Origin of the sequence: Chitinophaga sp. RAB17 (genome assembly GCF_052114225.1) — a bacterium.
In the GTDB taxonomy this organism is placed as follows: Bacteria; Bacteroidota; Bacteroidia; order Chitinophagales; family Chitinophagaceae; genus Chitinophaga.
The window spans coordinates 1441786-1499456 of the sequence record NZ_JBFREI010000001.1 but is presented as its reverse complement, the minus strand read 5'-3'; the positions used below and the strand labels follow the sequence as shown (position 1 = coordinate 1499456).

Genomic DNA, 57671 nt, shown 5'->3' with positions numbered 1-57671 from the left:
GGTATGGTCATTTATATTCTTATGAGACATTTAAAATCGCGGTTGTTGCTCTTCGCATGTTTTCTCGGACTGTCAACTAAAGGAATGGCGAAAGATATACGCTTGTCAGTGCTGCAACTAAACATCTGGCAGGAAGGCACCATGGTGCCAGGCGGTTACCAGGGAATTGTGGACGAAATTGCTACCATAGATCCGGACTTTGTGACCTTAAGTGAAGTCAGGAATTATAAGGATACTCGTTTGTGTGACCGGCTGCTGGCCTCTCTCGCGGAGAAAGGTAAAAAGTATTATTCCTTTTTCAGCCAGGGTTCGGGGCTGCTAAGCCGTTACCCTATCACCGACAGCGCCGTGATATTCAGTGAAAACGGAGAGATCTGCAAGTTGATCGCAAATGTGCATGGCCGGGAAGTAGCGGTATATTCTGCTCACCTCGACTATCTGAACTATGCGGTGTACCTGCCTCGCGGATATGATGGCGTTACCTGGAAAAAGATGGCAGCGCCCTGCACCAACCTGGATACCATCATGGCATCCAACCTGGCGTCTAAAAGGGACGAGGGCATTGCCGCATTTATACAGGCAGCAGATCAGGATATCCGGGCAAAAAGACTGGTATTCCTGGGTGGAGATTTCAACGAAGCCAGTCATCTGGACTGGACGGCATCTACTAAAGACCTGTTCGATCATCATGGAATGATTGTACCATGGACCTGCTCCGTGATGCTACAGGGAAAAGGATATCAAGACAGCTACCGCGTGAAGTATCCATCTCCCGAAAAAAATCCAGGATTTACCTTTCCGGCAGATAATAAAGCAGTAGAAGTGAAAAAACTAGCCTGGGCGCCAGATGCCGATGAAAGAGAAAGGATAGATTATATATACTTCTACCCTGACAAAAAACTGCAATTGCAGAAAAGCATGGTGGTAGGACCTTCTGGCAGTATTGTAAGAAATCAACGGGAAGAAGAAAAGGGACGGGATAAATTTTTACTTCCTTCCGGTACCTGGCCAACAGACCATAAAGGAGTGCTCAGCATATTTAACATGGGCTTATAGTGCTGAATTAAAATATTCCATCCTATTTTTGTCAAAGTGCAGCCAACCGCTGCACTTTGACTTTTTAATACGGAGACATGGAAATACGGGATCAAAAAATTATCGCCGCAATAGAAGCCATCTGGCAGGAATCAGAAGTATTGTTTGAAAACAATGACCTCGCCAGGTATGCACAAAAGCTGGAAGAGGCCTGGGATCTGTTACCATCCCCCAAAACCAGTTATGATGATAGCTTCCATCTTGCTTTAAGCATCGCGGAAACCTACCTCGAATTAAAAGATTTTCCGGCTATGCTCAGATGGGCTAAAACTTTGCAACAGTGTGATCTGGAGCGTGCTGACGATGGCGACCGGGAGTTTATGCTGGGTAAGGCCTTTTATGAAAATGGGTCCATGACGGAAGCAGAGCAATACCTGAACATTGCCATGCAAAAATCTGGTGGCCGCGTATTTGAAGGCGCAGATGAAAAGTACCTGCACGTATTCCAGGGTCTGGCCTCCGTAGTGGAAGAATCGCTTCCGGATGAAGTGTATGAGAAAATAGAAACATTATCGGAAGAAGGCAATGTACTCGCCGATGAAGAAAATTATGATGCCGCATTGGCAAAATTCACGGAAGCATTACAGCTGCTACCCGAGCCCAAACATGAATGGGAAGCCAGTACCTGGCTCAATGCCAGTATTGGGGATATGTTATTTTTTAAAGCCGACTACTCCGCGGCCGCCAATAGCTTTTTTGATGCCTTAAACGGCCCCGATGCACAAGCGGTAGGTTTTGTGCAATTGCGTTTGGGAGAATGTCTTTATGAGCTGAAACAGGAAGAACAAGCCCTGGAACATCTGCTGCGGGCTTATATGCTGGAAGGGGCAGAGATTTTTACAGAAGAAGATCCCCGGTACCTCGACTTTTTAAAAGCACGGGTAGAATTATAAGTTTCCCCATTTACTTCAAAAAATACAGATGAAAACGATTGTCCCATTTCTTTGTTTGTTGGCGATATGGTCATGTAATGGCGGCTCCAAAAACAACACGCCCGCCGATAGTACGCTGGTGAAACCCGATAGTACGGTAGCTGCTGTTCCTGTTGCATTAAAAGACACTGCTCCAGCAGCTTTTATCAGCCACTTTAGAAAAGGGGAGATCCTGACAAAAGGGAAAGTGTATACGGATACCCTTACTTATATTGGTTTCAACGACTTTGGCGATGATGGGCTGTTTAGTTGTGTGAAAGGTAAGGACACCGTATCCCTGATCTTTAATAGTGATGTGAAGGACCCTGCGCTCAACAATGGGGATCGGATTATACTGCAATGGAAAATGGAGATATATGAACCTGCCGGTGACCCTGAGTTTCCTTACCCTAAAGAATATGTAGTGGATTATCATTTACTACAGCCGGGGAAAGTAACGCTGCTGAAGAAGACTAATATTTTGCTGCAGGGGTATTATGACGACAAAGAAATAAGCCCTGAAGGACAAATTGAAATAGAGGCTGCAGTATGGTATTACGTAGCCAATACAACAGATACGGCTATACGTAACGTAGTGGATGTGGAGCGACAGGCATTGCAATATACCATCGAAAAGTATGAAGGGGAAGGGGAGCCGGGAATCAGTCACATTATCTTTAAAACTGCCAGTCAGCCGGTATTGAAGCGGGTGCGCTTTGATGCAGGCATGCCCTATTCACTTTCTGAATAAATGTAGTGGGGGGCAATTTCAGGTGTCTTCTTCTGAAATGTCTCCCCGTTCTGCGAATTCATTGATTAGCCGCAGGTGATCTCCCAGAGAGTAAACGGCATCAATCAAAGGTGCGTATTTCAGGCTGAAATTTCTGAGTTGCAGCTTGTTAGCAGCTTCCTTCTCTGCCGGGCTGAATACTCCGGCTTCTTCAAACAGAAATCCATCTCCCTGTATGCTGCTGCAGGAGACACAATGATTAAGCCAGTAGTGACTTTCTGTAGACGGAGACGAGGCCGGTTTGTAATGCGGATAGTTATCCTGCAGGAAAGTCCGTAGGTTGCCGGATACAGCGGAAATCTGTTGAAATACGGTAAAGAAGTCCTGCGCCAGCCATACCGGCTCATCCCGGTCATTGATATCTTTCTCATAAAAATAATTCCCGGCAATAGCTATAATGCGATTTTGCTGCTGACATTTCCAACAGGGCCTGTCCGCATGTACAATGGTAATTTCAGTCGGCAGGATAATAGCCGGATTCTTTTCCGGAATCCACTGGTCTACTTCCATGAGCCGATCGTATTGATCTTCCGGTAAAAACCAGGCCTGGGCGACTTGATCCCATTGGGCGCCCTTTGATATAGCATTCTCTTTTTCCGCTAAGGGAACATTCAGTAGTAATGACATAATGCAGGGTATGACTAAAGGACTCTCTTCCCTGAATTTAAGGAAAAATCGGGGGATTCTGATATAAGGAGGCAAGTCTTTAGAATTTCATCACATAGCGGCGCTGCAGTGATGTGGAAATCAGGGGCCGGACTTTTTTTTATGTTTCAGTAGCCACATCCCAACAGGTACCAGGAGTAGTAATAGCAGCCAATACCAGTAATGCGGGGACGCATGCAAAACAACCGCCTGCGTATTGCCCTGGAAACTCAGTGCTGCCCAGTAATAGGGGAGTTTGTGGATATCTGATACCCCGGCATCCTGCAGCCAGTTGAGTTTGGCCTGTTGCAGCGCTATGGCGGCATTGCTTTGTTTCGATAGCTGTGTATAAAACTGCTGCATTAATAATGGTGCGGTGGCATCATTTACATTCCAGGAAGCAGCTACAACAGCCGGGGTTCCTCCGGCCATGAATGCGTGCGCCATACTTTGTATACCTTCTCCGGTTACCAGACGTCCATCACCGGTTTTGCAGGCACTTAGCACTACCATCGCCGGATGCTGCTGCAGGCCGTTTAGTTCAAATAAATAAAACGGTGCATCATACAGCATAATATGCGGTGCATCAGCACTGTCTTTTTTAATAAATGCATGTGTGCTGATATGCACCACTGCCGACTGCGTCAATGCCTGCCGGAATTCCCCGCTGCTGGCCTGTTCATTTACATACCAGTTGCCGTTGGTGATAGCAGGCATCATACCTTCCTTTTCTTTTCTCACTCCTTCCAGGTCCGATAATCCGGCTTGTTGCTGCGAAACAAAGAAGCCGCTGAAGCCCTGCCGGTTGGCAGGTGCCTGCATCTGCAGCCGCCAGGTACGTAATGAATAGGCGTATGAAATGGTGGCCTGTTTCACCAGGAAGGGCCATTTACCAATGGCAGGTTTGTAAGCGGCATCCGTTACCAGGGCTTCCATGGGCAATGTACTCAGTACGCCGTCCGGCATCAGCAGATAAGTATTGTGTGACTCCAACGGATGACGCGCAAATAGCAGCGCATAGAGGCCGTAGGCGGCGTTGTAATAGGCATTAGGGTTGTTGAGCATAGCCTGTGGCCCTGCTTCGAAATATAGCTGCTTAAAACGCACAATAGCGTCTCTGTCAATTGTGTTGCTGTCCACATAACGGATACCATTCCTGTCCAGTTCTACTGTATACAAAGTATGGCTGCCGGTGAAAAATGTGCGGATCAGTTGTGCCGGCGCCAGCAGGTGTAGTATGCTGTCTGTCGGCAATACATCTGTTTCAGCGCCGGGAGCAGGACGGATTTTTTTGCGCAGCGTGGCCAGATCCCAGGCCACCCGTTGCTCCCGCAGTTGTAGTAAACTATCATTACGACCGGATTGCAACGCCTCTTTACGGTAATACAACTGTGCCTGTTCCAGCAACCGTATACGTTTATGTATAGAGTCGTTGCCGGTGTAATGGGCTTGTTGTTGCATTTCCTCCCACAATAGTTGTGATTTGCTGTTTTCCATAAACTGCAGCATCGCCTGTTGATACTGCTTGTCGTGGGTAGTTTGCCAGCAATGCCATGCCAGGGCAATAGCCGTTTCATAACGATAACGACTATCTGAAATAGCTGTTTCTTTGGCAGAAGAGGAAATATATTGATGCCGTAATTCTCTTTCGGCGGCAAAGCATAAGCGATATAGGGAGAGTGCCGTTGCAGACTCCTGCAGTGATTGACAGGCAGTGGCTGCAGTGAACAGGAGATCTAGCAGGGTGTATTCTCCATAAATATCCCGGCTGTTCAAATGGCGTATATTCTTTCCCGGTAGTAGAATGCTGGCGCAGCTATCGAGCAAAGCCAGGGCTTGCCGGGGCTGTTGCAGCGAGAGCTGGAGTTTACCCATCCGTAAAAACAACCGGGCTTGTTCCCGCCTGCGTAGTACGCGTTTGCTTTCCGGCATGGCGGCGGCCTGTTGGTAGTACTGTGCAGCAATGTTGGGTGTGGAGAGATAAATATCGCCCGCCTGCTGATAGGCCATAAATAGCCAGTGCGCAGCTTCCTGGTTGGTGGCAGGTTGTTGCCGCAATATGGCGATGCTTTGTTGTATGCTTTGTTTGGCAGCGGCGTATTGTTGCAGTTGCTGGCAGGCATCGGCCTGTTCGGATAGGAGCAATCCGTAGGTCGCACTGCGTTTATCTGCCAGCAGGGTGCCTTCTCTGCAGTATATGAGCGATTGCTGCAGCTGTCCCATATTGGCTGCGGTATTAGCCAGGTTGCTGTAGGTGGCTGCTATGGCTTGCTTGTCCTCCAGCTCACGGGCAAATTCCAATGCCATGCGATGAATGAATAACGCCTGCTCATAGTCGCCCAGCCGTGTATAATTATTGCCTAAAGGCTTAAGAATATATTCCAGTACCAGGCTGGGATCTGTGATGGCAGTATGTTGCCGCCCCCATTCAAATGCCTGTTGATAAGCATCTGTAGAGGAGATGATATCCCCGCTTTGGAGTAAAGTATATCCCTGGTTAATGAGGAGGTCCTGCCAGGCCTGTATTTCATCGGTACTGGCAGGAGTGCGCCAGGCACTTACCCGGGCCTGTTTGAGTTGTGCGGCTTTGGCAGTGGGAGAAGCAGCAGGGTATTGAATCTGTGCATAGATCCAGGCTGTGAGCTGATTACTATCCCGGTATTTTTTGAAGACTGTGCTATCCGGGTCTTGCCAACAGATAAAAAGCCCTGCTACTGCCAGTAACAGCAGCCTGTTCTTGATCAGGGCAATATATGATCCGACTTCAGCCATTTATAATAGCTGAAGATAGGATTATATATTGCGATTTACGAATACCAGTGACTCCCTGTATGTCCGTAATTCGTAATTCTTAATTCGTAATTATAATTTGTAGATGGCGTAAAGAAAGAAACGATCCCTGGTGTCACCACTCAGCTGGTGCAGGTAACGGAATCCTATAGCCGGACCACTTTTTATTTTCCCCACCTGTATATCTGCGAATGGTGCGGCATTCAGGCTGGCAAACCACTGCGTATTATCTTTTATGGTTTTGCTCACCGTGTTGGCAATGACGGTTGGTTGTTGTACCGTGGTCAGGTATACTTTCGATTCGGTAGTAGTAGTGGAGGCGATATTTATCTGTGCCAGTGCACCTACGCCCACGCCTACCCAGTTATTGATGTTGTAACGGAAGTGCAGGGGCACCAATTGCATCGATTGACGGGAGGTGGTGATGAGTTGATTTCTGCCGCCGATTAAATATACCTGCCCGTTGAAGGTTGTGTCGCGTTTGTCGCGCACAATGGCTGTTTCTGAGGATGTTTTTTCCAGTATCCCGGCATAGGCTTCCACCTGGAAGTAAGGCCGGTCGGGAGCAAAAGGAGCCAGTACGGCCCCGAGCTGCAATGGACCTTTCAGCGTATAGTCTCCACTGTTAGGCGCAAACGTATAGCCGGCCACGATACCCGGTGAAAAGCCTTTGATGAATCTTGCCGTAGCACGATTAGTATAAATAGGTTCGTTTTTGTCAAATATAATAGCGGCGCGGCTGCTGAAAGGAATCTTCCTGGGCTTCTTCTTAAATAAAATGCTATACCGCACAAATCCTTTGGTAGAATCTTCATCTGTTACACCTTCCTGTTGTAATCCGGGCAGGTAGATATTGCGGAATACAAAGTAGATGCTGTCTTTGGTGCGTACTGTGTCAATGCAGCTTTGTAGCTGGTAAGCTGAGTCGCAGGCAATACAGGCAGGACTGATTTCTTTTAACTGTATCGTTTGTGTATTTAGTTGCCGGGGAACTGCAATGCCAATAGCGACTCTTTTAGCAGGGCCGGGGCCGGTATTCTGAAATTGAATTTTATAGGTTAGTTCTTTTTTCTTACCCATAAAACGGTAGTTAATGCGGTGTTTTTTCAGTTGGAGCCGGTTAGGGTCATGAGAGGCTACCACGGCCATTTCCAGCTCATATACTTCTGGCGCCATCAATACGTTGTCGGGTACCAGCATGGCTGTCATCGTAACAGTAGCATTGGTATCCTGTATCATTTCCGGCAGGGTATGCATATTGAGAAAAAGGAATTGCTCGTCTGTTTTATTGGTATTGCTGTAGTGTAATACGTGATGGCTGCTGTAAGTACTTTGCATGGACTGCAACAATGCTTTGGTAGCGGCATTGCTGGTAACTGTTGCTGGCGTGGCGCGGGGGCCATGGGCGAAAGCCATGTCCGGACCTTGCTCCGGTGTTTCCAGCTTCGTCAACAGGCTGGATAAAGAGCCGCTATCTTCTCCATGATAGCTTCTTTTTTCAGTGAGATCAAACCCGGCATGACCAAACTGTTTCTCATTGTAAAACAAAAGAAGGGTGCCGCTGCCGACATCTCCGGCTACATTTCTATAACCAATTAAGGCCATGAAATCTTCTCCCGGTTTGGGATTACGATTGATCTTCATTTCTATATTGCCGGCGCCATGAAAGAAATGAGATGCCCAGGCGCTGTTCTTCACCGGCTTTTTAATTTTAATGGGCCGGGGTTTGGTAGGCGGAGCCTTGCCATCGTCGTAGTTGTTAGTAGCGTATAGTCTTACCTGGTAGGTACCGGTATCTTTATAGTGTAGTTCCGGTGTTTTACTGAAACTAAAAGATCCATCTCCCAGTTCCCAGAAATAGGTGTAAAAGGAGGTGGGTGCGCCAGCTATCTGCCTCAGTGGGCGCAGCTTTGCGACCAGTTGCAGACTGTCGTCTGCTCCTTGTACCACAATTTCTGCGGGTACAGTATCCTGTTGAAAAGCAGGAGAGGAAGGCGTTTGCGCCATACAGATGCTACTAAAAAAAAGGAAAAGTGTCAGGACAGGGGCAGCGTGTTGCATATAACATAAATATAAATAAATATTATATAAAATGAGCAATAAGTCAACCGGGTTGATTGACTTATTGCTTTTCAGTTTGGAGTAATTGTAAACGGATAACAGGCCGTTACTTGGAATTCATGCTGGTGATCAGTGTGAGCAGCGTAGCAGCATCAACTGGTTGTAGGTTAAAGCTTACGGTCGTATAGTCGTCACCTGCGGCAGGTGTGCCGATGGTAGTTGTTTTTTGTTCTGCATATAACTGTCCGCCTATAGCACTGATCGCGAGGAAAGTACCTTCTATTCCTACAGGGATGGAAGTCTGGTAGCTGTGGAATCCTTCCTTGCCTGCTGGGGGCGTCATAATTACGTTATAGAATTTCACCAGGGTATTGAAGTTCTTAGGTTTGAAGAACAGCATACTGGGTTGTTCTCCACTGTAGCTGGCACTGGTTTCTGCATTAAAGTAATTGGTGAAATAAGCCATCACAGTAGTTTTGGGGTTAGGCATAGATGCCAGTCCATCGCAGTTCACCCACCGGATCAGGCTATCGAGACGAAAGTCCATGGTACCGTTAGCTGAATTAAACAAGGCATAGCTGCTCTGTATCTGGTTCCAGAGTACACCTTTGGAAACGGATTGTTGTTTGGTAATAGTTACCGGTTGATTAATGTAATTGAACCCGTTTTGAGTGAAGGTAACAGTGGTATCTCCGCTCCACATTGGCACTTCTTTCATGCCATTGGGGCCTCCTGCATTGTCACGTGGTTTGGCGGGCACCTGTACCCGGATGCCTTTCCCGGTGTCATTCTTCGGTCGCAGGGAAAGGTCCTGATTGTTCTGAACCGCTTTTACAAAAAACTCCCCATAAGACACCAGTATCTTTCCATCCGCTGTCACTGTAGGCTTGTCCGACAAGATCATATCGCTCACATCTCTCATCTCCTTGATACTGATATCTACAGCACCGGTTACAGGCGCTCCGGTAGCCGTAATAAAAGCATTCGCAGGAATCGTAAATTTTGTGCCCTTGGTGGTGGTGATCACACCGCCGGCGGCAGCATCTATATTAAAGTGTTCAAATTTCGGGGCATGAGTGCTGAGTAGCTCTGACAACATTTTTCCGTCCAGTCCTTTATCAGGCGCCACTTCCTGGCTATTATTCTTTTTGCAGGAAGAAATGGCCAGCGCGGCGGCTACTAAGCAGGTAATCGTTTTTAAGGAAATAGTTTTCATAAAAGTATTTTTTGTTGAATAATGTTTTCGCTTGTTTGATAGTAGATCAACACCTCTTTTATTTTGTTACCCCCCTTTTGAGAATAATTTTTTAGAAAGATGTATTTTTAGTCATGGCATGTTCCTATCAACCAATGCAAATCAATCCCAGATGAGTACTCACCCCGATCAGCGATATCTTGATGGCCTGCTAAGGAACGATACCCGGCTGGTACAGGAGATATATGAGCGCTTCGCCGGAAAGATTAAACACCATATCCTGCAACACCAGGGTACGGAAGATGATGCGGCAGATATTTTCCAGGAGTCTATTATAGATGTATATAACCAGGCAAAATATAAGCAGCTGCAGCTCACCTGTCCCTTTGAGCCGTTCTTTTTACTGATCTGTAAAAGGAAATGGCTGAATGAAATAAAAAAAAGAGGCCGTCAGCCGGTAACAAAAAGACTGGATGATTTATATGAAGTAGGGGAAGATGTATTTGCTGCCGCGGAGCAGGTGCTGAAAGAAGAGGTGCAGGCAGGTATGTTTCTGACTCAGTTTGAAAGGCTGGGAGAGAAGTGCCGGGAAATACTCCGGCAATCGCTTACCGGCGAGGCCCAGGAAAAAATCGCGGAAGCAATGGGCGTCACTTATGGCTATCTCCGGAAAAAGAAATCCGAGTGCATGGCTACGTTGTTATCATATATTCAGGCTCAGAAAATTTAGTGTATGGCTGCTTATAATAATGAAGATATTATCCGTTACGAAGATGGGGACATGCTGCCGGAAGAACGGCTGCAGTTTGAGGCCGCATTGCAGGAAGATGCTGCACTGGCAGCTGCACTGGCGCAATACCGGGAGGTAATCGCTACACTGTCCGACCGTTTGCAGCCGGATATCAGCCGGGATACACTGAAAGCCACTTTACAGCAACAGCGGCAAACACATTTCAGCCGTAAGGGAAAAGTGATCAGTATCAGAAAATATCTCACCGCCATAGGCGCTGCCGCAGCTATATTGGCAGGTGTACTGCTGTTCCGCTTTTATTCGCACGATACCAACTATATGGAAACATATGGCAACATTGAAATGCAGGTAGCCGCGGAACGGGGCAATAATGCGGACAGCCTGTTGCAGTCTGCCGCCCTTTATTTTAACGAGAAGGCATACACGAAAGTAATTCCTTTGCTGGATACTTATCTTAAAACCGACAGCAGCAGCCAGATGGCACTTTATTATAGGGGAGTGGCTGCCACCCACACCGGTGAAACCGCCGGGGGGCTGGCAGACCTTAAAAAAGTATATGAAGGGGAATCGGTTTTTAAATACGATGCGGCATTTTACATAGCGCTCTATTATGCACAGCAGCAAAACAAAAAAGAAGCATTGTCCTGGCTGAAATTAATCCCCGCCGATGCCGCCGCAGCTGCTAAAGCCGCTGCGCTGGAAAAAGACCTGAAATAAGCTTAGTATTTGTCATCGTTGATTTCCAGCCAGTAGCCATCCGGGTCACGCAGGTAGATCTGCTGTACGCCATCTACCCTTTTGGTCACCGCACCTGCTTTACCGGGCCAGTCTTCAAAAGCGATGTTATGCTGTTTCAGCACTTCCAGGAAATCTTTCATGGAAGGGACACTGAAGCACAGGTGGGTGTTTTTATCATGCGTAGTGGCCTGCGCCGCCCCCGAAATAACATGCACCTGGGCATGTTCTCCTACCTTAAACCAGCTATGTCTGCCATCTTTAAATGGCTCAGGCATAGATTCCAGCCCAATAATATCGCGGTAGAAAGTAGTGCTGCGTTCGAGATTTACCACGTACAACGCCATATGATTTAATGACGGATACTTCTTCGTTTGTCCATTCATGTTAGTGGAAATGCCAATGAGTGCCAGGAGCAAAAGGCATCCGGATAATAAGAATTGTTTCATAAGAACAAGATAATCACCCGGATTGATAAGTGCAACTAGTTGGCTGCCTTAAACGCCACAGATTCAATAATAACGTCCAGTTTTTTCAGGGCAGGGGTATCAGAACGAATCGTTTTATCGCCCGTTACCTGGTCATATTGTTTGGGATCGCCGGTATTGTTGGCTTTCAGCACAATGATGACCCCTTTACCTTCCAGGGCGCCACCATTCCAGCTGGATACCATGCCGCCATTGGTCCACTCAAAAGCGTTGAGTTTAAATGGACGACCGTTCACCTTGATGAGCTTATCCAGCGGATCACCGGCTTTGATGCCGTAGGGCGATTTCCATTTGGAAGGATAGTGGGAAAAGGTGAGGATATTACCATTTTCTCCGTCAAACTGTACTTCCAGCTCATTATCTGTATCCGGGTAGATCAGGTAAGCTTCTCCTTCTTTATCGCCAGCCAGGTTAATTGCGTCATGTTGGGTAACATTACTGGCGCCATACATTTCCAGCAGTTGTTCCGGAGTGCGTACCTGGAACAGGGGACGTACTTCCCAGTTACGTGTATCCGCAGCCGGGGCCGTGTTAGCAACGGGAGCGGTGCTGCCATCTGTGGTGGTAGCGGTGTTTTCCTGGGCACTGGTACTGGTATTAGCCGGTGCGGTAGCTGCGGCCTGGTTGGCGGCGGCTACTTCTGCAATGGTAGCAGGCGGTTTTTTACCGGTAACAGGGCCGGTATAGGTAGTCAGAAAATCTTTTTTATCGTCCAGCAGGGCTTTCACCTCGCCTTTGAATTTATTGGCGGTATATGTTGCAATAGGAAATACGCTATTGGTTTGCAGGTCCAGGCTACGCAGGTTGGCAATAAACCGCTGCCTGTTGCAATCACTGTACTGATACAGATATTTCAGGGCGGCATCCAGGGCTACCGGGTCTTTCTTCAGATCAAAGACGGTAGAATCTATATCCAAACCAGCGTTGCCACTACGGGTGAGCTGTTCTGCAATATAGCCTGAGATAGAGTCATGGGGCAGTTGGTAATGCGCAGCCACCCTGTTGGAGAAATCGTCTATCACCGATTGACTGAGTTTCGCTTGTGCGTTCAGTAATACCGGAACGAAGAGGGCAACCAATATGAAAAACCTTTTCATGTGAGCTGTATTGATCATCTTAAAAACTAATAACAACGTTAACTGGTTTGAGATCACTAATTTATGTAATCTTATCAACATGGTTACTATAACTGCCCGATTATGGCGGTAATTAGTAAAACGTATGGATACTGAAATATAGTATTTTTAAAGGCAGCCCGCTGCAAAGAAATGAATTTATGGTTGAGGTGGCAGACTGTCGCGGGTTTTGAGAAATGCCTGGTATTGCTTTTTTATTTCCAGGTAAATATCATAATCCGAGGTGGTTTTTAAAAACGAATATTCGGGCGTATACCGCTGCATGAAAAGTTGGAGACTGTCTCCATCCAGTTGCGTCACCTTGTTTACCAGGGAGGGTGTATAAACGCTGTTTACATACATTTCCCGTTCTTTGTTGAGCAACATATGCCGGAAGGAGATCTTCTTCTTATTCTTTTTATACTGTGTTACTTTATACAGGTTATTGATATTTACACTCAATCCCTGGTACACCTCATACCATTTAGGGCGTCTGAAAGTAAGCGCCTTCCCATATTCTTCCCGGAAAGCCAGGGAGTCTTTGAAAAAATTATACTGGATGATATGTACGGTTTTCAGTTGCACCGGTGGTGTAACAGTAGTGTCCTGAGCCTTGTTTTGTGCAAAGCTGCGGGTTGTCGTAAAGCATAAGAGGAGTAGCCATATTGTGAATGCGGGCTTCATGAGTGGATTAAAATACTTTTTTCTGCTTAAATGAAAAGTTAAATAAACATATCTTAGAGGGGTAGAATGTATCCCAAATGAAGCGACGTCCATATTTTATGAAAAGTGTTTTGCTGGCCTTGTTGTTGGTGTTTTTTGTTGCATGTGACAAAAGTAAACAACAAAAATTTACTGTGGCAGATGTTCCGGACCCCAAAAAATCGGGAGGTGGTTATGTCAGTAATCCGGACCATTTGATTTCTGATCAGGCAGTAAGTGAGTTGAATACAAAAATAGCTGCCCTGGATAATACTGGCAAAGTGCAGATAGCCGTAGTGGTCCTGCATAGCATCGGCGAAAACGAGTCCCGCGATTTTGTACATAAGCTGTTTAATTACTGGAAAATAGGGGATAAGGAGAAGAATAACGGATTGTTGATCCTGATGGTAGAAGATGCGCGCAAGCTGGAATTTGAAACAGGTACTGGCATTGAGGCAGATATGCCGGATATCATCTGTTTCCGTATCCAGCAGGAATATATGATTCCCCGTATTAAGGAACATAACTATGATGCGGCTTTTACCGATGGGCTCCTGTCGGTAGCCTCGCTGTTTAATAATGGCAATTATGCATACAATCAGTTACCGGATATGCCGGCATCAGATCCTTCCCTGATGGCTTCTGATACCACTGCGGTGGCCATAAATATTTCGCCGGATAATCCGGTACCAATGGCGGGGCCCGCGATGGATTCCGCTACCGCGGGAGGTGTAACATCAGATAATCCAACGATGGATAATAATGTGGGGGAGGCCGCCCCGCAACAGTTTGCAGATACTTCCTCTTCGGGGAACTCTTATTCTTACACCGGTGATTTCTCTTTCATTGGCCTGATTTTCTGGATCATTGCGTCAGCGTTGATGGTGCGGGTTTTCTTCGGCAAAAAAAATAAGAAAACAGGAGCTACGGACCCTGCACCGGTGCCTGTTTCTGCCTACCCGAATGAATTTCTGCATCCGGGCTGGATGGGGCAGGTGTTATTGCATCTGGTTGCCTTTAGCTGTATTTATTATATCGCCCATCAGCGGCATACAGATGTAGGATTTATAAAAACATTTGTAATATACTATGTGACATGGGTAGTGTTTATGCATGTGGCTGTGCTGATCATCATGATGCGCTCAGCGATCTTGCTGGCGGGAAAAGACCGGCATGAAAAATGGCTTCGTCTGGAGATATTATTGCGGGATTTTGGTCGTGCGCGTTATGTTTTTCCCCTTCCTTATCTCTGGTTATACCTGGCGTTATTAAAGAAACGCCTGGATCATTTGAGAAATGATCCTTATGATTGTCATCACTGTCTGAAGCCGATGCATAAGCTTGATGAGGCAGCAGATAATAAATTCCTGGACAAGAAGCAGGTGATAGAAGAAGAACTGGATTCCGTGGATTACGATGTATGGGGTTGCGATACCTGCGATAATAAAATAATTCTGAACTACACGAATATGCGTACGCACATGGCGCAATGTCCTTCCTGTGCACACATGACGTATAAAAACGGTGGAATGGTCACGCAGCGTCCTGCTACTTATTCTTCAGAAGGTTGGGGCGTCACCAAATATACTTGTATGGCCTGTGGGTTTAAACATGAGTACCGGTTTACCATTGCCAAATTAGTGGAGTCATCGTCTTCCTCCTCGTCTTCTTCGAGTAGTTTTTCAAGTTCTTCCTCGTCTTCTTCTTCGGATTGGGGAGGTGGTTCTTCAGGAGGTGGAGGCGCCAGCAGCAGTTGGTAGGTAGTTCTTTTGATGAGCGTTAAAACGGGCTTATTTGCCAGGAAAATTGCCATAAAAAAGAGCCGGTTGAAAAACCGGCTCCCTGTTAATCTGAATAACTATTTTCTTTAATTATCGGCATTCATTTTACCCACCACTTTATAACCTGCTATGGTGTTATCACTGTTTAAAACAGACTGATAATACATGCCGTCTGGTGATAAAAAGTACTGCTGACCGTTGATGTTCACGGTGCGGCAATTATCCGGCAACTGCGTAATCGTATTGTCTGTGCCATTGCCGGGATCATTGTTTGGGGCGTTGTTTCCCTGATCGTCCGTAATCGTCACTGTTTTGTCGCCTATTTTACCGTTCTTTCCAACTACCACATAACGTCTGCCGTTATCAGTCATTGTTTCCTGGTAATAGGTGCCATTTAATTCGTAATAGGTGTTTCCATCTACCGTTATTTCCTGTGCACCTTCCGGTAAGTTCGGAACTGCAGCACCCAAAGGCGCTTCTACTACTTTGTAGCCTTTACTGTTGCCGGTAGATTCATAATAGGCACCTCCGTAATAGTACATTGGACCAAAGGAGGCTCCCAGTGAAAAGTAGCCGAAAGGCAGTGTAGAAACATATAAGCCTAAAGGAGGATAAAATGGGTTATAGTAAGGTCTGTACCTGTAATAAGGGCGTCCATAGTAGCCATAACCATATCCATGGCCGTAGTAGCCGGGACGGTAACCACCGCGATAATAGCCTCTGTTAACAGGTGGAGCTACTCTTGGTGAAGATATATGCTGTGGCGTAGATATTCGTCCTCCGCCATTTCCTCCGAAATGACTGCCGCTGACGCGGCCGCCGCCACCACCAAAGTGACCGCCACCTCCACCACCGTGTCTCTGTGCGTAAGCGCTGCTAACTGTAAATGTGCCCAGGAGGCCAATCAGCACAAACAGTATATAAAATCTGTTTTTCATTTTTGTAACATTAAGTTGTACTCGTCTTATCAATCCCGCTATTTTCAACTACTTATTAGACGGTAAAAGGACTTGAAAGTTTAACGGAACAACTATAATATGCAAAAATGCGGCCGGTTTCCCGGGAGGATAAATTTACTGGGTACTGGTGCTGTTAATGGCTGCCATAAAGCGATTGGCGAGTTGTCCGATTTCGGCTGATTTAGCCACCTGGCCGACCCACTGCGGAGAAATATTATTTATTCCGTAATGTAATCCGGCCGCTGCACCCGCCACTGCGCCGGTAGTATCCGTATCGCCGCCCAGGTTTACCGCGCGGAGTACGCAGCTGGCATAGTCGCTGGTATTCAACAGGCACCAGAGTGAACTTTCCAGGGTATGTAGCACGTAGCCGGAACTATGGATCTGTTGTTCCCGGATTTCCGCTATATTTTGCAATAAAACCCTTTCATAGTGTTTTACCTCTGCAGGATTAAATGACTGTGTATTTAGATAAGCATTGACCGCTCTTTGCATCTGGAGATAGGACTCCTGCAAATGGCCGGTTGACAGTAACGTACGCAGGAATTCTACGTAAATAAAACAGGCCAGTACGGAACGGAAATGCTGGTGAGTGATACCGGCAATTTCTTTCACCGTCTGATAGCGGAGATGGATATCATTTTCTTTTGCCAGGAAAAAGGCGACCGGCATCATACGCATTAAAGCGCCGTTACCATTTTCAAACTCTTCGAAACCGCCACTGATCAGCGGGGAGGTGCCGGTAGCCACTCTTTGCAGGGCCCGGCGGGTAGTATGCCCGATATCAAATACTTCATTGTGTGCGCCCCAGTAACCTTCCTGCGCCCAACGCACAAATATTTGCGACATAGCGGCAATGTCATATCCGGTAATAAGACTTTCTGCTGTGCAGAAAGTAAGAGAGGAATCGTCTGAAAAAGTCCCTGCAGGTTGGTTCCAGCACCCGTAGCCGGTAAGGGTGTCTATGGGATTTTCTGAAAGATAGCTACGCGTTTTGAATTCTACCGGTACGCCCAGCGCATCGCCGATAGCAATACCATAAAAGGCGCCTGTTACTTGTTGTTGCATGGGATAGGTCACTAACGTTAAAGTATGTATGAAATTGTCTGATTCAATATACGGTTGATTTATCAATTCTGATAAACAGGCTATGTTTTTTATACAATAATTTTTTTGATTTTCGCGTGTTCATTTTCATTCAGTTCGTCTCAAGTTTGTTCATTCTTGTTCATTTTGATAATGGCAATAAACGTGTTTTTTGTAAATAACAGTTCCCTACCTTTGCATTATAACGATCACTGATCGTTGAAAGATTACACCGAAGTCTGTTTTTTTAATCTGTCTGAGCCTTTGTAAATAACCTTTTCAGTAACAGTTAACCCTGGATACATAAGAGAATGGTTAACCAAACATAATCACGCAATGAAGTTGCTTACTACTCATTGATCGTGTCCATTTGTTAACAACGAAACTTAACCCACATGCAATCTTTTTTGTTCAACCGGCAATTTCAAACCTGCACGTTTCTCGGGCATTATCACCACCAGCTTTTTCTTTTTGTGCTGAATTAGATAGGCAGTAACTGTGTTAGGGTGGCCAGGCTTTGTGATTGCCTGTGGTCCAGGTAAGTGAGTAACTGCATCGTTTTCAGTCATGGCTTTGTGATCGCCTGTCATCCAGGTAAGTGAGAAATGCATCGTTTCAGCCACGATTCTGTGATAAAATTGTCATGTATTATCCGCTGTACTGCAGGTAAGGGAAGAGGTATGTCATCAAACGAATTAAATATGAGGCAGCGCCTTTGTACACAGTTTGTTATCTACAGTTAATCTTTTACAGCTATTCACTAATGGGGTGATAGTACATACAGAAAAAGGGGACTGTTTATCCAGACAGTCCGGTATTCATTGATAAGTGAGATGAATTATTAGTTGACGTCTTTGCGACACTTGCATAACGGGACCACTTATTCAGGTAGTCCCCCCTTATTGCTGTCATCATCAAAAAAAGAATATGCAAAAAAATATTGGAGTGCAACATACACGATGGAAGCTTTATACACTGGACTGTTTTTCTAGACGGTCCCATATAATCAACATCATCAATATGCAGGTGCATACAGGCATATTGTTCAAATATAAAGTAGTAAACGCCATATGTTAACCCTCACAGTGTAAGTAATACAAGATTATTTATGCTGCGATTGATTCGGAAACCAGGGACTGTTTTTCCAGGCGGTCCCTTAGTTTAAAACTCAGACTGCTACCACAGTCTTCAATTATATAAAACGTTTTTCATGAGTGCAATTTGATTTGGGAAAGGAAGGGACCATCTTTTCAGATGGTCCTTATTTAAACCTCCCTCATCACTTGCCGCGAAGAGACATACGATGGATCGGACATACTAAAAAACGGGGGCTGTTTTTCCAGGCGGCCCCATTCCATAACTACCATGGTAACACTGTCAATGGCAGCGGTTACTGCAACATAGCTCATTTTTGAGGTGGACGTAAATCGATATATAGGGGGCTGTTTATCAAGACGGCCCATTATTTAAACCGGGTTTATATGAAAAATGAAAGATTTGGCTATAACTTCGTTATGATCACCTCTCCGATAGCGGTGATAAAAAACGTAGTAAAACCCGGAAATCATGCAATATCGTCTCCTCGGAAAATCAGACCTCTCAGTCAGTGAAATCGGATTTGGCTGCATGTCGCTTGGCAAAGATGATGCAGACAATGCACGTCTTATTCACCATGCACTTGACCAGGGCATTAATTTCTTTGACACCGCAGATCTGTATGAACACGGACAGAATGAAATAACGGTAGGAAAAGCATTGCAGGCGAAACGATCAGCCGTGATCATTGCCAGTAAAGTAGGCAATCAATGGAAAGAAGACGGCAGTGGATGGAACTGGAATCCGGGTAAAGAGTATATTATAGCAGCCGTGGAAGCCAGTCTGAAACGCCTGCAAACAGATTATATTGATTTGTATCAGTTGCATGGAGGTACCCTCGAAGATCCGATAGATGATACCATCGCTGCCTTTGAAACCCTGCAACAGCAAGGGAAGATAAGGTATTACGGTATTTCTTCGATCCGGCCCAATGTGATCCGTGAATATGTAAAGCGCTCCCATATAGTGAGCGTGATGATGCAATATAGTCTGCTGGATCGCCGCCCCGAAGAAAGCAGTTTTCCGCTATTGCTGGAAAACAACATCGGCGTACTGGCCAGGGGAAGTGTGGCGAAAGGATTGCTGGTGGACAAACCCGCAGCGCCTTATCTAAACTATACAGAAACAGCCGTGGCGGCCGCTGCTGCTGCGATTAAAAAAATCAGTACCCCGGCGCGTGATGCAGCACAAACAGCACTGCGCTTTGTATTGCAGCAGCCAGTTGTCAGCAGTGCTACCGTAGGTATACGTACGGCAGCGCAACTGGAAGATGCACTCCGCGCTGCACAGGCGCCTGTATTACAGCAAGAAGAAATCGCCGCATTACAGCAGGTCGTTCCCATAAACAGGTACGATCAGCACCGGTAGAGGAAATTACGAATTGAGAATTACGAATTACCGAGTTGTGGGAAGGTCGTAAACATGATGATCAGCATTCGCTTTATCTTCCTACAACTCCGTAATGCATTTACCTGCTCCCTGTTTACAGGCTGCTGCATTATTATTGTACCGCGTTTAAAGCTCCATGTATGCAAAAATTAAAGGTGGGGATGTTACTTTTTCCTGAATTGACCATCCTCGATTTCACTGGCCCCTATGATGTATTTATCAAAGCCCCCTGCTTTGAAGTCCTGATTGTAGGACTCAGCAAAAGCCCGATCCGCGCGGAAGGCGGACTATCACTACAACCGGATATCTCGATGGCTGAATGCCCCCAGCTGGATATCATTTTTGTGCCGGGTGGACGTGGGATCAATTCATTACTCGCCAATCAGCCACTGTTGCAGTTTCTGCGTGATCAGGGTATGAAAGCAAAGTATATTACATCTGTATGCACCGGTGCATTGGTGCTGGCTGCCGCCGGTCTGCTGGAGGGATATAAAGCTACTACCCACTGGCGTTCATTGGAATTACTCAGGATGTTTGGTGTAGAAACACTGGAAGAGCGGGTAGTACGGGACCGCAACCGTATTACGGGTGGTGGCGTTACCGCCGGCATCGATTTCGGATTAGTGCTGACCGCATTAATAGGCGGAGAAGAATTAGCAAAAGTGATCCAGCTGCAGTTGGAATATAACCCGGCGCCACCGTTCAGGGCGGGATCTCCACATACTGCCGGATTACCGGTACTGCAAAAAACAAAAGAAATGACCCAGCTGACGCTGGAAGTAAGAAAGAAGATTATCCGGCAACTACTACAGGATCAGGCTTCCTCATCAATTGGGCTGACCTGATTGCGCGTACCTCTCTTAAACTGATCATCTTGTCCTGTTCCGGATCCCATACTTTCAGGCGGAAACAGGCGCGCACATCCCGGAAACTCAGGGTGGTGGTTTTTGCGTTTTGTAATGCCGGTATCGCCTGCATTACTTCCGGTAAACGATAAAAAGGAATACGTGCATTCAGATGGTGAATATGATGATAACCAATATTGCCGGTAAACCACTTCATGGCAGGATTCATGACCATATAGCTGGAAGAAAGCAATGCAGCCTTGTCGTAACACCATTCCTTGTTGACATTAAAGGTGACGCCAGGAAAATTATGCTGGGCATAAAAAAGATAGGCGCCCAGTCCGCAGGCAATGGTAAAAGGTATCAAAATAAACAGCAACCAGCTTTCCCATCCCAGGAAATACACTACTGCTGCGCTGCCACCCAGATGAATGATAAGGGCCAGTAAGGAGTCCATGTGTTTACGCGGACTGCTTACAAATGACTGTACACACATACCGAGCATAAACATCGATAAATAGCCTGCCGCAATGGTTATTGGATGACGGCTGAACAGGTAAGTGCGCCTTTCTGCCGGTGTGATAGATTCAAATTTTTTGCGTGTAATGATAGGATAGGAGCCTATGCTGGCACTGAAAAGTTTTGAGTTGTGCTTATGATGATAATCGTGGGAACGCTTCCATATACTGGACGGGGCCAGTACATATACACCAAAAAAAACCATGATCACTTCTGCTACCTTCGATTTATGCAGGATAGCATGATGCTGATGGTCATGATAAATAACAAACATTCTCACTATCAGCAACCCGGAAAGGAGGCTGGCAAGAATTCTTAATACCAGGTAAGGTAATACCAGTGTGCCTGTCAGTGATAAAACCAGCAGTAATAATGTCGATAATGTGAAAAGCCAGCTTTTGGCTCTCTCTTCGCGCGCATATGGCTTGGTAGCCAGTATCAGTTCTTTACCTTCCAGCATATCGTTGTAGGATAATCTTATCTAATGTATGTTGATGTATGATTGAATATTAAATAACAGCAGGACGTTTATGTTTCCACCGTTTGTGTGACCACAACCAGGTTGCAGGCTGAGAAACGATATCTTCCTCGAGTTTACGTGTATGTGCTGTTGTGATCGCTCCGTCTTTTTCTTCAGCCGGAGTGGCGGTCAGCATTTCTGCTGTTACCGTGTAATAGCCTCTTTTTTCACGTTGTACTGTAACGTATACTACCGGGTAGTTCATTTTCTGCGCTATTTTTTCAGTACCCTTGAATACCGGGGTGTCCTGATGCAGAAAATTGAGCCATTGGGCAGTTTTAGGCTGCGGAGCCTGGTCAGCGATGAAAGCAGTTGCATTTACTTCACCACGGTTTTGTACCATATCCCGGAAAGTATCCTGCATGGCGATCAGCTTGGTGCCGAACCGTGTGCGCATGCGGTACATCAAACCGTTAAAATGTTTATTTGCCAGCGGATGATAGATAACATATAGCTGTTGACGGCACAATATACTGAATGTATTGCCAGCCCATTCCCAGTTTCCCTTATGTCCCATCACCAGTACCGCGCTCTTTTTTTCTGCTTCCAGTTTGTTAAACAGCTCCAGTGTAGCAGGTGTAAAGCTACAATGCTTTACCATAGCCGTTTTGCTGATAGTGAGCGTTTTAAATGTTTCCAGGAAGAGGTCGCAGAGGTAATGATAGAAATCTTTGCAGATGCGGCTAATTTCCGCATCACTCTTTTCAGGAAAAGAATTGCGCAAATTTTGAAGTACTACCTTTTTACGGTAGCCCATCACGTAAAATAACAACACATATACTGCGTCAGACACCAGGTAAAGTACACGGAATGGCAGTAGCGACAGCGCGTAAATCAGTGGTAACAGTAAGTAGTAGGCAATTGCAGACAATGTGGCACAGGTTTTTGATACTCCTAAAAGTATTATTGAAAACGTAAATATATATTTTAAAGAACACTTTTCATAGTATCTATGAAAAAAACGATGCATCGGTTCATTTAGTATCTTTATCAAGTAGTCTTGTGTAAACTTTAACAGATACAAATGAAGACCATATCTCACTTTATAAAATACTGCTGCCTGCTGGCAGTGATTGGCGGCTTCGCTTATTGCGCGCGTAATCCCTATGCCAGTACCAATAAGGTGTACAGACAGCAAGCCAAATCCTATGCGAAGGCATTGAGGCAGCAACCCGGGGAATTGTCCGGCGCCAATGGCGTAGCTGCTCCCTCGTGGGTGGGTACGGTTAATTTTAATATGCGTAAACCCAGCATAGTTATCATTCATCATACCGCTCAGAATTCATGTGAACAAACACTGAAGACGTTTACCATGGAAAAAACACAGGTAAGCGCCCATTATGTGATATGCCGCAATGGGGCCATTCATCATATGCTGAACGACTATCTCCGCGCCTGGCATGGCGGCGTTGCCAGGTGGGGCAACCTCACGGATATCAATTCTTCTTCTATTGGTATAGAACTGGACAATAATGGAAAGGAACCTTTTGATCCTGCCCAGATCAGCAGTTTGCTTGTATTGCTCGATACCCTGCAGCATCGCTACAATATTCCCACTGCCAACTTTATAGGCCATGGTGATATTGCTCCCGGCAGAAAAGTAGATCCCAGTGCTTTCTTTCCCTGGCAACAACTCGCGGAAAAAGGCTTTGGCCTATGGTATAAAGACACCACCGCCACCGCAGTGCCTGAATCTTTTAACACATTACTGGCACTCCGCATCATCGGATACGATATAAAAGATTCTTCCGCCGCCATCATGGCCTTTAAACGCCACTTTATGCCAACGGATAGCCTGCCGGGCCTGAGCGATGCCGGAAAGAAAATACTACTCAATCTGCAGCAGCAATATCAATGACCTGTTAGGAAGACACCTTACTTTACTTTTACCCCTACGCGAACTACAGAGTTTATTTTGTGGAATGAGATAAATATGTTATTTTAATAATGAGTTAGCACGATAACCAAAATCAAAGAGATCATCTAATAAGGACTTGTTATATACCTATTCTCCAACCCTTATCTTAATCTATACTTGTTATGAAGCGTACAATTAAATTCCCGTTACTGCTATTGGCAGCCAGCACCCTTTTGCTCTGTATTCCCCGTCACCATGTTAACGCCGCACACAGCATACTCTCAAAAGACTCCTCCTGCCTCGTGAAAACCGAGGTGAGCTACGATTTTGCAGATAATATGCATAAAAAAGTGAACGACGTTATCGAAGACAAACTCGCCGGCGGTATTGAAGAAGGCGGCAAAATTACCTGGGAAAATTCTCCCGGCGCGCCGGAATACTACCAGGTGATATTGCGCAAAACCAAAGTATCTATCAAGTACAAAGGCACTGCTTGCCAGGACCGGCAAATCTGGCAAAATATTGAAGACTGTAAAACAGAATTGAAAAAGTTGCTGAATATTCAAACTGCTGCAGCGAAATAGACCAACCATTACCGGGAGATATTACATCTCCCGGTGTTTTATTTACCTGTATTACTCCTTCTTATTTCCTCCTGCATCCTTTAAATCTATTTAGTCTATAAATTTTGTAGATTAATAATTGTGCCTTACTTTTGCCCCGATATCACACCAATCATCATACGCCAGCAACTAAATGCCAAAATCGGAAACGGGTGTAACGGGATAACCATTCTCCGCAAAGATCTAAGTCAATATATAAACCAAGTACTAAGCATGAATTACGTAAAAAGGCTGTTATGCCTGCTGCCGGTTTTACTGTGGCTGCAGCAGAGTATTGCCCAGGAAATCAGGGTCGGCGGAGTCGTTACTTCCCGCTCCGATGCACAGCGTGTACCCGGCGCTATCATACAGTTAAAAGGAAAAAGTCATGGTACGCAAACAGATGCGGATGGGAAATATTCCATCAGTGCAAATGTAAATGACACATTACAATTCTCGTCCCTTGGCTTCCAGACCGCATTTGTAGTAGTAGGCAACAGTCGGGTCATTAATATCTCTTTAGAAAACAGCAACCGGAAACTGGATGAAGTAGTAGTAACGGCGCTCGGTATTTCCCGGGAGAAAAAATCGCTGGGCTATGCGGTGCAGGAATTAAAATCGAAAGATATTTCTGAAGCCAAAGAAACCAACCTGGTAAACGCTTTATCCGGAAAAATAGCAGGGGTGCAGGTAACCAACAGTCAGGGTAACCTTGGCTCTTCCCGTATTGTGATCCGTGGTGAGACTTCGATTGCAGGTAATAACCAGCCATTATTTGTACTGGATGGTGTACCGGTAGATAACAGTCAGCTGGGAATAGGTACCGGCCGCGATTTTGCCAATGCCATCTCCGACATTAACCCGGACGATGTGGCGTCTATCAGTTTGCTGAAAGGCCCTAACGCAGCGGCATTATACGGCTCACGCGCTTCCAGCGGCGTGATCGTTATTAAAACAAAAACCGGGAAAGATACCAAAGGCGGCATGGGCGTAACGGTTAACTCCGGCGCTACCTTCGATAAATTATTGATCCTGCCTGATTTTCAGAACTCTTACGGACAAGGTTCCGGCGGACAGTTTTCTTATAAAGATGGTAAAGGCGGCGGTATCAACGATGGCGTAGATGAAAGCTGGGGCCCAAAACTGGACGGCCGGCTTATTCCGCAATTCTTTTCTAATGGAGAAGCAGTACCGTTTGTAGCACATCCGGATAATGTGAAGGATTTCTACGTAACCGGTTATACATTGAACAACGGATTATCCGTTGGAGGCTCCAATGAAAAGCTGGACTATCGCTTCTCTTATAACAACACCAAACAAGAAGGTATTTTACCAAACACTGGTATTACGCGTAATACTTTTACAGCCAGCAATACCTTCCGACTCACGCCAAAGCTTACGCTCAGCACCTATGCCAATTACGTGCGCAGCGCTGCCGATAATTTGCCTGGTGTGGATGGCAGACGTGGTAACAGCGTGACCCTTCAGTTTATCTGGTTTGGTCGCCAGGTGGATGTGAGCAAACTGAAGAACTATAAAAATGCAGATGGTACCGACTTTAACTGGAACCATAGCTACTATAGCAATCCTTACTGGATCCAGAATGAAAATACGGTGGGTATGCTACGCAATCGCTTCCTTGGTAACGCCAGATTATCCTACCAGGTACTTGACTGGCTGACCGCTAATCTGCGTGTTGGTACAGATTATTATACCGACAGACGTAAGTATAAAATCGCTTACTATACCAATGGTACACCATTTGGTTCCTACACGGAAGATGCTTACACGGTGAATGAAACCAATGGTGAATTCACTTTGAACGCAAAGAAAAAAATAGGCAGCGATTTTGATTTCGATATCCTGGCCGGCGCCAACCTGCGTACCAATCAACTGGAGCAGAACTATCAACAGGCGCCTAAGCTGGCCGTGAAAGACGTGTATACACTGAATAATTCACGCGATCCATTTTTATCTACCAGTTTGCTCAACAAACAAAAGGTATACAGCGGATTTGCAGCAGCACAGATAGGCTTCCGCAACTATGCCTTCGTTAACTTAACGGCACGTAACGATTGGTCTTCTACTTTACCTCCCGGTAGCAATTCCTACTTTTATCCTTCCGCCAATGCCAGCGTGGTGCTCACAGAGGCCCTGCACATACAAAGCAAGGCGCTTACCCTGCTGAAAATACGTGGTGGCTGGGCCCAGGTAGGAAAGGATACAGATCCTTACCAACTGGTAAATACATTCCCTTTCAATCAACCGTTTGGCGCCAATCCACTGCTGACAGTATCAGATAAGTTTTTAAATAAAAACCTCAAACCGGAAATTACTACCTCCACAGAATTTGGTGTAGAAGCAGGTTTCCTGGATAACAGGTTAAGACTGGATATCACCTACTACAGCTCTAATAGCCGTAACCAGATTTTGCTGGCAGACGTAAGTCCTACCACCGGCTATCTGAAAAAATTACTGAACTCAGGCGAAATCAGTAACCACGGGGTAGAAGTAATGCTGGGACTAACGCCCATTACTACACACTCCGGATTCCGTTGGGATGTGAATGTGAATTACGCACGCAATGTAAGTAAAGTGTTGGCACTGGATGCAGATGGATTTTTGAACAACTATGTACTGGGTAGTTCCGGTAACATACAGGTACTGGCAAGCAAAGGTCAGCAGTATGGCGCATTATATGGCACTGCTTATAAAAGAGATAGTGAGAACAGGATATTAGTGAATGCAGACGGTACGCCATCTGTAGATCCCAACAAAAAAATATTGGGTTACTACACACCCAAATGGACAGGTGGTATTAATAACAGCTTTACTTTCAAAGGCATTAATCTGAGCTTCCTGATAGATACCAAACAAGGAGGATCTATCTGGTCCGGAACCAATTCTACCGGGATGACTACAGGTGTACTGGCAGCTACTATGCCGGGCCGCGACCAGGAAAATGGTGGGTTGCCTTACTACGTAGATGGTAAAAATAATATTCCGTTGCCGGACCATAACGCCACCGCACCAGGTGGTGCAGCAGTAAAACATGATGGGATCATCTTTGATGGTTATACCGCAGATGGTAAAAAGAATACCACTATTCTTCCTGCAGCCAGCTACTACAAGGCTGTATACAGTGGCAATCTGAATGAAAGTGCGATCTACGATGCGTCTTTTATCAAGCTGCGTGAAATTAAACTGGGGTATACACTGCCAGCGTCCATTGTAGGCAGATGGGGATTACAGGCGGTGAATATTGCACTGGTGGCCAGGAATCTGGGATACCTGCAAAAACATGCACCCAATATCGATCCTGAAACGGCGTTTAACACCGGTAACGGCCAGGGATTGGAAACATTGCAAATTCCTACTACGCGCAGCTTTGGCTTTAACCTGAATGTTTCATTTTAACTATTGACCGATCATGAAAAAGTTGTTGATACCTTTCTATATCATATTTGCTGCTACTTTACTGGCCAGTTGCCAGAAAGAGCTGGAGCGCACCAACAAAAATCCAAACGAACCTACTTCCGCACAGCCGGACTACCTGTTGAGCAATGGAATAAAATCCAATGTGGATACCTATTGGGGGCCTGATGCCACTATGGAAACATCCCTGCTGTATGTGCAGTATTGGGCAAAAATCCAGTATCCTGATCCTGACAGTTATAAACCGGCATCTACCAACATACAAACCGTTTGGAGCAATTTTTATGCACAGGGAGTACAGGATTTTACCACGCTGGTGCAGTTGGGGGATAGTCTGCATAACCCCAACTATAGGGCTGTAGGCGTGATTATGCGTAGCTGGATATTCCAGCAGTTAACAGATCTGTATGGAGATATCCCTTATTCTCAGGCTGGTAATATTGAGAAGTATCTTACACCTGCATATGATAGTCAGCGGGTGGTATACAGAGGTTTGTTAGCGGAACTAAAAGGAGCTGTACAGATCATTTCCCCCACTGATAATCCTATCCTGGGTGATGTGCTGTTGCAGAACGATCTGAAAAGCTGGAAAAGATTTGCCAACGGTTTGCGCTCCCGTATTGCATTGCGTATTGCAGATCGTGATCCGGAAGCAGCTAAAGCGGTATTTGCAGAGCTGGCAGCAGAAGGTAACTTCTTACTGGGCCCTAACGATCCTGAGATAAGACTGAATTACCTGGCTTCTCCTAACCAGAATCCTGTAGGAAGAAACCGCGAAACAAGAAATGATTATCGCATCAGTAAAACAGTGGTGGATAAATTGAAAGGATTGAATGACCCACGTTTAAGCATATACGCCGCATTGCCAACAGAACCAGGGTCTACTAATTATGTGGGTGTTACCAATGGTTTGACAGCAGATTCTGCATCCCGGCTTGGATTCACGAAGACCTCCGATATTGGTGCCGTATTCACTGCCACCCTGGCGCCGGCATGGTTATTTACCTATTCAGAACAGTTGTTTATCCTGGCGGAAGCAGCACAGCGTAACCTGATCAGCGGCAATGCTGCGGATCTGTATGCACAGGCTATCCGCGCTTCTTTCAAACAATACGGCATCACTGGTAAACCGGTAGACGATTACCTGGCGCAGGCAACTGTTGCTTACGATGCGGGTAACTATAAGAAATCAATCGGCGAACAGAAGTGGCTGGCTCTTTTCAGCGAAGGTCTGGAAGCGTTTGCAGAGTGGAGAAGACTGGATTATCCACAACTCACACCTGCTTATACCGGTGCACTACAAGGTAAAATGCCGTTGCGTTTAACGTATCCTTCCAGTGAGCAGGCGTTGAATGGGAACAGCTACAAAGCTGCAGTAGCAAGGCAGGGCGCTGATCTGCTAACCACCAAGGTGTGGTTTGATGTGTACTAACAGGAATTGCAAATTATAAATTACGGATTACGGAGTTGTGGGAAGATAAAAGCAAATGTCGATCATCACGTTTACTATCTTCTCACAACTCCGTAATTCGTAATTTATAATTCGTAATTCTTATTTTTTCGCTCTGTAGCGCATAATTTCAACACCCGCTTCTATCACGGGTCCTATACCATGAAAATCGTTTAACTCCGTAGGGCGGTTATAGTAAAAAGAAAGATCGGCAGAGGTATTTGTACCGATGCATACATCCTTCAGTTGTCCGTCTTCCTGTATTTTTTCCTTTACCAATCCATCCCAGCCACGCTCTGCAATAGTGATATAGCGTTTGTCGAGCCAGCCTTCATTTACAGCCCGGGCAATGGAATACACAAACATCGCGGTGCAGGAAGTTTCCGTGTAAGAGTCCGTGCGATCCAGTACCTGGTGGAACAGTCCATTAGCGCCCTGATATTTTGCCACACCCAGTATTTGTTGGGTAAGGTCGGCGATCACCTCGTTTCTGCCAGGATGATTAGCTGGTAAGCTATTCAGCAGTTGTACTTTGGCCAGCATGATCCAGCCGTTGGCACGCCCCCAGTGAGCCACGCCTTGTCTTTTCAGATCTTCGTAATAGTAGTGCACATATAATTCTGTGCGGGGATCCCAGAGGTAGTGGGTAAAATGTTTGATCTGCGCTACCGCATCGTCAAAATAGGCGTTGTTGTTGGTGAGTTTCCCCATGCGTGCGAGAAAGGGCACGCTCATATACAGGTCATCTCCCCACAAGGTCCATTTATAAGGGTTGGGCCGGCATAGCGTGCCATCAGGAAGCCTTTCCTGTACTTTGCTGATATGATTGGCGGCCTTGTCGATATAGGCCCTGTAATCGTTTCTTTTTACGGTATTGTATACATCCAGCAGACTGGCCCCCATGGCGCCGCAATCGTCCAGTACCCGGGTGTTGATCAGCTGATTGAACGGAAAGTTTTTGTATTTCACGCCTTTTTTGCTGAGTGCCTCAAAATAGGCGTAGTTGTCGAATGCAAATGCCACATGTTTCTGCGCAAACGCATTGTATTTTTCGTCTTTGAGGTAATTACCCAAATCTATCATGGCAATGTTTAATACACCATTGGGATAGTGCCATTCACTCAGATGATCTGAGATGGAGGCTTTGACGCCATCCGGAATTTCCTTGCTGGTATTCCAGCTCTGGTTGTTATCACCTGTAAACTTAAAGGCGGCGTGTGCAATGGCGTAATCTGCTACTTTTTTTACCATCGCGGCATCTGCGGAATTGTCCTGCGTACGGCCGGCAAAGGGTGTGGCCAGCCCCAGGTATAACAGGAATGTCAGCTTTTTCATAAATAGTACGTGGTTTATGCTTAACAATATAGTGTGCTTTCATCATTTATGCAAACGATTGCATAAAAAATAATTGGTCATCTATATAAATTATTTTAATTATGTGTTTGAGAATGATTAGTTTTAGTTTAATCGGGTCATGCTGAAAAAACGGTATTGACCCCACGAAGAAGTAACGATCATGAATAGAGTATTTTTATTCCTTACGGTAACCATCCTGTCTGCCTGTCATCAGAATAAACCGGAAGAACCGGATACGATGCCGGTAGCAGCACCCTCAGAAACCATTCAACCACTCACCGCAGCAGATGACTCCATGCAGGAGCCCCACCGCAGCCGCAACATTTCCTGGGAGCAGGTGGAAGTATTCGAGTTTTCAAAGGCACTGATCAATAATAAAGTGCCCCTGTTTACTAACCGTCAACGCCTGGAAAGCGGCATAGGAGCGGCAGACAGTATTGTTTCTACTCAGAATGAAGACATCTGCGGGTCACAGTTCGACGAGGACTTCAGCTATTTTTATAAAGAAGGTTCTACGTTTGAACTCTGCAGGGATTCCATTGCATGCGAGGAATTCGTGTTTACAACGAATCAGATACTGACTTTGGGTAAGGTATCCTTCTCCCGTAATACCACCTGGGAAGACGTGAAAAAAATGTTTCCAAATGCCGTATTACAGGCAGAAAATGAAGGAAAATCAGATATGGTTACCCTGCGGGACTCTTATAGTAAAGACAGCGACAGCAGCGTGCAGTTATATTTCGAAAACGGAAAGCTGGCACGTGTGGTGAACTTTATTCCCTGTTAATAACAGGCCATCACAATTGCATCTTCAAAAGCTGATACATCTCCGGATATTTTGTTCCAGGTGAACAAATCGTGATTCCTTTCCTTATTTTTGATGATAATGCTTTCGGAAGGGTTACATATGGAGGATGCATGGAGAATGCTGCTGAATGGCCAGCAGGCCGCAATGATGCTGTTATATGATGCGCATTATGTAGGCATGTTTAATTATGGGGTGAAGCTCACCGGTAACCGGGAACGGGCTTCAGAATGTATTACCCAGGTATTGCTGGACCTGTGGGACAAACGCAACACGTTGCCGGAAGTGGAAAATGTACGCGCCTACCTGCTCACCTGCATTCGCCATAAACTGATGGCTGAAATGAAAGCCGACCGCCGCCGGGAACAGCGACACCACGCTTTTGAAGCCGGCCGGGAACAAACAGAAGTAGCTTATGAACAGCTGCTGATTTCCGCACAATCCGATAAAGTACTGAAACAGCGTCTGGAAAAAGCGCTGGCCAAACTGGCTCCCCGGCAACTGGAGTTGCTGCGCCTGCGCTATTTTGAAGACAGGGATTATGATGAAATAGCTCTTATTTGTAATGTAACAAAACGAACCGTCTATAACAGTATCCACGATGCCATCAAAATTTTGAGGGCAGAACTCAGTACCGACGGTGAAGATTATACTTATCTGTACAGCATTCCCCTCCTTGTTCTATTCATGTTGACCCTTCAATAAAAAAAATATTGTTTTACAGTAGTAAAAAGAACAACCCGTGTTCTCTATAGAAAAAGGATGGATGTTTTATGTCTGATTTTCAGGACTACCATAGTGAAGATTTTTTACAGGAGCCTTCTTTCTGCCGGTATTGTACCGGCACAGATGCGAGCGCTGTCAGCTTCTGGGAATCCTGGATCATAGCACATCCTGAAAAACAGGCAGCAGTGAAAGAGGCGAAAGCCTTATATTATATGCTGAACGGCAATATTACGACCGAGTCTTTCTCGCGGCAACGCCGGCGTTTTGAACAAGCTTTCCAGCAACACCTGGCTACAACGCCTGTCAGAAGGATATCGCCGGTATGGAAAATACTGGCCCGCGCCGCAGTGATAGCCCTGCTGATCAATATTGCAGGATTTGCGGTATACCAATACAAAAAACAAAACCGCCTCCGGAATTACAGCAGTCTGTCTGGTGAAAGAAAATCTTTCCAGCTCCCGGACGGCACCAGCGTAATGCTGAATGCCAATAGTCATATTACCATCGCCCAACATTTTAATAAAGAAGCCCGCGAAGTTACATTGGTCGGAGAAGCTTTCTTTGACGTAGCGGCGGCGGCTAACAAGCCCTTTATTGTACACACCGCGAAAATGGATATACGCGTACTGGGAACCTCTTTCAATGTACGCGCCTACCCGGAAGATAAAGTGGTAGAAACTGCCCTGATCAAGGGAAAAGTGGAAGTTACCATTCACGATGAACAAAACAGGAAAATTATACTGCAACCGGCGCAAAAAATTGTGATCGGAGTAGTGGCAGCGAGTCATATTACCACACCATCGGCCACCATCGGCAATGTGATGCTGAGCCTACGCGATAGCGCTGCGGTAGAAACTTCCTGGACGCGCAACCGCCTTGTACTTACTGATATGCCATTAGGTGCTGCCGCCGTGGAAATGAGCAGATGGTATGGCGTGAAAATTAAAGTCGATAGTACGATTGCCAATAAATACAGGTATACCGCCACGTTTGAGAAAGAAACAGTAGAACAGGCATTGAAGGCCATGCAAGCCTCTGTGCCATTTAATTACAGAATTGAGAACAATGAAATATTTATCAGCCAATAAAAAAAAGAAGATGACAACTTATCAAGACTAACCATTTTCTAAACAGTAAAAGGGAACGCCTGAGCGCTCCCTCCAGTTAAGTAAAGGAAACAGGGCTTTTGCCGGGCGTCTGTTTCCCATTATGGACATTAACCAACTAAATGTATGAAAAAAATCAGTCCACGGACTGCACGTATGGTGCATTCCGGCAGGAGCATTATTTGTCGTGTTACCAAAATGACCATGCTGCTGCTGTTACTCTGTAGCATTCACGCCTTCGCTACCAAGCTTCATCAAAACATCCGTTTATCCCTACACCTGAAGAAAGTTCCGCTGACAAAGGTTTTCAGCGCCATTGAACAACAGTCAAATCTGCGCTTTGTATATGGGAATAATATTATTCCGGCAGATAAACGCATTTCTATTGATGTGGACAATGTAACGTTAACGGATGTATTAAAAGAAGTACTGCTGGGTACCGGGCTCGGATTTAGCAGTACCGAAACCAATCTGGTGGTGATTAATCAGCAGCCCACTCCTGCCAAACAGGAACGCATTATCAAAGGAAAAGTATTTGATGAAGTCCATAACGCGGTGCCAGGTGTAACAGTTATGTTGAAAAATCTGCAGGCGGGTTCCAACACCAATGCCAAAGGAGAATTTACATTGGCGATTACAGAAAGTAATCCCATACTGCTAATCAGCTGTATGGGGTTTATGCCTAAAACAGTGGAGGTGGGAGACAAGTCTTACCTGGAAATAATTCTCATACCCAATATTTCCCTGTTGCAGCAGGTAGTAGTTACCGGTTACCAAACTATTTCAAAAGAAAGAAGTGCGGGATCTTTTACGAAGGTAGAAGGTGCACAGCTGCAGCAAAAATCGGGGAGTATGAGTGTGGTAGACCGCCTGGAGGGCCTGGTACCGGGGTTTGCCGTGAACAACAGTACCGGTGCGGATAAATTCCTGATAAGGGGTGTTTCCAGTGTAAACGCCAGCAGAATGCCGCTGTTTGTGGTAGATAATGTCCCCATGTCCAACGATTATATTACCAACTTTGTTAACCCCAACGATGTTGAAAGTATCACTTTCCTGAAAGACGCTACGGCTGCTTCTATCTGGGGCGCCAACGCTGCTAACGGCGTAGTGGTAATTACCACCCGCAAAGGGAAAGACCTGAACCGCCGCATCAAAATGAATTATGATGGCTTTGTTTCTTTTAAAGGATTACCAGATTATGATTACCAGCATAAAATGAATTCCAGTCAGTTCACGAATGCCGCAAAAGAGATATTTAATGCAACGGCTTATCCCTGGAAGACGGTGACCACACCTGGTGTTGGGAATTCAGATCCTATTGTATATCCACATGAGCGGATATTATACGATTTGAGTAATGGCCTTATTTCGCCATCAGTTGCAGATGCCAGAATGGATTCGTTGGCTTCACTGAATAATCGTAGCCAGATTGATCAATACCTGCAACAGCCGGCGCTGTTGACAAATCATAGTTTGTCTTTTACCGGTGGCAGCCAATTTCATTCCTACTACGGTTCACTGGCTTATACCAACCAACAGAATAATGACAAGTCGGCGCTGAACCGTTACCAGATGAACCTGCGCCAGGATTTCGCTTTTAGTAAAAATGTGAAAGCAGATATGACGGTCAACCTGTCGCAACAGAAGAACACCCGTTTCATTATTCCTTCGCTTTCCGATCTGAATACTTATTTACCTTATGCCATGCTGGCCGGTGCAGATGGAACACCTTTATCACAGGCCTATTTGAAAATGTATCAGCCTTACCAGCGCACCGCAGAAATGAAAAGTGGACTCAATCTCGATTATATTCCGTTAAAAGAATCCGATTATACCAGTAATAACGCTACTACTTCAGGTGCTGTCAGGGTAAATACCGGTCTGAATATAAAGTTGGTGAAAGGGTTAACCTATGATGGCCGTTTTCAATACCAGCAGGTTAATAACAACGGCTATACGTTTTACGACCAGAAGTCTTATCAGACACGCTACGAGTTGGTACATTTTACACAGGCGGCCACCACGCCCGGAGCAAAACCAGTATATTTTCTTCCTGAATCAGGTGGACAATACCAATCCTCCAATTCACAAAATATTTCCTGGACAGCCCGTAATCAGCTGATGTATGATAATAGTTTTAAGGCACATCAGTTAACCTTCCTTGCTGGTACAGAAGTGCGTGGCGACAGAACCCGCAGTTTTTCCTCCACCCGCCGTGGCTTTGATTACCAGACGCAGACCTATAATGTGTTCGATGAAAAAATGCTGCAGACTACCGGTGTAACAAGTCCGGTGATAGGAAATACCTCCGCCACTAAAAGTTTATTAACTGCCTATCCTATTACAGTGGGAGAAATCGAGACCCGCTTTTTCTCCCTGTATGCCAACGGCGCCTATACCTATAAGCAACGGTATAACCTGAATGGTAGCATACGTATGGACCAGTCCAATCTTTTTGGTACGGAAAAAAGTCAGCAGTATAAACCTATCTGGTCCGCCGGCGCCGGCTGGATCATCAGCAATGAATCCTTCTTTGCGGTGAAAGCAGTGAATCGCCTCAACCTCCGTGCTACCTATGGTTTGGGCGGAAATGCACCTTTACCGGGTTCCGGCAGTTCTGTGGATATTGTGCTGGCAGAAAGCAGCCCCTTATTTAACAGCGTAGGAATTGGCTATCGTCCTTTATTGCCAGGTAATAAAATGCTTACCTGGGAACGCACTAAAATGATGAACATCGGGGTGGACTTTGACCTGTTTAACAGTCGTTTAAGTGGTGCCGTAGATGTATACCGCAAGAAGACAATTGATTTGCTGGGCTCACAACCACTKGACAGAACAGCTGGTTGGTATTATGGATATGCCAACCTGGGCGATATGATGAATAAAGGGATCGACATACAGCTCAACAGCCGGAACCTGGCGAAAGGCCGTTTCTCCTGGAACACTTTATTTACGTTAGGCTACAATAAGAACAAAGTTCTGAAGTTAAACCGCAACACGCCACTGACACCATCCAATAAAGTAAACGCAGGATTTGTAGAGGGTTACCCTGCCTATAGTTTCTTCGCATATAAATGGGCAGGACTGGATGCCATGGGCGACCCACAGGCATTCACTGCCGATGGAAAAAAAGTAAAGAACACTTCCGGCATAGTGGCCGCAGATCTTAATTATGCAGGGGTATCACAACCCACCTGGTATGGTGGTATCACCAACAGTTTCCGTTATGGAAATTTTGACCTGTCTTTTTTGGTGATTTATAACCTGGGTTACCAGATGCGCAGAGATGTAAATACTTTTTATGCCGGTAGACTCACCGCCAATATCCCGGTTTCTTTTGAAGATCGCTGGAAACAACCCGGTGATGAAGCGAAAACGAATATCCCATCTTATATGCCTGTAAGCTCGCAAAGCATTGCACGACGTTCAACAGAACTGTACCAGCAGGCCGATATTAATATTGTGAACGCAGATTATATCAAGCTCCGTGACCTTACGCTCGCATGGAACCTTCCCGGACGCGTGGTAGACCATGCTGGTATGGAAAGCTGCCGCATTTATACACAGTTAAACAACGTGATGTTATGGAAGGCCAATAAAGATGGTATAGATCCGGAGTACTTCAAACTGATGTATGGTGTACGGGCGCCCGCAATGAAGCCTTTTTTTACAGTAGGGATGAACGTGAGGTTTAAATAATTAAAAAACCAGGTAATATGAGCAACAAACGACTAATATATATCGCGGTAACGGCAGGCGTCCTGATGATGACCTCCTGTACCAAATTTCTGGACATAGTACCCAAAGGAAAAGATACCCCACGCACACTGGATCAGTACAACGGGTTATTTAACAGCAGCAACCTGTTTAGCTACAATGATGTGGCACAATATGCAGATGGCAGTTTGCATATCAACGGTGGGGCAGACCTGTGTGTGATGATGGGAGACGATGTTATTACAGATTCCGGCTACCTCTCGCTGATGGACCTTTCTTATCTGAACGGCTATACGTGGAAAGATAATCTTTATCTGCCGGATGCAGATGCCATTGAGTGGGGCGCCTTCTATGGTCAGAACTATACGTATAACGTGATTGCCAATAATGTGATGGCTGTAGCAGATGAAAATCTGCAAAAGAAAAAAGAATTACTGGCAGAGGCGAGGACAGGTCGTGCGCTGATGCATTTTATGCTGTTAAATTATTTTGCAAAACCCTATGATCCAGCTACAGCTGCCACAGATCCGGGGGTACCATTGGTGACAACCGCCAATGCAGTGGCCTCCGGATTTAAAAGAGCGCGGGTACAGGAAGTGTATGATTTTGTGATCAATGAACTGGTATCCGCCATTCCAGACCTGCCGGAGATTACGCCTATGCGCCTGCGCATGGGCAAATCTGCCGGGTATTATATCCTGGGGCAGGTATATTTTACCATGGGGAAATATGACCTGGCACTTGCCGCATTACAACAATGTAAAACAGCCCTGAATAATAGTGCCGTGCCTTTACAATTCTATGATTACAACAAAGTAATGGCAGGATGGACCTCACCCTTTATGCCCAGCTTCGGTGCTTTTAATATGCCGCAGGCATTCGATAACCAGGAGAACATTTACCTGAAACAGATCACTTTGCTGAATTTCATTTTCTCAAATGTAGCGATGCTGAGTCCTGCTGCACTGGCAAAATATGATCCGGCAGATCTGCGCCTGAAGTTTTTTTATGGAGCAGACTATTTCACCGGCGCTACCAGGTTGCCTTACCTGTTGCATAACTCTCCACTGGCGATCAACTTTGGACCTTCTCTTCCCGGCTTATACCTGATGCTGGCGGAATGTAAAGCCCGGACCGGTGATCTGACCGGTGCCACCACCGATCTGGTTACATTGCGCAGTAACCGTTTACCTGCTGCCAAAGCAGGTGTGGATGCTACTACCAAAGATGACCTGATACGCTTTGTGATCGATGAACGCCTGCGGGAATACGCCTGTACAGGTATGCGCTGGTTTGATATGCGCCGTCTTTCTACTGATCCGTTGTTTAAAAATGTAACGTATACCCATCAACTGGGCACGGCTACTTTTACTCTGCCGAAAGAACGTCTGACCCTCAAAATACCACCTAAGATTTTAATGCTGAATCCGGGAATGGAAAACAATCCTTAATCAATAGCTTAAAGAGAAAATCATAGCATATGAACTATAAAAAGATCGCAGGAGCGCTGATGCTCATGGCAGGCTCCCTGTATGCCAGTGCTCAGCAGGGATATACTATTAAGGCAGCATTGAAAAATGCAGGCGATGCTAAATTCCTGATGGCTTACATGGATGGGAAAGACTTTGTAATAGACAGTAACTACACCACCGAAAAAGGCATCGTCACTTTTAAAGGGAAAGTGAATCACCCGGTATTATGCCATTTTATTACGCGTAACATGGCGCTGAATATAAAAACTGATCATGGTTATATCCCCGCGCCAGGGCTGGAATTCTTTCTTTCCAATGATCTTATCCGCATCACCGGCGATGCCAACGCTATATATAAAGCTTCCGTAAAAGGAGGACAGGCGAATAACGACTGGAATAGCATTAAAGCAAAGGAAGCGGCGATTACAGACCGGAACTGGCAGGCTACATTGCTATCCTACAAAGATACTGTTGCTGCCCATCAGCAGGCGCTAAAAGCCAAAAGCCGTGAGCTGCGGGAACAGCTCAGCGAGGAACAGGATAAACTGCAAACGGCCTTTATTCAGTCTCACCCTAAATCATTGGTGAGCATGTACTTCCTGGCTAATATGGTAAATAGCCTGGACCTGGGAAAGTTGGAAGCCGCCTATAACCAGTTGGATGCTGCTTATAAAACTTCAGAATACGCCAAAAGAATCGAAGATAAACTGGCTGCCAGCAAAGCTACCAGCATAGGTAAAACTGCTATTCCACTGAATAAAACAGATATCAACGGCAACCCGGTAAACCTGCAGGCATTGCAGGGGAAATATGTGTTGCTCGATTTCTGGGGCAGCTGGTGCGGTCCTTGCCGTCAAAGCCATCCGCATTTGAAAGAACTGTATAACCAATACAAAAGCGCCGGTTTTGAAATAGTCGGCATTGCGCAGGAACAGGGCGATGATGCTACAGCCGTTTGGAAAAAAGCCATCGCAGAAGATGGGCTTCCGTGGATACAGGTACTTAATAACACCGGCATAGAAAAGTTTGATGCTGTAAAAGCCTACGGTATTACCGCTTTCCCCACTAAAATTCTGTTGGATAAAGATGGTAAAATTATAGGGAGATATGTAGGGCAGGAAGCAGAAGGATTAACAGAAAAATTAACGGGGCTCTTTAAAAAATAATACATGAAATATATCATTGCAATGGCCTCCCTGCTCACTGCCACCGGAGTGGCCGCTCAGGGGAAATATACCATCAAAGGCACTATCAGCGGTCTTGATAAAGAAACAAAAGTGATGCTCAGTTATCGTATCGATAAAACATCAGTAGAAGATTCTGCGATCACAAAAAACGGCGCTTTTGAAATACATGGAACCATTGGAGAACCGGCTAATGCTACGCTCAAACTCAAAGCCCTGGATGATGATGGCATTTTTTCTATCGAGAAAATGTTGTTTGCCGACAAGCAGGAATTTTTCCTGGAAAAAGGAAATTTCACGGTAATCGGTAACGGTAATATGAGTCATGCGGTGATCAGCGGCGGGGCAGCACAAACAGATTATCTGTTATTACAGCAACAGCTGAAACCTTTTACAGATCCACTGGAGCCGCTAACGGAACAAATGAAGAAGATGTTCCTGAAAAAAAATAATGCAGGTGTGGATTCTATCCGCAAGCTCTCGCAGCCATTGTTTGCAAAAGCACAGGAGGGGGAATTGGCGTTTATCAAAACGCATCCGGCTTCCTTCGTTAGCTGGCACCTGGTAAAGGAACGTGGCGGTATCATTAACCCGGATACTTTCGAACCATTGTTCAATGGTTTGGACGCGCAATTCCGCAATTCAGTGAGAGGGAAGGAGCTGGCTGCCAAGTTGGATATCGCCAAAAAAACGGCCATAGGTCATGCCGCTTTACCATTCACACAGGCCGACACAACCGGGCAGGCCATTACATTGGCATCTCTCAAAGGTAAATACGTGCTGGTAGATTTCTGGGCCAGCTGGTGCGGCCCCTGCAGAGCAGAAAACCCTAATGTGCGTAAAGCCTATGCGGAATACCACCACAAAAACTTTGAGATCATCGCCATTTCGCTGGATGAGAAAAAAGCGCCCTGGATTAAAGCGATTAATGATGATCAGCTGCCATGGCTGCATGTAAGTGACCTGAAGGGCTGGAATAATGAAGTAGCAAAAGCCTATGGTGTTACAGCAGTGCCACAAAATCTGCTACTGGACCCTAACGGCGTTATTATCGCCAAAAACCTGCGGGGGGATAAACTGGGCGCTAAGCTGGCTGAAATATTAAAATAGGGAATTACGAATTATGAATTACGAATTACGGATTTGTGAGGAGAGGTAAACTGGTAGTCTGTTCCATCTCCCCACAAATCCGTAATCCGTAATTCCCTTTACATCACCGGTGTTTTACCACCATCTACTGCGGTGCTGGTACCTGTAATATATGCAGCAGCAGGGGAGGCGAGAAACGCTGCCAGAGCAGCTATTTCGTGGGCTTCTCCAAATCTTTGCATCGGAATTTCTTTCAGCCATTCTGCTTCAATTACCTCCCTGGAAACATTTCTGGCAGCAGCACTGCTGTTGAATAATCCTTCCAGTCTTGCCGTGGAAGTAGAGCCTGGCAGCACATTGTTGACAGTAATACCATGCGGCGCCAGTTCTGTAGCCAGTGTTTTAGACCAGGCAGCAACTGCCCAGCGGGTAGTATTGGATACACCCAGGTTTTTTATCGGTGTTTTTACAGAAGTAGAAATAATATTAATAATGCGGCCATATCCGGCGGCTATCATGCCGGGTACTAAAGCCTGTGCCAATGCCTGGTTACAGAGCAGGTGTTGTGAAAATGCGGCAGTAAAGGCCGCAGCATTGGCTTCTATAATGGGCCCGGCTGCCGGTCCGCCGGTATTATTAATGAGTATATGAACAGGGCCCTGTTTGGCGATATTGGTCGCAACGGCCGTTACCTGCGCTACATCTGAAAAGTCGGCTATCACATAACGGTGTTGTTGTTCATGAGCGGTGCTCAGGGTAGATAGCACCTTTTTTAACCGGTCTTCATTCCTGGCTAATAATATACAGGTGGCGCCCAATAACGCCAGTTCTTCTGCTGTAGCTAATCCTATGCCTTGTGAGCTGCCGCACACCAGCGCTGTTTTTCCTTTCAGTGAGAGGTCCATTGGATATGTTTTGTGTACAATTTAATGAGTTTTTGCCTTACTCAGGATTATACTGATTTTTGTTTTTGTGATTTTGGAAGATGAAAAAAGATTAGGGAAGATATTAGCGAATTTATCCGCTAATATCTTCCCTAATCTTTTTTATCAAAAAAAATAAAATCAGTATAATCCTGAGTAAGACAAAAATTCGCGTCTACACCCGCACGTAAATCTTACGCTTATCCAATATGTACCCTACCAGCCAGCAGGTGAGCATGAAGGCCAGCGAGAAGAGCAGTGACCCGAATTTGCCTGGTGACAGTGGTTGAAAGATCGTATCGTTGATCCATTGATAAAGGGTGGCGCCGCCAATAGTAAACACGCCAAACAGAATGGCCATGATTTCAGATAGCAGGTAAAGGAACAGTGGATTTTTACCGAATACGGTAAAGAAGCCGGTGCCTTTTGTAAAGCCGATAATATCAATCACAAAGATGAGTAAGGATAACAGGAATAGATCTATACTTATTGTTAGCAGTACATAAGAGCTGGTCCAAAGTTTTTTATTAATAGGGAACACGGTATTCCAGGCGTAGGCCAGGGCAAAGAGGATGATGCCGGCCATGATCATGCGCATGAGTCCTGGTTTTGTTCTGCCTTGCCGCTGTACAAATAGTCCGGTATAATAGCCCGCTATTACATTCACTACCGCAGGAATGGTGCTGAGTAAGCCTTCCGGATCAAAGGCAATGCCTTCGCCGTGGTACATGTGGTTATCACCAAGCACCAGTTTGTCGAGCAGTATACCGGCGTTGCCGTTAATGCCGTACTGATCACCAGGTGTACCACAATACCATAGTATGGCCCAGTAGCCCAGCAGGAACAAGGCGCTGACGCCCCATACTACTTTCTTTGAACAGTAATGGATTAACAGGGAGGCAATACCATAACAAAGGGCAATACGTTGCAGTACACCCAGGATGCGGGTATGATCAAAAGGTTTGAATTCTATGCCGTGATCGGTTTGTTGAACAAAAGGAAACCAATACATCAGGTATCCTAGCAGGAAAATTATCAGGGTGCGCTTGAAAATCTTTCCGAGCACCGCTGAATTTCCCAGTTGTTCATACTTTCTCATGCTGAAGCTCATGGCATTGCCTACAGCAAAGAGAAAAGAAGGGAATACGAGGTCGGTGGGAGTCCACCCATGCCAGGAAGCATGATCGAGTGGCCAGTACGTTCCACCTGTACCGCCTGTGTTCACTATGATCATGAAACAAACGGTCATGCCGCGGAATACGTCCAGCGGTAAAAAGCGTTGAGAGCTTTGTGTCATTTCCCTTTAATTATTGGTTGATAAGATGGTAAGGAATGAAAAAAGAGCGTTGAGGCCTACAATATATACATCTAAAAATCAAAATCCAAATATGAAATCTCGAAGAAAAATGTATGAGCGGTCATAATGACTACCCCCGGACGGGAAAATTGACTATTTTTAGATAGCCCCTTAAACCTTGCCCTATGCACAACAAGATGATGGCAGTATGTGGTTTAGCCCTGTTACTCACTGCCTGCAAACAAACACCCACTGATACCTGGTCACCCGAAAAAGCCAACAACTGGTATGCGTCCAAAGGCTGGTTGCGGGGATGCAATTTTATTCCAAGTACGGCAGTCAACCAGCTGGAAATGTGGCAGGCGGCCACTTTTGATTCCACTACCATTGACCGGGAATTGGGATATGCCGAAGGTATTGGCTTGAATTCGATGCGGGTATACCTTCACCACCTGCCCTGGGTGGAAGATGCCGCCGGATTTAAACGGCGCATCCGCACTTACCTCTCTATTGCAGACAGGCACCATATGTCCACTGCCCTGGTGTTTTTTGATGATTGCTGGAATAATGTGTATGATGCCGGTAAGCAACCGCCGCCCATTCCGGGGATACATAATTCCCGCTGGGTACAGGATCCGGGAATTGCCATCTTTACCAGTCCTGCGCTGGCAGATACTTTGGAGAGATATGTAAAAGATATACTCCGCACGTTTGGTAAGGATCCACGGGTACTGCTCTGGGACCTGTATAATGAACCAGGAAGCTTTGGAGCGGGGACTAAAAGTTTACCATTGCTGGAAGAAGTGTTTCGCTGGAGTCGGGAGATAAATCCCACACAACCTTTAACGGTAGGCATCTGGAACCCGGACCTGAAAGTATTGAACGAATTCCAGGAAGAACATTCCGACGTGATTACCTATCATAACTATCTGCCACCAGACATGCATCAGCAGGATATCAACAACCTGCGATCGTTTGCGCGGCCGCTGCTTTGCACCGAATACATGGCCCGTCCGCTGGGCAGTCGTTTTGATAATATTATGCCATTACTGAAAAAGGAAAATATTGGCGCCTATAGCTGGGGATTGGTAGCCGGTAAAACCAATACCATATATGCACAGGGGATGCCGGTGCCGGATGGGAGTGAGCCAGCGCTGTGGTATCATGATATTTTCCGGAAAGACGGAACGCCTTATAATGAGGCAGAAGTGAAAGTAATACGGGAGCTAACAGCGAAATAGGCATTCGGATAGGGTGATGTCCTTATCCGAATGCCGATATATTATTATTTAGAAAATCCTCTTCCTAATACCTCGTGCACTTCGTGGATGACCACAAAGGCTTCGGAATCGGTTTCCTGCACCAGTGATTTCAGGCGCATCAGCTCCTGTTTACCAATGATCACATACAGCACTTCCTTGGGATCGTGTGTATAGGCGCCATGTCCGTGTAATACGGTGGCGCCGCGTTTCATTTCACCGGTAATCTTTTGCGCAATAGCGTCTGTATGGTTGGAGATGATAGTAATTGCACGCTTGGTATTCAACCCATCCACGATATAGTCGACTGTTCTGGCACCTATGTATACAGCAATGAAAGTATACATGGTTTTCTCTATACCAATAATAAAGGAAGATGCCAGTATCACTACGATATCAAAAATAAGCATGGCGTTGCCCAGTGTCCAGCCCAGGTATTTATTGAATAACCGCGCCACAATAGCAGAGCCGCCGGTAGTGCCCCCCGACAAAAATACCAGCCCTATACCTATGCCCACCAGGAGCCCCGCGAAGATAGCAGCCAGTAAAGGATTGGTGGTAACGGGTGTTAGTTTGTTTTCAGTGAGATACAGAAACAGGGAGCAAAAAAAGATGCCCAGTATCGTATATACCATGCTTCGTTTGTCCAGCAGCTTATAGCCGGTAACGATCAGGATGGCGTTAATAATAAGGTTCGTAACTCCTGGTGACCACCCCCAGTAGTAATAAGTCACAATGGTAATACCAATTACGCCCCCCTCGGATAATTTGTTGGGGATAGCCAGGTAGTTGATGCCGACCGCGAAGATCAGGGCACCGGCCACAATGAGTAAAATATTTTTCACATGCTCTTTCATGCCGCAAAAATACGCTTTTGTCCTACTCCCCATCACGGGAGGTATCCCGGGTAAAGAAAAAAAAGTACAAAAAAGTCATTCAATAATTTGGAATTAATAAAACTCGATGTATATTTGTCTACCAATTAAGTAGACTAATAAAATCTACCACTATAAGGGAAGCATCAGGCAAACGCTTCCGGCATCCTTTGATCCACCAGCAAGGTGTTGCTGCCATCATTATTGAAAAAACGTGTAAATAAAAATACACTATGAAAAGGCACACGCTGACTAGTGGAATGCGTTCCCACACGCAAAAAATCGTGGTAAATATCACCTGTTCCCGTTACATTCAAACGGTCCGCTCCTGTTGCAGTAGCTGCTGTTGATGGCAAAATCTTGCGTTCTGTAAGCTGTAAATAGAGTGCCTGGTCTGGCATGCGGGGACGGTATATTGCAAAATTTATTGGTGGTAAATTTATCCGCAACGTACTTACCCGCATCCTCCTGGCATTTTCAATCGGAATCTTAATCATTACCTCTCTCATTGTATTCAATATGAAACTATATAGCCGTTGTTTAATGATGACTTACTTATTGGGTAAGACAGGTCAAACAGCCATGAAAGATAATATAACGTTTACGGATACACGCTTTGTGCTTGTATACGGAACGGAATAGCATTCGTTACTATCCAATGAAATTAAACGATCGACTTCAGTTCAAAGGGGCGTTGCCTCAAACAATTCTGGTGGGTTTTGTTGGTGGCGGCCCCGAAAACTGAAGTATATAAACTGATTTAAGACTGCTTCCCAACCAACCGTTATTAAGACATTCATCCGGGAGCGGTCAGTCTGCACGAAGTAACGTGTATGTCTATACCTTTTTCGGAAAGCCTAATTAAAATAGAAGGAACCACTTGTTTTCAGGTAAGGTCCCCAGTGCCAGCAAGTCCCGACACGTGTCGGGACTTCTATTTTTGGTGTACCCTGTATTATTTGTTTACCTGTTTTATTAATTATCATATATCCATTGACGTTATAATGCCATTTTATTTTTCATTTGCCTTATAGTCATCACTGTTGTTTCCTTGATATATATGGTTGCGCCCTGCTAATCACTGTGGTCCACACGCGCTTATATAATATACACTACAGCGTTCTTCATCTCCCGGAAAAAATATTTTCACAAACCTTATGGAAAGTATTTCACTGTAACATCTAATTAAAAAACAAATTACTATGGACTCAACTAAGATCCCGGGGAATGAATTCCTCGACATTCTCTTCTATGGAAGGAATAAAGATTATGGGGCCTATGAACTCCGCAGTCGTTACGACAAGCGCGTTCGCAATGCAATAATAGGTACCGCTTCTATTATGATTGTAATGATTGGTGGTTACGTGTTGAACAACACATTGATGGCTGCCGGAAATGTACATCCTCCGGTGTTTACTAAGGAGGTCATCAAACTGGATGATATAAAATTACCTGATCCTGACCCGGTAATCCCACCACCAACACCAGTTCAGAATACACCACCACCAGCAGTAGCTGCAGTTAGTTATGTAGAGCCAGAGATTGTTGCCGGAGATGTTGCACCGGAGGAAATGCCTCCACGGATGGCTGATATCGGTAACAAAGCAATCGCTGTTGAAAATAGAGAAGGTGCAGATGGAGACGTCAATAATATAGATCTGGGCACTAGTGACCGTGGTGGAACAGGCGTTGTAAAATCTGAAGCAGTGGCGCCAGATGCAAGCGGCCCTATGTCTTTCGTAGAAATCATGCCGGAGTATCCTGGTGGAGAAACCGCATTGATGAAATATCTTAACAAAAATATGAAGTACCCTCATGTAGCCCAGGAAAATGAAATACAAGGAACCGTTTTTGTTCAGTTTGTGGTGAACCGCGATGGTAGCATCAGCAATGTGAAAACAGTAGGTGCTCCCAAAGGAGGTGGCCTCGAGGACGAAGCAGTGAGGGTAGTTAGCAATATGTCCAAATGGAAACCTGGCAGACAAAACGGACAAAATGTAGCTGTATTCTTTAACCTGCCCATCCGGTTTCTACTCAATCAACAGTAGCCTTTACGCGATCACTATATTATCAACACATTAATTTTTTATTCCTGTTTATCCGGCTTACATCCATTTAACCTTGCGCATTCTAATTCCTGATACCAGTCCCGGCTCACATAAAAGTGGCCGGGATTGGCTTTTTTAGGCCATTTTATTTGATAATATTCAAACTTTCTGTATATATATCAAACAAAAATCAAAAAACTCAAAAATTACCGTAATAATTATTAATTTCACGACCGCTTAGTCTTCTTCTTTAGCACTATAAACGGATAATTAGTATGGAAGCGCCGGTAAATAATTCGCTGCAACAATTCAAAAACCTCGTTGGTACAAAGTTTCAGCTGTATAATAGCCTCTTCACCTCATTGCCTTTCCACCGGGTGGAAAAGACAGGTATCTTCCTGTCCCTGTTCCTGCTTCACTGCGAAGAAGGATATGCCAAGGGCAACAGCCCGCAGGAAATTATGGATTCCTTTTTTCAGCAGTATACTACCTATACCGAAGAAAAACAGCGAACGGACCTGTTATTCCGCTTTGTGCAGTATGCAGAAAGACAAGTCGTATTATTCGATGCGCTCGAAGATGCAGCCTTCCGGAATATCCGCGACCTGCAGGGCGCCGGCACCCTGCGTCACCTGCAATCAGAAGTAATACAGGAACAGGCCCAGGAACAGCTGACAGAGAAACTGAAAGACTTTTCCGTACGACTTGTACTTACCGCGCATCCTACCCAGTTTTATCCGAGTGAGGTATTAGGTATTATCAACGACCTGTCTAAAGCCCTCATCGATGAAAATACCAGCCAGGTAAATATGTACCTGCAGCAGCTGGGTAAAACACCTTTCTTCAAAAAAGAAAAACCCACGCCGTATGATGAAGCTATCAGCCTGGTGTGGTTCCTCGAAAATATATTTTACCAGTCAGCCGGCCGTATCCTCTCTTCTATCCGGGCACAGTTTCCCGGTGCGATCAGCAGCGATAACTCCCTGATCCGTATGGGCTTCTGGCCTGGTGGTGACCGGGATGGTAACCCGTTTGTAAAAGCGCCTACCACCCTGGAAGTGGCTGCAGCACTGCGTTCTTCCGTGATGAAATGCTATTTCCGCGAAGTACGTAACCTGCGCCGCCGCCTTACCTTTAAAGGCGTAGAAAATGTAGTGGCTGCACTGGAATCAAAATTATCCCGTAATCTCTTTATTCCCGGTCATAAGGCGGATATCAGCCGCCAGGAAATCCTGGATACGTTGTCGGATATACGCCGTACCATCATCGCCGATCACAACGGCCTGTTTGTACATCTCGTGGAAAACCTGATCAGCAAAGTAGAGATCTTCGGATTGTTCTTTGCCTCACTGGATATACGCCAGGACAGCTCAGTACACGAAGCTGTGCTGGAAGCAGTAGCCACTAAAACCGATGCCTTACCAGGGAACTATACTTCGCTGGACGAGAACGCAAAGATCGATGCGCTGCTAAATATTCCAGCAGCAATAGATCCGATGGTGCTGGAAAATCCACTGCACCAGGATACGCTGCAAACCATTGCCGGCATCAAAGAAATACAGGCTGCCAACGGGGAGGAAGGATGTAACCGTTATATTATCAGTCATAGTACCAGCGTACTCAATGTGATGGAAGTATACGGTATGTTCCTGCTCAGCGGCTGGAAGAAGGAAGAAATCACAGTAGACATTGTGCCGTTGTTTGAAACGATCGATGACCTTCGGCATGCCGGACAGGTGATGAAGCTGCTGTATGAAAATAAAGAATATCGTGAGCACCTGCGTCGCCGCCAGTGTAAACAAACCATTATGCTGGGCTTCTCAGATGGTACCAAAGATGGTGGTTACCTGATGGCCAACTGGAGCATCTACAAAGCAAAAGAGGAACTGACCAAAATTTCCAAAGACTATGGTATCAGCGTGGTGTTCTTCGATGGCAGGGGAGGTCCTCCGGCACGTGGTGGTGGAAAAACGCATCAGTTTTATGCCTCCATGGGTAGAAATATTGCCAATAAAGAAATTCAGCAAACCATTCAGGGTCAAACCATCAGCTCCAACTTTGGCACCGTGGATGCGGCACAATTCAATATGGAACAACTGATTCATGCCGGTATCAGCAATGAATTGTTTTCCTCCCGTGATGTAACCCTGAGCAAAGCAGAAGAAGACCTGTTGCAACTACTGGCGGATGAAGGATATAAGTCTTATAACAAATTAAAAACACATCCGCACTTCCTGGCGTACCTGGATCATGCCAGTCCGCTGCGTTACTATGCGGAAGCGAATATCGGCAGCCGCCCGAGCAAACGCAATGCCTCTGCCAAACTCAATCTCAATGACCTGAGGGCAGTACCTTATGTAGGCGCGTGGAGTCAGCTGAAACAAAATGTACCTGGGTATTACGGCGTGGGCAGTGCACTGGAGCAGTTGGATAAACAAGGTAAATGGGATGATATCGCCGCCCTGTACAAACATTCACTGTTTTTCAGAACCTTGCTGGATAACTGTGAAATGGCGATGAAGAAAAGCTATTTCCCGCTGACGGCTTATCTGGCCCAGCATCCGCAATACGGAGAAGTGTGGCAGATGATCAATAGTGAATTTGAACTCGCAAAAAAATACCTGCTCCGGCTCACCAATGAGTCTGAACTGATGGGAGGCAGCCCTATTGACCTGCTTTCTATTCAGATGAGGGAAAGGATTGTGTTGCCTTTGCTCACTACGCAGCAGTATGCGCTTACCCGCATCCGTGAGTTGGATTCACATGCCGACAACGGTCATGGCAGAGAAACCTACGAAAAGCTCATCATGCGTTGTTCTTTCGGTATTATTAACGCGGGCAGAAACTCCGCTTAGAAGGAATTACGAATTAGGAATTACGAATTACGGATTTGTGGGAAGATAGTAAATGCGAAGGTCATCCGCTATTATCTTCCCACAAATCCGTAATTCGTAATTCCTAATTCGTAATTCTTATTTCGTAATTCTTCCATACTTTTACACCTCCTTAAGTAACTTCTCTATATATGGCAAACAGCTTATATGACTTTGGAATGATTGGCCTCGGCGTAATGGGTAGAAACCTGTTGCTGAATATGGCAGATCATGGCTTTTCCGTTATCGGCTTTGATAAAGACGCTGCCAAGAACAGCGCACTGGAAGCAGCCGCTACCCCCGGTACTACTGTTAAAGGCGTAGCAGAGCTGGCCACTATGGTACAGTTGCTGGAACGTCCCCGCAAATTGATGATGCTGGTACCAGCGGGTCAACCGGTAGATGACGTAATCGCATCCCTGTTGCCGCTGCTGGAGCAGGGCGACGTGGTGATAGATGGTGGTAACTCCCACTACACCGACACTTTGCGCCGTGTGCAGGAACTCCGTCCGAAAGGTATCCATTTTATGGGTATGGGTGTTTCCGGTGGTGAGCAGGGTGCCCGTACAGGCCCCAGCATTATGCCTGGAGGCGATCTCGATGCATATGCCAAGGTGAAACCTATGCTGGAAGCAATTGCTGCCAAGGTAAAGGATGTTCCCTGCGTAGCATATCTTGGTAAAGAAGGCGCCGGCCACTATGTAAAAATGGTACACAATGGTATTGAATATGCCATCATGCAACTGATCAGTGAAAGCTATGCCTTGTTACAAAAAGGCGCCGGACTGAACAACGACCAGTTACATGAAGTGTTCAAAAGCTGGAACCAGGGTGCTTTACAGTCTTTCCTCGTAGAAATTACTGCAGATATTTTCCTGCAGGACGACGATAAAACAGACAAACGCCTGGTAGATGTGATTTCCGATAAAGCAGGTTCCAAAGGTACCGGCAAATGGACTTCACAGGATGCGATGGAACTCCCGGTAGCAGTACCTGTTATTGATACAGCGGTAGCCATGCGTACGCTCTCTGGTTATAAAGAGCAGCGTTTACAGGCCGAGGCGTTGTACAAAGCACCGGAAAATACCCTGCACGTTCCTGCTGAAATGTGGATCAAACAGGTGCATGATGCCCTGTATTTCGCTACCATCCTGAGCTATGCACAGGGATTGGCGATGCTGCGTGAAGCATCTGCTGATCTGAAAATGGAAATTCCATTACCGGAAGTGGTGAAAGTATGGAGAGGCGGATGTATCATCCGTTCTACCCTGCTGGAAGTATTTACACAAGCCTACCAGAAAAATGCTGACCTGGGAAATATCCTGCTGGATGAAGGCGTAGCTTACCTGGTACAGTCAGTAGAAAGCAACACCCGCAGTGTAGTATCACAGGCTGCCGCCGCAGGTGTGGCAGTGGGTGGCTTTATGTCTGCACTGTCTTATTTCGATGCTTTCCGTACCGGTCGTATGCCTACTAACCTGATACAGGCACAACGCGATTATTTTGGTGCGCATACTTATCAGCGTATTGATATGCCTGGCACTTTTCACACAGAGTGGCAGCAACACTAAAAATGTTCATCTTTAATTAAAATTATGCAGATCCATAAACGCCCTCCTGCTTCCATCCTTTTTATATTCGGAGGCAGTGGCGATTTAAACTACCGGAAACTAACGCCTGCGTTATACAATCTTTTTTTAGATGAGTGGATGCCTGAGCAGTTTGCAATTGCAGGTTTAGGCCGTAGCCCTTACAGCAACGAAGATTATAATAAACATTTGTTGGAAGGGATCAGTAAGTTTTCCCGTCGGAAGGGCGAGCAGAATGGTCACTGGAAAGACTTCAGCAACCATGTTACTTATCTGCAGATGGATGCAGAAGATCCTGCTTCCTATAGCAAAATCACCGATTTTGTTACAGCCAAAGAAGCAGAATGGGGTGTACATCCTACTGTCATCTTTTATCTGGCAGTAGCACCACAACTGGTACCTAATATTGCTACCCGTTTGGGTGAGCTGAACCTGTGCACGGATAAACACTGCACCCGCATTGTGGTGGAAAAGCCTTTCGGTCATGACCTGCAAAGTGCACATGAACTGAACGAACTGCTGTCAAAGAAATTTACGGAAGAACAGATTTATCGTATAGATCACTATCTCGGTAAAGAAACGATTCAGAATATTCTGGCTTTCCGCTTTGCGAACGCTTTGTTTGAACCCGTATGGAACCGCAACTACATTGATAACATCCAGATCACTGCTGCTGAAAGCGTAGGCCTGGAAGGTCGTGGCGGTTACTACGAAAGGGCAGGAGCCCTGCGTGATATGGTGCAGAATCATATCCTGCAGATCATGTGTATTCTGGCTATGGAAGCACCGGTATCTTTTGATGCCAATGAAGTGCGTAACAAAAAAGTGGATGTATTGAATGCCATCCGCCGTATCACACCGGATAAGGTGCATGAGCATGCGGTACGTGGCCAGTATTCTGCCGGCTGGATGAAAGGGGATAAAGTGCCCGGCTACCGCGAGGAGAAAGGCGTGGATCCCAAATCCAACATTGATACCTACGCAGCTGTTAAGTTTTATATCGACAACTGGCGCTGGCAGGGCGTTCCGATCTATGTACGTACCGGAAAATACCTGCACCAGAAAGCCACCAATATCATTATCACCTTTAAGGAGGCACCTCCTTATTCCTTCCCGATGGAAGCTGCACAAACATGGCGCCCTAACAGGCTCACCATCAGCATCCAGCCGGAAATGGATATACGGATCCGCTTCCAGGCAAAACGCCCGGGACAAACCATGACACTGGACCCGGTAGATATGACCTTTAACTACGATGCCGCCAATGGCGAACATGCACCGGAAGCATATGAAACACTGCTGCTGGACGTAATGGAAGGTGATGCTACCCTGTTCATGCGCGGTGACCAGGTAGATGCCGCCTGGAAAGTGATTATGCCTATCCTGGAAACATGGGAAAACCGCACCCCGCAGGACTTCCCGAACTATGCACCAGATTCATGGGGCCCCGATGATGCAGATGCACTCGTTGCCCGTGATGGTCATACCTGGATTAATTTACCTACTAAATAAAGAATTACGAATTACGGATTACGAATTACGGATATCCGCGAAGGCCCGTAATTCGTAATTTGTAATTTGTAATTCCATTCTTCTTATGGAACTACACATCGCCAAAGATCCTGCACAACTGAGTGAAAACGTAGCTGCATGGATCAGCAACTACATACTGGAAGTATTACAAACACAGGAGCGTTTTACCTTCGTATTATCCGGAGGCAGTACCCCTAAACAATTATATAGCCTGCTGGCCAAAGCCCCTTATAACATGGTTATTCCATGGGAAAAAATACATTTTTTCTGGGGAGATGAAAGAGATGTACCCTTTGAAGATGAACGCAATAATGCCCGTATGGCCTACCTGGAGCTGCTGGATAAAGTAGGGGTTAATCCTGAAAATATCCACGTGATGCGCACAGATATTGGTCCGGAAGCATCTGCGGAGGAGTATGAAAAAGTCCTGAAATCATATTTTGGAAAAGAAGATACCACTTTTGACCTGGTATTACTGGGTATGGGAGATGATGGACATACCCTGTCCCTGTTTCCCGGTACGCCAGTAGTAAAGGAGCAAAAAGCCTGGGTAAAAGCATTTTTCCTGGAAGCGCAGAATATGTACCGTATTACTTTAACTGCACCGGTAGTCAACAGGGCTGCCTGCGTAGTATTTCTCACCACCGGCGCCAATAAGGCCATTACATTGAAAAATGTGATTGAAGGCACTTTTGATGCAGAGAAATTCCCTTCCCAGCTCATCAGACCGGAAGAAGGTGAATTACACTGGTTTGTGGACGAAGCAGCTGCCGGTGCGATGGAGATTTAGGTGCTTTCTCCTTTCAGCTATTTTCTGTAGCTTGTGACTGTAACAACAACGATGAGATTATGTTTGATAAGCCCGTATTTGACGCACACCTGCATATCATTGATCACCGGTTCCCATTGCAGCCTAACGAAGGGTATTTGCCAGCAGATTTTTCTGTTGCAGATTATCAGCAACAGGTAGGACCGTTGAATATACAAGGTGGTGCAGTGGTATCAGGTTCCTTCCAGGGATTTGATCAGGTGTATTTGCTGGAAGCACTGAAGCAGCTGGGACCCGGTTATGTTGGCGTTACACAGATACCAGCCAGTACAACCGATGAGGAAATTATTGCCCTCCATAACGCGGGCATACGTGCCGTCAGGTTTAATGTGCAACGCGGAGGTTCTGAAAGTGTAAAATTCCTGGAACAATTGGGACTACGTGTATATGATCTCGTGAAATGGCATGTGGAATTATATGTGGACTCCCGCCAGCTACCCGGATTATCTACCACACTGCATAAATTACCTGCAGTAGTGATTGATCACCTGGGGTTGTCCAAAGCAGGACTCAAATATTTATTGCCTCTGGTAGAAAAAGGAGCCAGGGTGAAAGCTACTGGCTTCAGCCGCTGTGATTTTGATGTGCTAACGGCCATGCGCCAGATAACCGCTATCAATGCCGGTGCACTGTTATTTGGTACAGATCTGCCTTCTACCAGAGCTCCGCGACCATTCGCCGCAACAGACCTGCAATTGATCCTCAACAATTTTCCAACGGATATTGCAGCAAAAATATGCAGGGAAAATGCATTAGCACTATATAAACCTGTAGGAAAGAATTAAGAATTACGAATTACGGCTTTGTGAGTAGATAACATCGGATAATATCCGCGTTTACTTTCTACTCACAAAGCCGTAATTCGTAATTCTTAATTCGTAATTCTTAATTCCTCTCTATCCCCAGTTATCAATCCCCACTGTTTCCAGTTCTTTTTTCAGATGTTCCGGCATTTGCCCGTTTAATAAAGCCCCTGGCGCTGTACTCGGATAAATTTCTTCGAAAGTTTTCACCTGGTTCATAAACACGCGACGGAAAATATGCCGCCTTGTAATATCATGCGGGTCCCGTAAACCGGCTGCACCAGCCAGTTCTATGGCACTCTCAATGGTGTCGCGGTGATAGTTGGCCACGCGGTGTTTTTTATCGTCTACTACCAGCCCGGCGGATAACCATTTGTCCTGGGTAGCTACGCCGGTAGGGCATTTATTGGTATTGCATACCAATGCCTGGATACATCCCAGTGCCATCATCATGGCGCGGGCACTGTTGCAGGTATCGGCGCCCAGCGCCATGGCGCGGAGCATATGATAGCCCGTCAGTATTTTGCCGGAGGCAATGATTTTCATATGATGACGGATATTAAAACCCGTCAGCGTATCATGCACAAAGGAGAGTCCATCCATCAACGGCATACCCACAGAATTGGAGAATTCGGGCGGCGCCGCACCTGTACCACCTTCTCCACCATCTACCGTAATAAAATCCGGATAGATATCTGTTTCTACCATCGCTTTGCAGATGGCGTAAAACTCCCGCGGTTGGCCTATACATAATTTAAAGCCAACAGGTTTACCCTTGCTCAGTTCCCGCAGGCGCTGTATAAACAGCATCATTTCCCGCGGACTGCCGAATGCTTTATGATAAGGAGGAGAGAATACTGTTGTATAAGGTTTTACATGGCGGATTTCTGCAATCTCCGGCGTGTTTTTGGCGGCTGGTAATATACCACCATGGCCGGGTTTGGCGCCCTGGGAAATTTTCAGTTCTATCATTTTTATTTGTGGCAGTGCGCTTTTTTCTGCAAAAAGACTATCAGAAAAATTACCATCTTCTTCCCGGCACCCAAAATAACCGGTACCTATCTGCCAGATAATGTCACCACCCTGCTTCAGGTGAAAATCACTGATCCCCCCTTCACCGGTGTTATGTGCAAAGTTCCCGATCTTAGCGCCGCCATTTAAGGCCTGTACGGCGTTGGAACTAAGCGATCCGTAACTCATAGCGCTTACATTCAGGATACTGCCGGAATAAGGCTGTTTACAGTCTTTCCCGCCAAATGTTACGCGCGGGTCCTTCTCCAGGTTATCAAAATTCTGTGGCTGAATAGAATGCGCCATCCACTCATAACCTTCTGCATACACATTGAACTGGGTACCAAAGGGCTGGGAATCCAGTTCCCGCTTGGCCCGCTGGTAAATGGTGGAACGATCTACCCGGTTGATCGGGCTGCCATCTATATCACTCTCTACAAAATACTGGTAAATTTTGGGGCGCAATGCTTCCATCCAGTAACGCGCACGGCCTACTACCGGGTAGTTGCGGATAATGGCATGTTTCGTTTGAAGCATATCCAGTATCCCCATTATTACAATAGGTACTACAAGGATCAATAGCCAGAATACCCAGGGAAAAAATAAGCCTAAGCCAATAACAATAGCTAAGCTCACACATGAAAATCCGATAAATGCTTTAACCATGGAACGAGATTTTTGTAATTTTTTAATGCTCCCCGCGAAGGGAGATCGTTGAATACTTCCTTATCTATTATTATGCATTGTCCTATAAAACTAATTAACGCACGTCAGATAAATTTGTTAAATCTGTTTTATTTCGGAGGCCGGATGGTGATTATTTATCGCCGTATCCCCAAACCCGCACGCCAACTTTCCTTTCTCTCCGTTTATCCCAAAAATCCCGTTGATCAAATTAATCAACTGCTAGTTTTTAAATTATTTTATTATCTTTCAAAATAAGCCAATTCTCTAATCAATCCACAACATGAAAAGATACAATTATCTGGGTAAGTTGATAGCAACGGGTATGCTCCTGTTCAGTACTGTAGCAGTCGTACTGGCACAACAATCCCCCTATGATGTTTCACGTCTGAAAACCAGCTGGGAAGTGGTGGAAAACCACTACCAGGGGCAGGACAACTTCCTGTCGGCCTTTACTTTTGTAAATACCACCAACAAGCCCTTTCCAGCTAAAGGATGGCAACTGTATTTCAATTTTGTAAGGATGGTAACACCAGGTGAATTGCCTGGTCATGTGAAAGTAGAACATATTAACGGTGACCTGTACCGTTTTACACCAGCTGATGGCTTTAATGGTATTGCTCCCGGCGACTCCCTCAAACTGGGAATCACCGGAGATGCCTGGGCCGTGAATTTTACAGATGCTCCGGCAGGTTTGTACCTCGTTTGGGATGCACAGCCGGAAAAAGGTGTACCGATTAAAGATTATAGTATTCGTCCTTCTACCACCGCCAAACAGTTGATGCGCTATCCCGGCGACAAAACAGCGGTAGTAACCCCCACGGATATATTTAAGCAGAATGCCGCAGTAAAAGATATTCCGGTGGCGCAGTTGCCGCTGGTATTTCCAACCCCGGTATCTTATACCGCTACTGGCAACAACCTGGTGCTGGATGCATTTCCTGTTATTAAAGCAGATCCGCAGCTTTCCGCAAGTGCCAATGTGCTGAAAGAAGAATTACAGCTGTTGTTAGGTAAACGTGCGCAAGGCAATGTACCCGTTGAATTTACCTATGATGCTGCATTGGCTGGTAAAACAGAAGGGTATAGCCTGAAGGTAAGTCCCCAGGGTATCGTTATTAAAGCAGCCACCGAGGCAGGCGCTTTCTATGCCATTCAATCACTGAAAACACTGGTCGCACCTGCTGCCTGGTCGGGAGTACAAAAATCAATCAGCATTCCCGGTGTAGAAGTAACGGATGAACCCCGTTTCGGTTATCGTGCTTTTATGATTGACGTAGCCCGCAACTTCCACAACAAACGTGATATGTTACGCATACTGGACCTGATGGCCCTGTATAAATTAAATATTTTACACTTCCACTTCAGCGATGATGAAGGCTGGCGTGTTGAAATCCCTTCATTGCCGGAGTTAACGACAGTAGGCGCCAAACGCGGACATAGCACCGACTGGAAAAATATGCTGCCACCATCTTACGGCTCTGGTCCTGACACAAGTAATGCAGCCGGCACCGGCTATTTCAGCCGCAACGATTTTATCGAAATTCTCCGGTATGCAACGGCCAGGCATATACGCGTATTACCTGAAATAGAAAGTCCGGGTCACGCGCGTGCTGCCGTGAAATCAATGGAATCCCGCTACTACCGCCTCAAAGCAGCCGGTAAGGATCAGGAA

45 protein-coding genes (1 of these 45 running past the window's edge) are annotated in these 57671 nt (G+C 45.8%); 27 read left to right on the top strand and 18 right to left on the bottom strand.

The annotated features are described in order from the left end of the window. Positions 1-21: 21 nt before the first annotated feature. The 3 genes from AB4Z08_RS05915 to AB4Z08_RS05905 all read left to right on the top strand — a co-directional run bounded on the left by AB4Z08_RS05915 (position 22) and on the right by AB4Z08_RS05905 (position 2757). On the top strand, positions 22-1056 hold the full coding sequence (locus AB4Z08_RS05915; RefSeq protein WP_441572806.1) for an endonuclease/exonuclease/phosphatase family protein: 1035 nt from the start codon (positions 22-24) through the stop codon (positions 1054-1056). A gap of 77 nt (positions 1057-1133) precedes the next feature. Beyond that, positions 1134-1988 (top strand): tetratricopeptide repeat protein, encoded by an 855-nt coding sequence (locus AB4Z08_RS05910; protein WP_441572805.1) that lies wholly within the window; start codon positions 1134-1136, stop codon positions 1986-1988. A gap of 28 nt (positions 1989-2016) precedes the next feature. After that, positions 2017-2757 (top strand): hypothetical protein, encoded by a 741-nt coding sequence (locus AB4Z08_RS05905; protein WP_441572804.1) that lies wholly within the window; start codon positions 2017-2019, stop codon positions 2755-2757. A gap of 18 nt (positions 2758-2775) precedes the next feature. Here the strand turns inward: AB4Z08_RS05905 and AB4Z08_RS05900 are convergent, their stop codons facing one another. From AB4Z08_RS05900 to AB4Z08_RS05885, 4 genes are all read right to left on the bottom strand, one after another. Then, complete coding sequence (locus AB4Z08_RS05900) at positions 2776-3423, bottom strand: DUF5710 domain-containing protein (protein ID WP_441572803.1); 648 nt, start codon at positions 3421-3423, stop codon at positions 2776-2778. A 120-nt stretch (positions 3424-3543) separates the two neighbouring features. Continuing rightward, the gene (locus AB4Z08_RS05895; RefSeq protein WP_441572802.1) at positions 3544-6213 is read right to left on the bottom strand and encodes a CHAT domain-containing protein; all 2670 of its coding nucleotides are present in this window, start codon (positions 6211-6213) and stop codon (positions 3544-3546) included. Positions 6214-6303: 90 nt separating this feature from the next. After that, positions 6304-8292, bottom strand: a complete 1989-nt coding sequence (locus tag AB4Z08_RS05890) for a PKD domain-containing protein (protein ID WP_441572801.1) — start codon at positions 8290-8292, stop codon at positions 6304-6306. Positions 8293-8398: 106 nt separating this feature from the next. Next, positions 8399-9508 carry a hypothetical protein gene (locus AB4Z08_RS05885; protein WP_441572800.1) on the bottom strand — a complete coding sequence of 370 codons (1110 nt, stop codon included), beginning with the start codon at positions 9506-9508 and terminating at the stop codon, positions 8399-8401. 151 nt (positions 9509-9659) lie between these two features. On the opposite strand from AB4Z08_RS05885, the gene AB4Z08_RS05880 reads away from it, so the two are divergent. Together AB4Z08_RS05880 and AB4Z08_RS05875 are read left to right on the top strand one after the other, a co-directional pair. Further along, entirely contained in the window at positions 9660-10217 is a 558-nt protein-coding gene (locus tag AB4Z08_RS05880; protein ID WP_441572799.1) for an RNA polymerase sigma factor, read from the top strand. Between the two features lie 3 nt (positions 10218-10220). Continuing rightward, positions 10221-10955: a hypothetical protein gene (locus AB4Z08_RS05875; RefSeq protein ID WP_441572798.1), complete on the top strand. Its 735-nt coding sequence runs from the start codon at positions 10221-10223 to the stop codon at positions 10953-10955. A gap of 2 nt (positions 10956-10957) precedes the next feature. On the opposite strand, the gene AB4Z08_RS05870 is transcribed toward AB4Z08_RS05875, so the two are convergent. From AB4Z08_RS05870 to AB4Z08_RS05860, 3 genes are all read right to left on the bottom strand, one after another. Further along, entirely contained in the window at positions 10958-11422 is a 465-nt protein-coding gene (locus AB4Z08_RS05870; protein ID WP_441572797.1) for a VOC family protein, read from the bottom strand. Positions 11423-11457: 35 nt separating this feature from the next. Next, on the bottom strand, positions 11458-12558 hold the full coding sequence (locus AB4Z08_RS05865; protein WP_441572796.1) for a hypothetical protein: 1101 nt from the start codon (positions 12556-12558) through the stop codon (positions 11458-11460). A 177-nt stretch (positions 12559-12735) separates the two neighbouring features. Further along, a complete protein-coding gene (locus AB4Z08_RS05860; RefSeq protein WP_441572795.1) occupies positions 12736-13260 on the bottom strand; it encodes a hypothetical protein in 525 nt (174 codons plus the stop codon). 77 nt (positions 13261-13337) lie between these two features. Between AB4Z08_RS05860 and AB4Z08_RS05855 the strand changes: the two genes are divergently transcribed. Next, positions 13338-15038 carry a TPM domain-containing protein gene (locus AB4Z08_RS05855; RefSeq protein ID WP_441572794.1) on the top strand — a complete coding sequence of 567 codons (1701 nt, stop codon included), beginning with the start codon at positions 13338-13340 and terminating at the stop codon, positions 15036-15038. A gap of 107 nt (positions 15039-15145) precedes the next feature. On the opposite strand, the gene AB4Z08_RS05850 is transcribed toward AB4Z08_RS05855, so the two are convergent. The 3 genes from AB4Z08_RS05850 to AB4Z08_RS05840 form a co-directional block, all read right to left on the bottom strand. Next, positions 15146-15997, bottom strand: coding sequence for a DUF6515 family protein (locus AB4Z08_RS05850; protein WP_441572793.1), 852 nt, complete (start codon positions 15995-15997; stop codon positions 15146-15148). Positions 15998-16132: 135 nt separating this feature from the next. Then, entirely contained in the window at positions 16133-17086 is a 954-nt protein-coding gene (locus tag AB4Z08_RS05845; RefSeq protein ID WP_441572792.1) for an ADP-ribosylglycohydrolase family protein, read from the bottom strand. A gap of 404 nt (positions 17087-17490) precedes the next feature. Further along, the gene (locus AB4Z08_RS05840) at positions 17491-17727 is read right to left on the bottom strand and encodes a hypothetical protein (RefSeq protein WP_441572791.1); all 237 of its coding nucleotides are present in this window, start codon (positions 17725-17727) and stop codon (positions 17491-17493) included. Between the two features lie 943 nt (positions 17728-18670). Between AB4Z08_RS05840 and AB4Z08_RS05835 the strand changes: the two genes are divergently transcribed. Together AB4Z08_RS05835 and AB4Z08_RS05830 are read left to right on the top strand one after the other, a co-directional pair. Next, positions 18671-19567, top strand: coding sequence for an aldo/keto reductase (locus tag AB4Z08_RS05835; RefSeq protein ID WP_441572790.1), 897 nt, complete (start codon positions 18671-18673; stop codon positions 19565-19567). Between the two features lie 161 nt (positions 19568-19728). Further along, a complete protein-coding gene (locus AB4Z08_RS05830; protein ID WP_441572789.1) occupies positions 19729-20433 on the top strand; it encodes a DJ-1/PfpI family protein in 705 nt (234 codons plus the stop codon). On the opposite strand, the gene AB4Z08_RS05825 is transcribed toward AB4Z08_RS05830, so the two are convergent. Together AB4Z08_RS05825 and AB4Z08_RS05820 are read right to left on the bottom strand one after the other, a co-directional pair. Further along, complete coding sequence (locus AB4Z08_RS05825; RefSeq protein ID WP_441572788.1) at positions 20381-21412, bottom strand: fatty acid desaturase family protein; 1032 nt, start codon at positions 21410-21412, stop codon at positions 20381-20383. The genes AB4Z08_RS05830 and AB4Z08_RS05825 overlap by 53 nt on opposite strands. A gap of 49 nt (positions 21413-21461) precedes the next feature. Beyond that, positions 21462-22343, bottom strand: coding sequence for a lysophospholipid acyltransferase family protein (locus tag AB4Z08_RS05820; protein ID WP_441572787.1), 882 nt, complete (start codon positions 22341-22343; stop codon positions 21462-21464). 153 nt (positions 22344-22496) lie between these two features. On the opposite strand from AB4Z08_RS05820, the gene AB4Z08_RS05815 reads away from it, so the two are divergent. The 4 genes from AB4Z08_RS05815 to AB4Z08_RS05800 all read left to right on the top strand — a co-directional run bounded on the left by AB4Z08_RS05815 (position 22497) and on the right by AB4Z08_RS05800 (position 28799). Further along, on the top strand, positions 22497-23330 hold the full coding sequence (locus AB4Z08_RS05815) for an N-acetylmuramoyl-L-alanine amidase (RefSeq protein WP_441572786.1): 834 nt from the start codon (positions 22497-22499) through the stop codon (positions 23328-23330). Positions 23331-23512: 182 nt separating this feature from the next. Beyond that, entirely contained in the window at positions 23513-23914 is a 402-nt protein-coding gene (locus AB4Z08_RS05810) for a hypothetical protein (RefSeq protein ID WP_441572785.1), read from the top strand. Positions 23915-24166: 252 nt separating this feature from the next. Beyond that, positions 24167-27349 carry a SusC/RagA family TonB-linked outer membrane protein gene (locus tag AB4Z08_RS05805; protein WP_441572784.1) on the top strand — a complete coding sequence of 1061 codons (3183 nt, stop codon included), beginning with the start codon at positions 24167-24169 and terminating at the stop codon, positions 27347-27349. Positions 27350-27362: 13 nt separating this feature from the next. Further along, positions 27363-28799 carry a SusD/RagB family nutrient-binding outer membrane lipoprotein gene (locus AB4Z08_RS05800; RefSeq protein WP_441572783.1) on the top strand — a complete coding sequence of 479 codons (1437 nt, stop codon included), beginning with the start codon at positions 27363-27365 and terminating at the stop codon, positions 28797-28799. 120 nt (positions 28800-28919) lie between these two features. Here the strand turns inward: AB4Z08_RS05800 and AB4Z08_RS05795 are convergent, their stop codons facing one another. Then, complete coding sequence (locus tag AB4Z08_RS05795) at positions 28920-30152, bottom strand: glycoside hydrolase family 88/105 protein (RefSeq protein WP_441572782.1); 1233 nt, start codon at positions 30150-30152, stop codon at positions 28920-28922. A gap of 181 nt (positions 30153-30333) precedes the next feature. Here AB4Z08_RS05795 and AB4Z08_RS05790 point away from each other — a divergent pair, with 181 nt between their 5' ends. The 7 genes from AB4Z08_RS05790 (at position 30334) to AB4Z08_RS05760 (ending at position 40293) form a co-directional block, all read left to right on the top strand. Continuing rightward, the gene (locus AB4Z08_RS05790; protein WP_441572781.1) at positions 30334-30960 is read left to right on the top strand and encodes a hypothetical protein; all 627 of its coding nucleotides are present in this window, start codon (positions 30334-30336) and stop codon (positions 30958-30960) included. A 120-nt stretch (positions 30961-31080) separates the two neighbouring features. Next, complete coding sequence (locus tag AB4Z08_RS05785) at positions 31081-31683, top strand: RNA polymerase sigma factor (protein ID WP_441572780.1); 603 nt, start codon at positions 31081-31083, stop codon at positions 31681-31683. A 68-nt stretch (positions 31684-31751) separates the two neighbouring features. Beyond that, entirely contained in the window at positions 31752-32792 is a 1041-nt protein-coding gene (locus tag AB4Z08_RS05780) for a FecR family protein (RefSeq protein WP_441572779.1), read from the top strand. Positions 32793-32936: 144 nt separating this feature from the next. Beyond that, positions 32937-36509 (top strand): SusC/RagA family TonB-linked outer membrane protein, encoded by a 3573-nt coding sequence (locus AB4Z08_RS05775; protein ID WP_441572778.1) that lies wholly within the window; start codon positions 32937-32939, stop codon positions 36507-36509. A gap of 17 nt (positions 36510-36526) precedes the next feature. Then, positions 36527-37978, top strand: a complete 1452-nt coding sequence (locus AB4Z08_RS05770; RefSeq protein WP_441572777.1) for a RagB/SusD family nutrient uptake outer membrane protein — start codon at positions 36527-36529, stop codon at positions 37976-37978. A gap of 29 nt (positions 37979-38007) precedes the next feature. After that, entirely contained in the window at positions 38008-39165 is a 1158-nt protein-coding gene (locus AB4Z08_RS05765; protein ID WP_441572776.1) for a redoxin family protein, read from the top strand. 3 nt (positions 39166-39168) lie between these two features. Beyond that, positions 39169-40293, top strand: coding sequence for a redoxin domain-containing protein (locus AB4Z08_RS05760; protein ID WP_441572775.1), 1125 nt, complete (start codon positions 39169-39171; stop codon positions 40291-40293). 98 nt (positions 40294-40391) lie between these two features. On the opposite strand, the gene AB4Z08_RS05755 is transcribed toward AB4Z08_RS05760, so the two are convergent. Both AB4Z08_RS05755 and AB4Z08_RS05750 read right to left on the bottom strand, forming a co-directional pair. Next, positions 40392-41177, bottom strand: coding sequence for an SDR family oxidoreductase (locus tag AB4Z08_RS05755; RefSeq protein ID WP_441572774.1), 786 nt, complete (start codon positions 41175-41177; stop codon positions 40392-40394). A 193-nt stretch (positions 41178-41370) separates the two neighbouring features. Further along, entirely contained in the window at positions 41371-42492 is a 1122-nt protein-coding gene (locus AB4Z08_RS05750; protein WP_441572773.1) for an acyltransferase family protein, read from the bottom strand. A gap of 185 nt (positions 42493-42677) precedes the next feature. On the opposite strand from AB4Z08_RS05750, the gene AB4Z08_RS05745 reads away from it, so the two are divergent. Continuing rightward, the gene (locus AB4Z08_RS05745) at positions 42678-43733 is read left to right on the top strand and encodes a cellulase family glycosylhydrolase (RefSeq protein WP_441572772.1); all 1056 of its coding nucleotides are present in this window, start codon (positions 42678-42680) and stop codon (positions 43731-43733) included. Between the two features lie 44 nt (positions 43734-43777). Here AB4Z08_RS05745 and AB4Z08_RS05740 read toward each other — a convergent pair whose 3' ends face one another. Beyond that, on the bottom strand, positions 43778-44608 hold the full coding sequence (locus AB4Z08_RS05740; RefSeq protein ID WP_441572771.1) for a YitT family protein: 831 nt from the start codon (positions 44606-44608) through the stop codon (positions 43778-43780). Between the two features lie 164 nt (positions 44609-44772). Further along, a complete protein-coding gene (locus AB4Z08_RS05735; RefSeq protein WP_441572770.1) occupies positions 44773-45027 on the bottom strand; it encodes a hypothetical protein in 255 nt (84 codons plus the stop codon). 801 nt (positions 45028-45828) lie between these two features. Here AB4Z08_RS05735 and AB4Z08_RS05730 point away from each other — a divergent pair. The 6 genes from AB4Z08_RS05730 (at position 45829) to AB4Z08_RS05705 (ending at position 54283) form a co-directional block, all read left to right on the top strand. Continuing rightward, positions 45829-46674, top strand: coding sequence for an energy transducer TonB (locus AB4Z08_RS05730; RefSeq protein WP_441572769.1), 846 nt, complete (start codon positions 45829-45831; stop codon positions 46672-46674). Between the two features lie 275 nt (positions 46675-46949). Beyond that, positions 46950-49529 (top strand): phosphoenolpyruvate carboxylase, encoded by a 2580-nt coding sequence (locus AB4Z08_RS05725; RefSeq protein WP_441572768.1) that lies wholly within the window; start codon positions 46950-46952, stop codon positions 49527-49529. A 170-nt stretch (positions 49530-49699) separates the two neighbouring features. Next, positions 49700-51118, top strand: coding sequence for an NADP-dependent phosphogluconate dehydrogenase (gndA, locus tag AB4Z08_RS05720; protein ID WP_441572767.1), 1419 nt, complete (start codon positions 49700-49702; stop codon positions 51116-51118). Positions 51119-51142: 24 nt separating this feature from the next. Next, positions 51143-52648 (top strand): glucose-6-phosphate dehydrogenase, encoded by a 1506-nt coding sequence (gene zwf, locus AB4Z08_RS05715; RefSeq protein WP_441572766.1) that lies wholly within the window; start codon positions 51143-51145, stop codon positions 52646-52648. An 85-nt stretch (positions 52649-52733) separates the two neighbouring features. After that, positions 52734-53459, top strand: coding sequence for a 6-phosphogluconolactonase (pgl, locus tag AB4Z08_RS05710; protein ID WP_441572765.1), 726 nt, complete (start codon positions 52734-52736; stop codon positions 53457-53459). Between the two features lie 59 nt (positions 53460-53518). Next, a complete protein-coding gene (locus AB4Z08_RS05705) occupies positions 53519-54283 on the top strand; it encodes an amidohydrolase family protein (RefSeq protein WP_441572764.1) in 765 nt (254 codons plus the stop codon). 111 nt (positions 54284-54394) lie between these two features. Here AB4Z08_RS05705 and AB4Z08_RS05700 read toward each other — a convergent pair whose 3' ends face one another. Then, complete coding sequence (locus AB4Z08_RS05700; protein ID WP_441572763.1) at positions 54395-55978, bottom strand: FMN-binding glutamate synthase family protein; 1584 nt, start codon at positions 55976-55978, stop codon at positions 54395-54397. A 301-nt stretch (positions 55979-56279) separates the two neighbouring features. Between AB4Z08_RS05700 and AB4Z08_RS05695 the strand changes: the two genes are divergently transcribed. Beyond that, positions 56280-57671, top strand: partial view of a family 20 glycosylhydrolase gene (locus AB4Z08_RS05695; RefSeq protein WP_441572762.1) — the 5' portion only. It continues 1221 nt past the right edge of the window; 1392 of the gene's 2613 nt are visible here — the first part of the coding sequence; it begins with the start codon at positions 56280-56282; its stop codon lies beyond the right edge, outside the window.

Excerpts from the sequence above, each read along its gene's own strand:
- AB4Z08_RS05830 (WP_441572789.1), top strand. The coding sequence starts at position 19,729 with ATGCAAAAATTAAAGGTGGGGATGTTACTTTTTCCTGAATTGACCATC.
- AB4Z08_RS05900 (WP_441572803.1), bottom strand. The coding sequence starts at position 3,423 with ATGTCATTACTACTGAATGTTCCCTTAGCGGAAAAAGAGAATGCTATA.
- AB4Z08_RS05880 (WP_441572799.1), top strand. The coding sequence starts at position 9,660 with ATGAGTACTCACCCCGATCAGCGATATCTTGATGGCCTGCTAAGGAAC.
- AB4Z08_RS05755 (WP_441572774.1), bottom strand. The coding sequence starts at position 41,177 with ATGGACCTCTCACTGAAAGGAAAAACAGCGCTGGTGTGCGGCAGCTCA.
- AB4Z08_RS05875 (WP_441572798.1), top strand. The coding sequence starts at position 10,221 with ATGGCTGCTTATAATAATGAAGATATTATCCGTTACGAAGATGGGGAC.
- AB4Z08_RS05850 (WP_441572793.1), bottom strand. The coding sequence starts at position 15,997 with ATGAAAAACAGATTTTATATACTGTTTGTGCTGATTGGCCTCCTGGGC.
- AB4Z08_RS05740 (WP_441572771.1), bottom strand. The coding sequence starts at position 44,608 with ATGAAAGAGCATGTGAAAAATATTTTACTCATTGTGGCCGGTGCCCTG.
- AB4Z08_RS05780 (WP_441572779.1), top strand. The coding sequence starts at position 31,752 with ATGTCTGATTTTCAGGACTACCATAGTGAAGATTTTTTACAGGAGCCT.
- AB4Z08_RS05785 (WP_441572780.1), top strand. The coding sequence starts at position 31,081 with ATGGAGGATGCATGGAGAATGCTGCTGAATGGCCAGCAGGCCGCAATG.
- AB4Z08_RS05885 (WP_441572800.1), bottom strand. The coding sequence starts at position 9,508 with ATGAAAACTATTTCCTTAAAAACGATTACCTGCTTAGTAGCCGCCGCG.
- zwf (WP_441572766.1), top strand. The coding sequence starts at position 51,143 with ATGCAGATCCATAAACGCCCTCCTGCTTCCATCCTTTTTATATTCGGA.
- AB4Z08_RS05795 (WP_441572782.1), bottom strand. The coding sequence starts at position 30,152 with ATGAAAAAGCTGACATTCCTGTTATACCTGGGGCTGGCCACACCCTTT.
- AB4Z08_RS05895 (WP_441572802.1), bottom strand. The coding sequence starts at position 6,213 with ATGGCTGAAGTCGGATCATATATTGCCCTGATCAAGAACAGGCTGCTG.
- AB4Z08_RS05770 (WP_441572777.1), top strand. The coding sequence starts at position 36,527 with ATGAGCAACAAACGACTAATATATATCGCGGTAACGGCAGGCGTCCTG.
- AB4Z08_RS05745 (WP_441572772.1), top strand. The coding sequence starts at position 42,678 with ATGCACAACAAGATGATGGCAGTATGTGGTTTAGCCCTGTTACTCACT.
- AB4Z08_RS05735 (WP_441572770.1), bottom strand. The coding sequence starts at position 45,027 with ATGCCAGACCAGGCACTCTATTTACAGCTTACAGAACGCAAGATTTTG.
- AB4Z08_RS05890 (WP_441572801.1), bottom strand. The coding sequence starts at position 8,292 with ATGCAACACGCTGCCCCTGTCCTGACACTTTTCCTTTTTTTTAGTAGC.
- AB4Z08_RS05915 (WP_441572806.1), top strand. The coding sequence starts at position 22 with ATGAGACATTTAAAATCGCGGTTGTTGCTCTTCGCATGTTTTCTCGGA.
- AB4Z08_RS05810 (WP_441572785.1), top strand. The coding sequence starts at position 23,513 with ATGAAGCGTACAATTAAATTCCCGTTACTGCTATTGGCAGCCAGCACC.
- AB4Z08_RS05870 (WP_441572797.1), bottom strand. The coding sequence starts at position 11,422 with ATGAAACAATTCTTATTATCCGGATGCCTTTTGCTCCTGGCACTCATT.
- gndA (WP_441572767.1), top strand. The coding sequence starts at position 49,700 with ATGGCAAACAGCTTATATGACTTTGGAATGATTGGCCTCGGCGTAATG.
- AB4Z08_RS05865 (WP_441572796.1), bottom strand. The coding sequence starts at position 12,558 with ATGAAAAGGTTTTTCATATTGGTTGCCCTCTTCGTTCCGGTATTACTG.
- AB4Z08_RS05860 (WP_441572795.1), bottom strand. The coding sequence starts at position 13,260 with ATGAAGCCCGCATTCACAATATGGCTACTCCTCTTATGCTTTACGACA.
- AB4Z08_RS05910 (WP_441572805.1), top strand. The coding sequence starts at position 1,134 with ATGGAAATACGGGATCAAAAAATTATCGCCGCAATAGAAGCCATCTGG.
- AB4Z08_RS05845 (WP_441572792.1), bottom strand. The coding sequence starts at position 17,086 with ATGCAACAACAAGTAACAGGCGCCTTTTATGGTATTGCTATCGGCGAT.
- AB4Z08_RS05725 (WP_441572768.1), top strand. The coding sequence starts at position 46,950 with ATGGAAGCGCCGGTAAATAATTCGCTGCAACAATTCAAAAACCTCGTT.
- pgl (WP_441572765.1), top strand. The coding sequence starts at position 52,734 with ATGGAACTACACATCGCCAAAGATCCTGCACAACTGAGTGAAAACGTA.
- AB4Z08_RS05855 (WP_441572794.1), top strand. The coding sequence starts at position 13,338 with ATGAAGCGACGTCCATATTTTATGAAAAGTGTTTTGCTGGCCTTGTTG.
- AB4Z08_RS05815 (WP_441572786.1), top strand. The coding sequence starts at position 22,497 with ATGAAGACCATATCTCACTTTATAAAATACTGCTGCCTGCTGGCAGTG.
- AB4Z08_RS05760 (WP_441572775.1), top strand. The coding sequence starts at position 39,169 with ATGAAATATATCATTGCAATGGCCTCCCTGCTCACTGCCACCGGAGTG.
- AB4Z08_RS05700 (WP_441572763.1), bottom strand. The coding sequence starts at position 55,978 with ATGGTTAAAGCATTTATCGGATTTTCATGTGTGAGCTTAGCTATTGTT.
- AB4Z08_RS05835 (WP_441572790.1), top strand. The coding sequence starts at position 18,671 with ATGCAATATCGTCTCCTCGGAAAATCAGACCTCTCAGTCAGTGAAATC.
- AB4Z08_RS05750 (WP_441572773.1), bottom strand. The coding sequence starts at position 42,492 with ATGACACAAAGCTCTCAACGCTTTTTACCGCTGGACGTATTCCGCGGC.
- AB4Z08_RS05705 (WP_441572764.1), top strand. The coding sequence starts at position 53,519 with ATGTTTGATAAGCCCGTATTTGACGCACACCTGCATATCATTGATCAC.
- AB4Z08_RS05765 (WP_441572776.1), top strand. The coding sequence starts at position 38,008 with ATGAACTATAAAAAGATCGCAGGAGCGCTGATGCTCATGGCAGGCTCC.
- AB4Z08_RS05805 (WP_441572784.1), top strand. The coding sequence starts at position 24,167 with ATGAATTACGTAAAAAGGCTGTTATGCCTGCTGCCGGTTTTACTGTGG.
- AB4Z08_RS05905 (WP_441572804.1), top strand. The coding sequence starts at position 2,017 with ATGAAAACGATTGTCCCATTTCTTTGTTTGTTGGCGATATGGTCATGT.
- AB4Z08_RS05790 (WP_441572781.1), top strand. The coding sequence starts at position 30,334 with ATGAATAGAGTATTTTTATTCCTTACGGTAACCATCCTGTCTGCCTGT.
- AB4Z08_RS05825 (WP_441572788.1), bottom strand. The coding sequence starts at position 21,412 with ATGCTGGAAGGTAAAGAACTGATACTGGCTACCAAGCCATATGCGCGC.
- AB4Z08_RS05730 (WP_441572769.1), top strand. The coding sequence starts at position 45,829 with ATGGACTCAACTAAGATCCCGGGGAATGAATTCCTCGACATTCTCTTC.
- AB4Z08_RS05800 (WP_441572783.1), top strand. The coding sequence starts at position 27,363 with ATGAAAAAGTTGTTGATACCTTTCTATATCATATTTGCTGCTACTTTA.